A 57671-nucleotide genomic window follows, 5' to 3' on the forward strand; every position below is an offset into this window, starting at 1 on the left:
GTGAAGATCGGGATCACCGGCCTGATCGCCTGGTGGGTGCTCAGTCCTCATCGCACCGAGCTCGAGAACCTGGCCGGCATGGAGCCGACAGCCGTGCTGGGTTTCGTCATCGACATCCTGAAGCGGCTGCTCTTCGCGGTGATCGCCTTCCTGGTGGTGGTGGCCGGCGCCGACTGGCTCTGGCAGCGCCAGCGGTTCATGCAGCGGATGCGGATGACCAAGGAGGAGATCAAGGAGGACTACAAGCAGTCCGAGGGCGATCCCCACATCAAGGCCAAGCAGCGTCAGATGCGCAATGAGCGCTCCAAGCGCCGGATGATGGCCCAGGTGCCCAAGGCCACGGTGGTGGTGATGAACCCGACCCACTACGCCGTGGCCCTGCGCTACGAACCCGGCGAGGCGCCCGCGCCGATCTGCGTCGCCAAAGGCCTCGACAGCCTCGCGCTCAAGATCCGCGAGATCGCCGAGGAGGCCGGCGTGGCGGTGATCGAGGATCCGCCGCTGGCCCGCGCCCTCTATGCGGCGGTGGAGATCGACGAGATCATTCCGCCGGCGCACTATGAGGCTGTGGCCAAGGTCATCGGCTTCATCCTGAACGCCGGGCGCCGCGTGCGGGCGAAGTCGCTCCGCTAGTTCTGCAACCGGCCTGCAATCGTCCCGTAACCTGACCGCGTACGCCGCCCCGCGCCTGTGAGAGAATGCACGTGACCGATTCGCCGGACCTCGCCCGCCGAGGCTCCAAGATGGAGACTTTGTCTCAGGCCATGGCCGAACCGCAGGTCCGTAAGGCCCGTAAGGGGCGCTTCGAGCCGCTGACGGCCGCCGCGGTCGTGTTCTTCCTCATGGCCGTGGCCTTCGCCGCGGCGCCGGCGATGAACGCGGGGCCGACCACTTTGGCAGGCTTGCTGCTGCTGATCGGCCTGGCCGGGGTGGCGTGCCTGGGGCTGTTTGTCCTCCGCGGTTCCGCCGACGCCCCGGCCGAGGCCGAACCGGGCGCCGAGCAGCTGGTCGACGCGCTCAGCGAACCGGCGGCCATCGCCGCGCCGGATGGCAAGCTGCAGGCCTCCAACGCCGCCTGGAAATCGACCTTGGGCCTGGGCCCCCGCCTGCCGAAGGGCGGCTCGGCCGCCGCCGGCCTGTTCTACGCCATGACCTCGGCGCGCCGGGGCGAGGCCGCCCGCGCCACGATCAAGGCCGCCGGCGCCGAGCACGAGGTGCTGGTCTCACAACTCGGTCCGCGCCGCTTCCTGGTGCGGCTGACCGGACCGGGCGTCGGCGCGCTGGCCCTGCCGCCAGCCGCCATGGAGGTCCTGACCGCTTTCACCGGCGCCATGCCGCCGCCGCCCAAGGTGTTGGACGCCTTCGCCGCGGCCTCGCCCTTCGGCGCGGCCCTCCTGGAGGGCGAGGACCCCTTCGAGTCCTTGATCGTCGAGGCCAATCCGGCCCTGAAGGCGGTGGCCGGCGGCGGCGAGAAGGGCCAGGCCTTCGGCGAGCTGATCGAACCCGCCAGCCGCGCCGACGCCGCGCAGAAGCTGGCCAGCGGCCAGGGCTCCGGCGCCCCGCTGGAGGTGCGCCTGGCCTACGACCCGGCGCGCATCGCCCACCTCTATCTCTCCAAGAGCGACCACCGTTTCGTGGCCTATCTGGTGGACGTCTCCGAGCAGAAGCAGATCGAACTGCAACTGGCCCAGAGCCAGAAGATGCAGGCCATCGGACAGCTGGCCGGCGGCGTGGCGCACGACTTCAACAACCTGCTCACCGCCATCTTCATGCAGCTCGACGTGCTGGCCACCCGCCATCCGGTGGGCGATCCCAGCTATGAGGGGCTGAACGAGATCAAGCAGACTTCGACGCGGGCCGCCGACTTGGTGCGCAAGCTGCTCGCCTTCTCGCGCAAGCAGACCGTGCAGCGCGAGATCCTCGACCTGGGCGAGCTGATCAGCGAGTTCGAGGTGCTGCTGCGCCGCGTGCTCTATGAGGACGTCAAGCTGACCACCGACTACGGCCGCAACCTGCCGCAGGTGCGCGCCGACCGCGGCCAGCTGGAGACCGCGGTGATGAACCTGGCGGTCAACGCCCGCGACAGCGTCCGCGCCCACGGCGGCGGCTCGGTGAACATCCGCACCGCCCGCGTGACCCAGGAACAGGCCCAGGCCCTGGGCTATCCCGGCGCCCAGGGCGACCAGGCGTTGATCGAGGTCTCCGACGACGGCCCGGGCATCCCGCCGGCGGTGATGGACAAGATCTTCGACCCTTTCTTCACCACCAAGCCGGTGGGCGAGGGCACGGGCCTGGGCCTGGCCACCGTCTACGGCATCGTCAAGCAGTCGGACGGCTGGATCGCGGTGGATTCCAAGCCCGGCGAGGGCGCGGCCTTCCGCATCTTCCTGCCGGTGCACATCCCGGTGGCCGGCGTCGCCCCCGCGCCCGTGGCCCAAGGTCCCAAGCGGCCGGTGGCGCGCGACCTCTCCGGGGCGGGCCGCATCCTCTTCGTGGAGGACGAGGACGCCGTGCGCGGCGTGGCCGCCAAGCTGCTGCGCGCCCGCGGCTACGAGGTGATCGAGGCGGCGAGCGGCGAGGAGGCCCTGGAACTGGCCGAGACGCACGCCGGGTCCATCGACCTGATGATCTCCGACGTGGTGATGCCCGGGATGCAGGGCCCGGACCTCCTGAAGCAGGCGCGGCGCTATCTCGGCGCGGCGCCGGTGATGTTCATCTCCGGCTACGCGGAGAGCGAGTTCTCCGACCTCCTGGAGGGCGAGGCCAACGTCTCCTTCCTGCCCAAGCCGATCGACATCAAGACCCTGGCCGAGCGGGTGAAGCAGGAACTGCAGAAGGCCGCCTAGCGAGCGGACGGGGGCGGCCGCGCTTGCCTTCCGGCGCCGGCGCCGCCAAACATCCGGCGACCGCGACCTCCTCAGCCGAAAGCCTTCCGTGCCACCCGCCGATCCCACCGCTCCGACGCCGCCCGCGTCCGAACCTTCCGCGCCCGCGCCCCGGGTCCTCAATGCCGCAGAGGTCTGGACCCTGGCGGTGACGGCGCACCGCGAAGGCCGGTTCGCCGAGGCCGAGCGGCTCTACCGCACCTTGCAGGGCACGCGCCCGACCTCGCCCACGGCGCTGAACCTCGGCCTCCTGCTGGAGGACGGCCGCCGGTGGACGGAGGCCGAAACGGTCTATCGCGATCAGCTGAAGATCGACCCGAAGGATCCGGTGCAGCAGCGCCAGCTCGCCTTCCTGCTGCTGCGCCTGGGCCGCTATTCCGAGGGCTGGCCCCTCTACGAAGCGCGCATGCTGAAGCCCGGCGAGAACCGCAAGCCGGCCTTGAGCTTCCCCGAGTGGCGCGGGCAGCCGGTCGGCTCCCTGCTGATCGCGCCCGAACAGGGCCTGGGCGATCAGATCCAGTACGCCCGCTATATCGCGCCCCTGATGGCGCGCGGGGTGCGGGTTTCGGTGGTCTGCCCGCCGCCGTTGACGCGGCTCTTCGGCCACCTGGGCTGCACGGTGATTCCCGCCGAGGGCCAGGTGACCATCCCGCAGCATGACGCCTGGGTGCTGACCGCCAGCCTGCCCTGGCGCATGGGGACGACGCTGGAGAACATCCCGCAGCCGCCCTACCTGCCGGGTGGCGAAGGGGGCGAAGGCATCGGCCTCGTCGCCCGCGGCGCGCCGAACCACCCCGACGACGCCAACCGCTCCATGCCGGAGGACATCGCCCAGGGCCTCGCGTCCCTGCCGGGCGTGCGCCGCCTGGAGCGCGACGCCACCGGCGCCCGCAACCTGGAGGAGACCGCCGAGATCCTGCGCGGCCTGGAAAAGGTCATCACCGTAGACACCTCCGTCGCCCACCTGGCCGGCGCCATGGGCAAGCCCTGCTGGCTGCTCCTGCCCTACAAGGGCGACTGGCGCTGGATGACCGGGCGCACCGACAGTCCCTGGTATCCGTCGATCCGCATCTTCCGCCAGCCCGCGCCCGGCGACTGGGCGAGCGTCGTGGCCGAGGTGCATCAGGCGCTGGGCCGGCCGGCGTCATGACCGGGGCGGGCGCGCCAAACGATTGGCCCGCGCTCGCCTATGATGACTGGGCCGACACTGCCGCGACCCTGCGCCTGTGGACCCAGGTCGTGGGCAAGGTCCGCATGGCGCTGACCGCGCCGGTGAACCATTGGTGGCACGTGCCGCTCTATGTGAACGCCCGCGGATTGACGACTTCGCCGATGCCGGTCGGCGGGCGTGGCGTCGAGATCGCGTTCGACTTCCTGGACCACGAGCTCTCCATCGCTTGCAGCGACGGCCGGCGCGAAGCCCTGGCGCTGCGGCCGATCAGCGTGGCGCAGTTCTATCGCGAGACCTTCGCCGCGCTTGCCCGCCTGGGCGTCGCGCCCGACATCTGGACGACGCCTTGCGAGATTGAGGCGCCGATCCCGTTCGAGCTGGACGAGGTCCACCGCGCCTACGACCCGGCCGCCGCCCAGCGGTTCTGGCGCGCCCTGGTGCAGGCCGACCGGGTGATGAAGGCCTTCCGCGGCCGCTTCATCGGCAAGGCCAGTCCCGTCCACTTCTTCTGGGGCAGCTTCGACCTGGCGGTGACACGGTTCTCCGGCCGGCGCGCGCCGCCGCATCCGGGCTCGGCGGTGCTGCCGGCCTCGGTCAGCGTCGAGGCCTATTCGCACGAGGTGTCGAGCTGCGGCTTCTGGCCGGGCGGCCCGGGGATCGCGCCCCTGTTCTACGCCTACGCCTATCCGGAGCCCGCCGGCTTCGCCGCCGCCCGGGCGCGGCCCGCCGAGGCCCGCTGGGACGCCGGCATGGGCGAGTTCGTCCTGCCCTATGCGCAGGTGCGCGGGGCGGCCGATCCGGACGCAGTACTGCTGGACTTCTTCCAGTCGACCTACGAAGCCGCCGCCGACCTTGCCGCCTGGCCGCGCGGGGAGCTCGAACGCTCAGGAGACCCCGCATGACCGACCCGGCTCCCGCCAAACCGCGCCTGCCGCTCGCCGCCTGGATCGGCCTGGCCGCCGCCGGCGCCGCAGTGGGGGCCGTGGCGATCGGCGCCCTGTCGATCGGAGCGGTCGCGATCGGGGCGCTCACCGCCGGGCGGGTGCGCATCAAGCGCCTTGAGGTCGACGAACTCACCGTGCGCCGGCTGAACCTGCCGGACGGCGCGCCGCGGCCCTGAAGCGGGCTACTTGCGGACCCGCAGGACCATCTTCCAGGCCTCGAAGACGTTGTTGTAGGCGCGCACGGCGTGATCGAGCTCAGCCTTCGGCAGGTCGCCGGCGTTGAACCGCGAGCGATAAGGCTCGGCCAGCAACCCCTGGTAAGAGACCAGCTTGAAGTCGACGCCGAGGTAGAGGCCGAGCGGGGTGTTGGCGATGTTGCGGCGCGCCCACTCCTCGTTCAGCTCGCGGTCGAACAGCCGCAGCGTCTCCGGCGAGATCGGCCGCACATGGGTCGGGTCGTTCAGGAAGTGGTCGTGCCGCGGGTGGGGCACGTTGATCAGCACCTGGGCGTCGGGCGCACAGATCCGGTAGAGCTCGCGCATGATCGCCAGGAACACCTTGGGATTGCCGCCCATGTGCTCCAGCGAATGGTTGAAACGCACCTCTTCGGCGCAGTTGTCGGCCCAGGGCCAGGGCGTCTGCTCCAGGTCAGCCACCTCGTCGGGTTTGGACGCTGGGGAAGAGTCAACGTTGACGTAGCCGGCCAGCTTGTGCTGGCCGCAGCCCATGTTGAATTTCAGCACTCGGTTGGCCTCTCGCCGCGTCAGGCCGGCGTCTTAGCCGCTGGCGTGGCCGCGCCATAGGGGGAAAGGTCGATGCCGGGATAGCGCAGGGCCACGTCGCTCAGGGTCTGGGCGTTCCAGTAGGGATCGCCGGGCGGCGGCCAGCCGAACAGGTCGCGCTGGCGCGGCGTCATGGCGACCATCGCCTCCTTCCAGCCCGGGTTCAGCGTCCGGTCGGGCCAGGCGAGCTTGCCCTGCCAGCGCCAGCCGCGCTTCTTGAAGTCCACCGGCATGACGAAGCGCGAGCGGCGCGGCGCCTTGAAGTTGGAGCCGCGGTGGAAGACGTCGGTCTTGTAGATCAGGATCGAGCCCGCCGGCCCGGTGACGGCCACCTCGTCCTCGAAGAAGACGCCCATCTCGGTTTGGGTGATCCCGAGCGGGATGTCGCGGGTCTTCGCCAGCGGCACCGCCTTGGTGGGGCCGTCGAGCTCGGTCACGTCCGACAGCAGGATGAAGCAGGTCATCTGCGGCATCAGCTGGTCGGCGCGCGGGACCACGATGGTGTGGTTCTCGTAGTCGCGGTGGTGGTGCTGGTCGTAGTCGATGGCGCCGGCGTACTTGGCCCAGAGTTCGACCTTGTAGCAGTCGATCTCGGTGGTTTGCAGGAAGCGCTCCGCCGCGTCGATCAGGTCCGGGTAGACCGCCACGCGGTTCAGCGCCCAGGACGGATAGGGGAAGAAGCGCAGGCCCGCGAACTGGCTCTTGGCGTACTGCGGATAGGCGCGGGGTTTGGCGAAATAGTCCCGCGGCCGGGGATAGACCTCCCAGAGCGCGTCCTGGGCGGCGCTCAGGGTTTCCTTGTCCAGGAAGCCTTCGACCACGGTGAAGCCGCGGTCGAACACCTCGGCCAGGTTCTCGTCTGGAATCCTCATCGCGCCAGTGAACCGCCATGCCTACACGCATGCAACCGACCTTGCGTCGGCGCCCGCAAGGCGCGAGCCTTGGGGCATTAGAACAAAAGCCATTTGGAGGACGTGTCATGAGCGAGCCCAGGATCAATCCGGACGGCCCCCTGAAGGGGAAGAACGCCCTGGTCACCGGCGCCAGCCGCGGCATCGGCGAGGCCATCGCCGCCCGGCTGGCCATGGAAGGCGCCCGGGTCGTGGTCTCCGCCCGCACCGCCGAGGATGGCGAAAGCCGCCTGCCGGGCACGCTCCACGAGACCGTGGACCGGATCAAGCGCGCCGGCGGCCAGGCCACCTTCATCAAGGCCGACCTCGCCCAGGCCGCCGAGCGCGAGCGGCTGATCGAGGAGGCGGTCGCGGCTTACGGCCCCGTGGACATCCTGGTGAACAACGCAGCCATCACCTACTTCATGCCGGTCGCCGACTTCCCGGAGAAGCGCTTCAAGCTGATGATGGAGGTGCAGGTCTACGCGCCCTTCCACCTAAGCCAGCTGGTGCTGCCGTCCATGCGCGAGCGCAAGCAGGGGTGGATCGTCAACATCTCATCCGGCGCGGGGATCCATCCGAAGGCGCCCTACACCCGGCGCGGCGGCGGCACGGTCTACGGCATGTGCAAGGCCGCGCTGGAGCGCTTCACCACCGGCCTGGCGTCGGAGGTCTATGACGACAACATCGCGGTGAACGTGGTCTCGCCGGGCCTGGTGGACACGCCAGGCGTCGCCGTCCACGGCCTGATCAACGAGGCCACCAGGGACCGGGTGCAGCCGATCAAATACATCGCCGAGGCGGTCTACCGCCTGGCGTCCGGTGACCCAAAGACGCTAACAGGAACAATAGGATACGCCGAGCCCTTCCTGAAAGAACAGAAGGTCGAACCTTCGGAGCTGGTGTGAACGCGCCATGATCGAACAGACCGTCGACATCCCCACCAAGCACGGGGCGACCACCACCTTCATCGCCCATCCGGAGCGCGACGGGCCGCATCCGGTGGTGATGTTCTTCATGGACGCCCCGGCGATCCGTGAGGAGTTGCGCGACATGGCCCGGCGCATCGCCGCGGCCGGCTACTACGTCATGCTGCCCAACCTCTACTATCGGAAGGGCGTGCTGGAGCTGAAGGACCTGCCGCCGCTGCCGGACGCCGAGGCGCGGGCGCGGATGTTCGAGCTGATGGGCTCGATCACCATCCCGCTGATCATGGACGACGCCGACGCTCTGCTGGACTACGCCGACCGCGACCCGGCGGCCAGCAAGGGCAAGATCGCCACCCTGGGCTACTGCATGAGCGGCCAGTACGCGATCAACTTCGCCGCCCGCTATCCAGAGCGGGTGGCGGCGGCGGCCTCGATCTATGGCGTGCAGCTGGTCACCGACCGGCCGGACAGTCCGCACCTGGCGGCGCAGAAGGCCAAGGGCGAGCTCTACTTCGCCTGCGCCGAGCACGACGTCTATGCGCCGATGGAGACGGTCCAGGCCCTGGACCAGTTGGTGAAGTCGAAGAACCTCAACGCCGAGGTCGAGCTCTACGAGGGCGTCCACCACGGCTTCGCCTTCCCGCAGCGCGGCGCGGTCTATGACAAGCCCGCCGCCGAACGGCACTGGGAGCGGCTGTTCTCGCTCTGGAAGCGACGGCTTAGCTAGGCTCCGCCGCGAGCCAACCCAGCACGCCGTCGGCCGCCGCCACGCCGGTGGCGAAGCTGGCCTGCAGCAGGTAGCCGCCGGTGGGGGCTTCCCAGTCCAGCATCTCGCCGGCCGCAAAAACGCCTGGGCAGGCGGTCAGCATCAGCCGCGCGTCCAGCGCCGCGAAATCGACGCCGCCGGCAGTGGAGATGGCGCGCGCGATCGGACGCGCGGCGGTCAGTGTCAGCGGCGCGCCCTTGACCGCCTTGGCAAGGGCCGCGGGGTCGGACGGCAGGTCCTTGCCGTGCGCCTCGCGCAGCAGGTTGGTCTCCAGCGGCGAGAGATGCAGCGCCTTACGCAGGCGGTTGGCCAGGGACTGGTTGGCGGGCGTGAGCGCGATCTTGGCCTGCAGCTCCGGCTCGCGGGCGTCGGGGCGCAGGTCGGTCCACAGCCGCGCGGAGCCCTCGGCGGCGATGGCGTCACGCAGGGCCGCCGACAGGGCGTAAACCGCGCCGCCCTCCAGGCCATGCCGGGTCACCAGCGCCTCGCCGCGCACGCGCACCCGGCCGAAGGTGAGCGCCGCGGCCTTCAGAGGCTGACCCGCGAAGCGGTCGCGGAATATCTCGCTCCAGGCCACGTCGAAGCCGGCGTTGGCGGGCTTGAGCGGCGCGACGGCGACGCCCTGCGCCGCCAGGACTTCCGCCCAGTCGCCGGTCGAGCCCAGTTTCGGCCAGCTCGCTCCGCCGAGAGCCAGGATGGCCGCGTCGGGCCTGGCGGAGGTCTCGGCGTCCGGCGTGCGGAACCTCAGCGCGCCGGCCGTGTCCCAGCCCAGCCAGTCGTGCCGGGTGCGGACCGTGACGCCCAGGTCGCGCAGCCGCCCCAGCCAGGCGCGCAGCAGGGGCGAGGCCTTCAGCGCCTTGGGGAACACCCGGCCCGAGGTGCCCACGAAGGTCGGTTGGCCCAGGGCCTCGGCCCAGGCGATCAGTGCGCTGGGCGGAAAGGCCTCGATCAGCGGCGCGAGGCGCTGCGCCGCCGCTCCATAGCGCGGCAGGAAGGCCTCGATCGGCTCAGAGTGGGTGAGGTTCAGGCCGCCACGCCCGGCCAGCAGGAACTTGCGTCCCACGGACGGCATGCGGTCGTAGACGGTGACCGCGACGCCGGCTTGCGCCAGCCGCTCAGCCGCCATCAGGCCCGCGGGGCCGCCGCCGATGATCGCGACCTCGGTCAAGCGCTCAGGGACAGACCGACTTGGCCAACAGGGCGGCGCGGTCGCGGCTGAGGTCGGCGTGCTTCGGCTTGGGCAGGGTCGTCTTGCCGGTCATGCCCGTCCATAGCACGCGATTGTAGCGCGGGGTGTCGAGATGATCTTCCTCCGCGAAATCGAAGCCGGCCATGGCCTTGGCCCAATAGGCGGCGTCGTGCGTGGCGTGGCAGGCCAGCGGCGGGACCTCCGCTGTCGCCGCGCGGGCCGGCAGCGGCAGCTTGGTCTGCTGACGCAGCACCTCCGATGGCGCGGCCTGGAAGCTCCAGCTGGCCTGGTTCAGGTCGAAGATGTCGGCCATCGGCCGCGCCAGCCCGTCGTTCATCGCCATCGGCGCGATGCCCAGCACGTCCTCGATGGTGCGCACGAAGTTCACCGTGGTGTAGGGTGTCGAGACCACCGCGTGCTGGCGGACATAGGCGCCGGCCACATAGGCCGTGGTGCGCCGCGAGCTCACATGGTCCGGCCCGTCCTGGGCGTCGTCCTCGATGATGAAGATGACGGTGTCCTTGGCGAAGCGGCTCTCCGCGATCGTCTGGGCCACCAGGCCCACGGCGTAGTCGTTGTCAGCCAGCTCGGCCTCCACCGTGTTGATGCCGTCGATGCCGCGGGCGAAGTCGCCGGTGTGGTCGTGCGCCAGGCGCAGGAGGGTGAGCGCCGGCAGGTCGCCTTTGGCGGCATAGGCGTCGAACTCCCGCTTCCACTCCTGGAACCGCCAGTAGTCCGGGAAGGCCTGGTCGAAGCCGCGGAAGTAGGGGTCGGTCACCGGCGCCAGCTCCGGCTTGGTGGCGTAGAACACCTGCAGCTTCTTGCCGAACGGGTCGCGCTCCAGCGGGATGTTGTCGCTGACCTTGGGGCTGTAGCGCGAGAGGTCGCCGTAGAAGCCGTAATTACGCACCGAGAGCCCGGCGCGCAGGGCCGAGTTCCAGACATAGCCCTGGCCTTCCTCGCCGGCGTCCGGGCCGTCCAGGGCGCCGACGTCGGTGGGGCCCGGCAGGACGTCGTCGTCGTCGGGGGTCGCGGCCTTGGCGGCCTTGCGCGCGGCGTGCGGGGTGATGGCGACGTTGATGTTGCGGTTCTCGCCCTCCTGGTCGTATTGCAGGCCGCGCCCGGCGTAGTTCACCGGCGCCTCGCGCTCGGTGAAGTCGTTGGTGCGGGCCGCCGTCGTCCAGTTCCAGCCGGTGTTGGAGCTTTCGCCCGAGGCGAACAGATGGTCGAGGTCGACGAACTGGCGGGCGATGGCGTGCTGGTTCGGCGTGATGGCGCGGTTGAACACCGCCAGCTTCGGATCGCCGTCGCCGACCTCCAGGTCGCCCAGCACCTGGTCGTAGGTGCGGTTCTCCTTGACGATGAAGATCACGTGTTTGATCCGCGTACGGATCGCCGCCATGGTCGCCTCGTCCCGCTCGGCCGCGGGGTCGGGGATGAAGCCGACGTTCAGGCCCACCTGGCGGGTCAGGCGGGTGAGCTCGGCGCCGGCGGGCAGGGGCTGCGTCAGGAAGCCCGCCTTCTCCAGCTGCCAGCCGTAGGTGTTGGTGGCGCGGCAGGCGACGGAATCTTCGGGCTTGATGCTGAGGGTGTTGCGGCACCAGCCGGGGTTCGGGCCCGGGTCGCTCTTGCCGTTCACGACATAGAGCCTGCCGTTCGCCGCCGCGACACCGGTGGGATACCAGCCGGTGGGGATCAGGCCGGTGACACGCGGCGCGGCCGTCTTGCCGCCCAAGGCCACCACCGCCACGGCGTTCTCGCCGCCGTTCGAGACATAGAGTGTCTTACCGTCCGGGCCGAGCGCCAGGGCGTTGCTGTTGGCCCCGCCGCGGAATTGCCGGCCACGCATCATCGCGGGCGTGCCGAGCGTCGGGACCGTCTGGACCACCTTGCCTGCCGCCGGGTCGATCACCGCGAGCGCATCGGTGTTGCCGAGCGCCGCGTAGAGGCGCGCGCCGCCTGGGCCGGCCAGCAGGGCGGCCGGCTGGCCCTCGGTCTTGATGCGGCGGACCAGCTTCACCGCGCCGCCGGAGACGGACAGCTCGATCACCTCGCGGTCGCGCTCGGTGGAGACGAAGGCGTGGCCGGGGGCGGTCCAGGCGATGGCCTGCGGGAAGCCGCCGCCGGGCTCGCCGTGGTGGGCCGGATCCTGCTTGCCTGGACGCAGGTCGAGTTCGCCCGCGACCTTGCCGGCCGCCAGGTCGACCAGGCTGACGGAATCGTTCTGCAGGTTGGCGGCCAGCAGCCAGCGGCCGTCGGGGCTTACCGCCAGGCCCGCCGTCTCCGGTTTCACGTCGACGCCCAGGCCCTCCCTGTGACTGAGCGGGAACTTGCGCGCCGCATGGTAGCCGCCGGCGCTAGCCTCGTACTCCAGCACCGTGTCGTCGACCCCGGCGGAGACGTAGAACCGCCTGCCGCCCGGCGCCCAGGCCAAGCCCAGGAAGGTGTTCGGCACCTGCAGCACCTGGCGCTTCACCGGCGCGCGGCCGGCGACGTCGTAGACGAAGACGTATTCGTTGCTTTGGTCGGCCACCTGCTTGGCGTCGGGGCCGGAGTTGCGGTTGAAGCCGCTGGTCAGAATCAGCAGGGTCTTCTTGTCCGGCGACAGCGCCGCCGCCGAGGCCTGGCCGGCGGTGAAGGCGGGCAGAGCGGGCAGATCGGGGTTCAGCGGCTGGAAGATCGAGCCGTGCGCCGCGCGCGGCGTCAGCCGCTGGCCGGTCGGCAGGATCGGTCCGGTGTCCGCGGCGGCGGCGAAGGCGGCGCAGAGGGCGAGGAGCGCCACGGCGGGCGGAATCGGGTTTGGCGGTCGCATCACCCATCCTAGTCTGCGGTGCGTGACAGTCGTTCGACGCCCCAGCTTCGCCGCTTTGCGACGAATTCACAAACGCCGGTCGCAGGCATGCTTGCGTCCCAGGCCCACGGCCCCTTAAGCCTGGGCGCATCGCTTTGAATTGCAGGGGTTTGCGATGCTGAATCGCCGGGACGTGTTGTTGAGCGCGGGCGCCGCGGTGGCGTTGTCAGGCGCGGCGCGCGCGCAAGGCTCCGGCGGCGCCGAGGCCCAGCTCAACAAGGCCTTCGACGACTTCTTCAGCCAGGCCCTGGACGAGAGCCCCGAACTGGCCACCTCGCTGGGCCTCGACAAGGGCGCCCGCGCCGCCGAGAAGTCGCGGCTGAGCGGCGATGGCCCGGCCGACGTCGAGCGCCACAAGCGCGAGAACGCCGCCAACCTCGCGCGCCTGCACGGCATCGACCGCAAGGCGCTGACCGGCATGGCGGCGGTGAACTACGACTCGGTGTTCTACGACCTGCAGGCCAGCGAGCGGTTCTACAAGGGCTTCGCCTATGGCGACGGCAACGCCCCCTATGTGCTGAGCCAGATCACCGGCGCCTATTCGGGCATCCCGGACTTCCTCGACAGCCAGCACACCATCGAGACCCGCGCCGACTGCGAGGCCTATGTCGCCCGCCTCGGCGAATTCGCCCGGCTGATGGACCAGGAGTGCGAGCGCGTCCGCCACGATGTGGGCCTGGGCGTGATCCCGCCCGACTTCTGCATCTCCGGCGCCCTCGACCAGATGAGGACCCTGCACGCGCCGGCCGACAAGTCGTCGCTGGTCTCGTCGGTGGCCGACCGGGCCAAGGCCAAGGGGATCGCCGGCGACTGGGCCGGGGAAGCGACCAAGGTCTACGAGGGCAAGGTGCTGCCCGCGCTGGACCGTCAGATGGCCCTGCTGGAGGGGCTGAAGGCCAAGGCGACGCACGACGCCGGCGTCTGGCGGCTGCCTGACGGCGAGGCCTACTACGCCGCCTGCCTGCAGACCCAGACCACCACCACCATGACCCCGGCCGAGGTGCACAAGTTGGGCCTCGACATCACCGCCGAGCTCACCGCCCGGGCCGACACCCTGTTCAAGAAACTGGGCATGAGCCAGGGCACGGTCACCGAGCGCTACGGCGCCCTCTTCAAGGACCCGAAGTACCTCTATCCCAACACCGACGCCGGCAAGGCCAAGGAGGTCGCCGACCTCAACGCCCTGGTGCAGGGCATCACCGCGCGCCTGCCGCAATACTTCGGCATGTTGCCCAAGACGCCACTCGAGATCCGCCGTATCCCGGCGGCGACGGAGCAGGGCGCGTCCACCCACTACACTGACGGCAGCCTCGATGGGTCGCGCCCCGGGATCTACTGGCTGAACCTGCGCGACACGGCCGAAGCGCCTTTCTGGGACATGCCGACGACCACTTTCCACGAAGGCATCCCGGGCCACCACCTGCAGCTCACGCTGCAGAAGCAGGCCGATCTGCCGCTGATCCGCAAGGCAGGCGGTTTCGGGGCCTATATCGAGGGCTGGGCGCTCTATGCGGAACAGCTCGCCGACGAGATGGGCTTCTACAAAGACCATCCGGACTGGGAGCTGGGCTACATCCACGACGCCCTGCTGCGCTCCGGCCGGCTGGTCACCGACACCGGCCTGCACGCGCTCCGCTGGACGCGCGAGAAGGCCAGCGAGACCCTGGCCAGCATCGACGGCGACCCGATCTCGCTGGCCCAGCAGGAGATCGAACGTTATTGCGCGACGCCCGGCCAGGCCTGCAGCTACATGGTAGGCAAGGTGACGATCCTGCGCCTGCGGGCCAAGGCGCAGGCCGCGCTCGGCCCGCGCTTCGACATCCGCCAGTTCCACGACGCGGTCCTGCTGGCGGGCTCCATGCCGCTGACGGTGCTGGGGAACGTGGTCGACAACTATATCGCCGCGCACAAGGCCTGACTTCAGCATCGTCCGGGGGGACCAAGACGTGAGCCAATTCGATCGCCGGAGCTTCCTGGCCACCGCGGGCGCGGCCGCCGTGGCCACCGGCGCGCGCGCCCAGCCGCCCGCCGGCGCGGAGGCGGAGCTCAACAAGGCCTTCGACGACTTCTTCAACCAGACCCTGGACGAAAGCCCGGAACAGGTCTCCTCGCTCGGTCTCGATAAAGGGCCGCGCGCGGCCGCCAAGTTCAAGCTGCACGACGAATCCCTGGCCGAGATCGACCGCCGCAAGCGCGAAACGTCCGCCAATCTCGCCCGGCTGCGCGGGATCGACCGCAAGGCGCTGACCGGCATGGCGGCGGTGAACTACGATTGCGTGCTCTACAACCTCGAAGCCGCCGAAGAGGGCGACCGCCGCTTCGCCTATCCGACCGGCAACTCGCCCTATGTGCTGAGCCAGATCAGCGGCGCCTACCAGCGCATGCCGGACTTCCTGGACAGCCAGCACACCATCGCCACAAAGGACGACTGCGAGGCCTACCTCGCCCGCCTCGGCGAATTCGCCCGGGTGATGGACCAGGAGTGCGACCGCGTCCGCCACGACGTGGGCCTGGGCGTCGTTCCGCCGGACTTCTGCATCGCCGGCGCGCTCAGCCAGATGAAGACCCTCCACGCGCCGGCGGCGACCTCGTCGCTGGTGCTGTCGCTGGTCCGGCGCGCGAAGGCCAAGGGGATCGAGGGCGACTGGGCCGGCCAGGCGACCCAGATCTATGAGCAGAAGGTGATCCCGGCGCTCGAGCGTCAGATGACGCTCTTGGAGACCCTCAAAGGCAAGGCCATCCACGACGCCGGCGTCTGGCGCCTGCCCGACGGCGAGGCCTTCTACGCCTTCGAGCTTAAGACCCGCACCACCAGCGACACGACCCCGGCGCAGGTGCACAAGCTGGGCTTGGACGTCACCAAGGACCTGACCGCCCGCGCCGACGTCTTGTTCAAGAAACTGGGCATGAGCCATGGCACGGTCGCCCAGCGCTATGCGGCGCTCTACAAGGACCCGAAGTACCTCTATCCGAACACCGACGCGGGCAAGGCCAAGGAGGTCGCCGACCTCAACGCCCTGGTCCAGGCCATGCAGGCCCGGCTGCCGGAATATTTCGGGACCCTGCCCAAGACCCCGCTGGAGATCCGCCGCATCCCGAAGGAAACCGAGCAGGGGGCCTCGACCCACTATACCGGCGGCAGCCTGGATGGGACGCGGCCCGGGATCTACTGGATCAACCTGCGCGATACGGCCGAAGCGCCCTTCTGGGACATGCCGACGACGACCTTCCACGAGGGCATCCCCGGCCACCACCTGCAGATCACCCTGCAGCGCCAGGCCGACCTGCCGCTGATTCGCAAGGCCGGCGGCTTCGGCGCCTACGCCGAGGGCTGGGCGCTCTATTCGGAGCAGCTGGCCCAGGAGATGGGCTTCTACAAGGACCACCCGGACTGGGAGCTGGGCTACATCCACGACGCCCTGCTGCGCTCCGGGCGCCTGGTCACCGACACCGGCCTGCACGCCCTGAAATGGAGCCGGGAGCAGGCGAGCCAGGCGCTCGCCGACATCGACGGCGACCCCATCTCGCTGGCCCAGCAGGAGATCGAGCGCTACTGCGTCACGCCGGGCCAGGCGTGCAGCTACATGGTGGGCAAGGTCTCGATCCTTAGGCTTCGCGACAAGGCCAAGGCCGCGTTGGGGCCGCGCTTCGACATCCATCAGTTCCACGACGCGGTGCTGCTCTCCGGCTCCATGCCGCTGACCGTGCTGGGGCATGTGGTCGACAGCTATATCGCCGCCCACAAGGCGTGATCCGAAGCCTCAAGATTATCTTTCGGGGAATTGATAAGATGAACCAATTCGATCGCCGCAGCTTCCTGGCGACGACCGCCGGCGCGGCCCTGCTGACGGCGGCGCCGGCGCTCGCCCAGACGGGGGGCCAAGCCGGCTCAGAGGATGCGAAACTCCGCGCCATGCTCGACCGGATCTACGAGGCCCAGATCGACGAGAGCCCGCGCCGCGCCACCTCGCTCGGCCTCGACAAGGGCGCCCGCGCGGCCCTGAAGTCGCAGCTCGACGACAACTCGCTGGACGCCCGCGCCAAGCGCCTGGAGCGCACCCGCGCGCGGATGCAGCAGCTCCAGACCGTCGACCGGGTCAAGCTCTCGGCCGCCTCGAAGATCGACCTCGACGTGGTCCTCTACGGCCAGGAGCAGTCGGTCCGCAGCGCCGACAAATGGAAGTTCGGCGACACCGGCGGCAACTTCCGGCCCTACGTGATCAGCCAGCAGACGGGCGCCTATCAGGAGGTCCCGGACTTCCTCGACTCGTCGCACCGCGTCGCCGACGCCGATGACGCGGAGGCCTATCTCTCGCGCCTCTCCGCCTTCGCCCGGGTGATGGACCAGGACCTGGACCGCCAGCGCCACGACGTCGCCCTGGGCGCGATCCCCGCCGCCTTCATCTGCGACCTCAGCGTCGGCCAGATGCGCGCGCTCCGCGACCAGCCGGCGGGCAAGACCATCCTGGTGACCTCGATCGTCAAGAAGGCCAAGACCGCCAACCTCGACGGCGACTGGGAAGGCCGCGCCAGCAAGATCGTCGAGGCCGAGGTCTTCCCGGCGCTGGATCGCCAGATCGCCGCCATGACCGCCCTGAAGGCCAAGGCCCAGCCCAACGCCGGCGCCTGGGCCTTGCCCAACGGCGACGCCTACTACGCCGACGCGGTGAAGGCCTCGACCACCACCGACTACACACCGGAGCAGGTCCACCAACTGGGCCGCGACCAGGTCGCCGAGATCGGCGGCCGGCTGGACGCCATCCTGAAGAAGCAGGGGCTGACCCAGGGCACGGTCGGCGTGCGCCTCGTGGCCCTGAACAACCGTCCCGATCAGGTGTTCGCCAATACCGACGAGGGCCGGGCCGAGATCCTGAAGCTGCTGAACGACCACATCGTCGAGGTCTACAAGCTGCTGCCCAACGACTTCCGGACCCTGCCTAAGGCCAAGGTCGAGGTGCGCCGGGTGCCGGTGTTCATCCAGGACGGCGCCGCCAACGGCTACTACAACGGCGCCGCGCCGGACGGATCGCGCCCGGCGGTGTTCAACATCAACCTGAAGGAGGTCTCCGACTGGCCGCGCTACAATCTCTGGACGCTGGCGCACCACGAGACGATCCCTGGCCACCACCTGCAGATCGCGCTGTCTCAGGAATCCACCCAGATGCCGAAGATCCGGCGCAACGGCGGCGGCTACTCGGCCTTCGTGGAGGGCTGGGCGCTCTACGCCGAGCAGCTCGCGCAGGAGATGGGCGCCAACGACTTCGACCCGCTGGGCGAAGCCGGCTACCTGCAGTCGCTGCTGTTCCGCGCCGCGCGCCTGGTCACCGACACGGGCATCCATTCCAAGCGCTGGACCCGCGAGCAGGCGACCCAGTACATGGTCGACACCATCGGCAACACCAAGACCCGCGCCCAGCGCGAGGTGGAGCGCTATTTCGCCGGGCCCGGCCAGGCCAACAGCTACAAGGTCGGCCACACGGTCTGGATGAAGGTGCGCGACGAGGCCAAGGCCAAGCTGGGGCCGAAGTTCGACCTCAAGGCCTACCACGACGCGGTGCTGCTCTCCGGCGCCATGCCGCTGACGGTGCTGCAGCGCCACGTCTCGGAGTGGATCGCGACCCAGGCCTGAGGATCAGAACCAGCCGGCGGCCTTCAGCCTGGCGGCGTAGGTGCGGCTGACCGGGGCGACGAGGCCGCCGGCCAGCTGCAGTTCGCCGCGGCCACGCCGCCAGCGCACCCCCTCGATCGCCCCCGCCGCCGCCCACCAGGAGCGGTGGACCTGGAAGCCGGCGACGCCCGCCAGGTCGCTGAGCGCGTCGGCGAAACGGGCGCTGACCAGCTCCGAGCCGGCGTCGGTGTGGACGCGCAGGTAGTGGTCCTCGGCCTCCACGGCGATCAGGCGCGCCTCGCGCCGGCGCGCCGAGAGCCGCTGGCGGAACTGGGCGTCGCTGGCGGGTTCCACGGGCGGGGCGGACGCCGCCGAGGCCGACGCCCGCTGGGCGATCAGCTGGCGCACGGCCATCACCGCGGCGCTGATGATGAACACCTGCCAGACCAGGCTGAGGACGCTCTTGAGCGGCGAGGGGCCGAACGCCCAGCCCGAGGCGAACCACACCAGCACGCAGACGCCCGGCGTCATCACCACCGAGCTGAACGCCCACCGCAGCCAGGGGTTGGCGAAACGCCGGCCGCCCAGCTCGTCCACGGCGATGCCGATCACCCCGCCACCGACGATCACGCCCGGCCAGTAGAGGAAGCGGACGAACGGGTTGGAGGTGATCGTGCCGAACGGGCCGAGCGCGCCCAGGAACAGGCCCATGGCGGTCAGCAGGACCGCGTCCCGGGCAAGCGCCTTGCGGTCGCCGAAGGCTGGAATCGGTGGCGTCACGCCGCGATCTTGCCACGGGCCGCGCCTGCGCGCGCCGTCCCCGTTCGCGCAGAAACGGCGCCGTTCGCGCGGCGCGGGCGCGGCTGGCGGCGCGCTTCGCGCAAGGATCGCACGGTTCGCGACAGCGCCTCTCCCGCGCCGCCGAGGACTGTGCGAAAGCCGCCGCCGAACCTTCGGAGGTCTGCCGTGAATCCCTATGTTTCCAGAAGCTTGTGGGCGCTTGGCGCGGTCTCCAGCGCCATGATCGCGCTGGTCTCCTACCGCTATCTCCTGCCCAGCCTGTCCATGCCGACCAACATCGCGGCCAACCTGATGGTCCGGCCGTGGATCTATGTCCACGCGGGCCTGGCGGCCACGGCGCTCCTGACCGGGCCCTGGCAGTTCCTGCCGCGGCTGCGCGCCAGGCATCCGCGCCTGCACCGCTGGGTCGGCCGCGTCTACATCTTCTGCTGCGTGTTCGGCGGCAGCGCGGGCCTGCTGCTTGCGGCGGGGGCGAGCGCCGGGCCGGTCGCCCGCGCCGGCTTCGGCCTCCTGGCGGTGGTCTGGCTTCTGGTCAACGGCCAGGGCCTGCGCCTGGCGATGATCGGCCGCTACGCCGAGCACCGCCAGTGGATGATCCGCTCCTTCGCGCTGACCTTCGGGGCGGTGCTGCTGCGGGTCTACATCCCGATCTCGCAGATGATGCACATCGACTTCATGACCGCCTACCGCGCCATCTCCTGGTTGGCCTGGGTCCCGAACCTGATCGTGGCCGAACTCTATCTGCGCCAGCCGCGTTGGCGTAAACCCCTGGCCACGGCGGCCGCCCGGGGCTGATCGCGCTTGCTGACATCATGTTGTCAGTATGGCGGGGCCAAAGTGGCGGCGAAGGAGGCCGAGGGCCTCAGGCAAAAGGGACTTCAAGCCATGTCCAAGGACCTGATCTTCTACACCAACCCCATGTCGCGGGGCCGCATCGTCCGCTGGATGCTGGAAGAGATCGGCCAGCCGTACGAGACGGTGATCCTCGACTACGCCTCGACGCTGAAGGGGGCCGAGTACCTGGCGATCAACCCCATGGGCAAGATCCCGGCGATCAAGCACGGCGACACCGTGGTCACCGAGGGCGCGGCGATCTGCGCCTACCTGGCCGACGTCTTCCCTGAAGCCGACCTGGCCCCGCCGGCGGCCGAGCGTGGGGCCTACTATCGCTGGCTATTCTTCGGCGCGGGTCCGGTGGAGGCCGCGGTGACCGCCCGCAGCCTGGGCTTCGAGCCCAAGCCGGAGCAGAAGCGCTCGGCCGGCTTCGGCGACCTCGCCGACACCCTGAACGCGCTGGAGACGGCCGTGAAGGACTGCGAGTTCATCGCCGGCGGCAAGTTCAGCGCCGCGGACGTCTACACCGGCTCACAGATCGGCTGGGGCATGATGTTTGGGGGAATCGACAAGCGCCCGGCCTTCACCGCCTATTGGGACCGCATATCCGAGCGCCCGGCGGCCATCCGCGCCCGGGAGATCGACGACGCCCTGATCGCCGCCGCCCAGGCCCAGCCGCAATCGGCCTAGAGGCCGGCGGCGACGCTCCGGATCAGGTCGCGCATCCAGGCGATGGCCGGCTCGGCCAGGCGTTCGCGCAGGTAGAGCAGGCTGACGTCCACCGTCGGGCTCTCGTAGGGCGGGTCGATCAGCTGCACCCGTCCGCCCTGGGCGGAGATCAGGGCGAGCCGGCGCGGGATCAGGGTCGCCATGTCCGTGCGGCTGGCCACCGCCAGTGCGGTGTAGGTGTCGGGGACGGAGACGCCCACCTGGCGGGTCAGGCCGCGTCCGGCCATCGCCGCCTCGAAGGCGCCGGCGTCCTCCCAGCTGGCCCGGCTGACGAAGGCGCGGCGCTCGCCGCCGTCCTCGACCAGGCCGGGCAGGGAGCGGGCGATCACCACGTGCGGCACGCTGACCAGGGTCTCCAGGCCAATTTCGCCGCCCTGGAAGGCGGGATGGCCGTTGCGGACCACCCAGACCAGTTCCTCGGTCAGCAGGGTTTCGCGGGCGAACCGCTCCGGCGCGGTGATGACGCTGCCGACCATGAAGTCGACGCGCCGGGCATCCGTGCGCTCCAGGACGTCGTTGGCCAGCTCGGCGATCAGCAGCTCGCAGCGCGGCGCGGCCTGCGCCAGCCGCCCGGCCAGCGCCGGCGCCAGCACCGCGCTGGCGTAGGCGCCGGCCACCACCGCGAAGCGCCGCTCGCTGGTCGCCGGATCGAAGTCGGAGGGCGCCAGCGCGGCCTGCAGCTGGTTCAGGGCGGCATGCACCTGCGGCCCCATCTCCGCGGCCCGCGGCGTCGGCTGCATGCCGGCTGGGCCCCGCACGAACAGCTCGTCGCTCAGCATATAGCGCAGGCGGTTCAGCGCGTGGCTGACGGCGGATTGGGTGAGGCCCAGGCGCGCGCCGGCGCGGGTGACGCTCCTTTCCTCAAGCAGGACGTCGAAGACTCGCAGCAGATTAAGGTCAGGGTTCATATTGCACTATGAGGCGGGTTCATTTGTTGCGTGACAACATATCATTGGAATCATCGACGCGCGGGTCCTATTCCAGGGACCGACGGGAACGCAGGCGCGGTCGAGGGAGACCAGCGCCCGCTATCCCTTTGCGCCGTGGTCGCGCCTATTCTTTTGAGCGAAAGGGGCTCGCGTGAGCGATCCTGAAGTCATCCCGCTGCGCGGCAACGCCGACGTCGACACCAGGGCGAAGCCCAGCTTCATGCAGCGCATGCGCTGGCCGCTGATCATCGGCGGCCCGCTGTTGATCGCCCTTGTGGTGGCCTATTTCATCATCACTGGCGGCAAGACCCAGACCACCGACGACGCCTATGTGCAGATCGCCAAGGCGCCGGTGGCCCCCTCGGTCGCCGGGCGGGTGACCGATGTCTACGTCCACGAGAACCAGTACGTGAAGCGCGGCCAGGTGCTGTTCCAGCTCGACATGCGCGACATGCAGGCCACCGCCGAGGCCGCCCAGGCCAACGTGGCCAACGCCGCCCAGCAGGTGGGCGCGCTCCGCGCCAGCTACCAGCAGGAAATGGCCATGGTGCAGGCCGCCAAGGACCAGCTCGCCTACGCCACCACCGAGGCGGCGCGGGCCAAGAACCTCGCCAACGTCGGGGTCAATTCACAGATGCAGGTTGACCAGGCGGCCCACGCCGTCCTGGCCGCGCGTCAGCAACTGGCCAGCGCCCAGCAGGCGGCGGCCCAGGTGCTGGCCAACCTCGGCGGCAAGCCGGACCTGACGGCCAGCGCAGCGCCCGCAGTGATGCAGGCCCAGGCCCAGCTCGACCGCGCCAAGCTGAACGTCTCCTACGGCGCGGTGGTCGCGCCCGCCGACGGCATCGTCACCCGCGTCGACCAGATGCCGGTGGGCACCTACCTCAACGCCTCGCAGACCGGCTTCTGGCTGCTCTCGGGCGAGCCCTGGATCGACGCCAACTTCAAGGAAGACCAGCTCGCCCACATGAAGATCGGCCAGCCGGTCACGATCAAGATCGACGCCTATTCCGGCGAGCTGAAGGGCCACGTGGCCAGCTTCTCGCCCGGCACCGGCCAGGCCTTCTCGGCCCTGCCGGCGCAGAACGCCACCGGCAACTGGGTGAAGGTCGTCCAGCGCCTGCCGGTGCGCATCGCCTTCGACAAGACGCCGCCGGACATGGCGGGCCGCGCCGGTCTCTCCGCCAAGGTCACCGTCGACGTCCGCGCGCCCGGCCAAGCCCGCTAAAGGCGTCAGCCATGAGCGCCGCCGAGGACTCCAAGAACCGCTGGCCGATCACCATCTCGATCATGCTGGCGACGGTGATGAACTCGCTGGACACCACCATCGCCAACGTGGCCCTGCCGCACATGCAGGGCTCCGTCTCGGCCTCGGCGGAAGAGATCACCTGGGTCCTGACCTCCTACATCGTGGCCGCGGCGATCATGACGCCGCTCTCGGGCTGGCTCGCCGACCGGATCGGCCGCAAGCGCGTCTTCCTGATCTCCATCGGCGGCTTCACGCTCGCCTCCATGCTCTGCGGCATCGCCACCAGCCTGCCGGAGATCGTGATCTTCCGGCTGCTGCAGGGGATGTTCGGCGCGGCCCTGATCCCACTCAGCCAGGCGGTGCTGCTAGACATCAACCCGCCGGAGAAGCACGGCCAGGCCATGGCCATCTGGGGCGCGGGCGCGATCCTGGGACCGATCCTGGGGCCGGCGCTCGGCGGCTATTTCACCGAGGACTTCAGCTGGCGCTGGTGCTTCTACATCAACCTGCCGATCGGCATCCTGGCTTTCCTGGGCGTGCTGTTCTTCATTTCCGGCGACCGGTTGCGCAAGGCCAAGCGGTTCGACTTCCTGGGCTTCGGCACGCTCGCGGTGTTCATCGCCGCCTTCCAGATGGTGCTGGACCGCGGGCCGACGCAGGACTGGTTCCACTCCACGGAGGTCTGGGCCGAGACCATCATCGCGGCGGTCGCGCTCTGGATCTTCGTGGCCCATACCATGACCACCAACCACCCGTTCTTCGACAAGGCGCTGCTGCGCGACCGCAACTTCGTCACCGCCAGCATCTTCGGCTTCTTCGTCGGCATACTGTTGTTCTCGACCATGGCGTTGCTGCCGCCGATGATGCAGACCCTGCTGGGCTATCCGGTGCTGACGTCCGGCCTGGTCAGCATGCCCCGCGGCATCGGCTCGTTCATCGCCATGTTCGCGGTCGGCCGGCTGATCGGCAAGGTCGACACCCGCGCCATCCTGATGACCGGCCTGCTGATCAGCTGCGTGGCGCTGTGGCAGATGATGCACTTCGACCTCTCCATGACCGAGGGGCCGTTCATCACCTCGGGCATCATCCAGGGCCTGGGCGTGGGCCTGTTGTTCGTGCCGCTGTCGACGCTGGCCTTCGCCACCGTGCCGCCGCACCTGAGGCCGGAAGGCTCGGCGGTCTACACCCTGATCCGCAACCTGGGCTCCAGCGTTGGCATCTCGATCATGAACGCCCTGGTGGTGGCCAACACCCAGACCATGCACTCCAGCCTGGCGGCGAAGGTGGTGACCAGCGACGCGGTGGTCCGCGCGACCCTGCCGGCCATGTTCAATCCGTCGACCACCGCCGGCGTCTCGGCGCTGAACAACGAGGTCACCCGCCAAGCCTCAATGGTCGCCTACGTCGACGACTTCCGCCTCATGTTCGTCATCACCATCCTGTGCATGCCCATGCTGCTGCTGATGCGCGGCCCGAAGGCTGCCCCTGGGGAGCCCCTCCATGCCGTCGTCGACTAAGCCCGTGATCGCCCACCTCGCCGCGTCCGCCTCGGCGTTGGCCCTGGCCGCCTGCACGACCGTGGGTCCGAACTTCAAGGCGCCTGCGACCCCGAGCGGCGCGGCCGCGGCCGGCTACGCCATGGCCGGCGACACGCAGCCGACGGGTGTGAGCCTCAGCCCGGAGGCCCGCGCCGCCGGCCCCTGGTGGCAGGCCTTCGGCTCGCCGGAGCTGGACGCCGCCATCCGCCAGGGCCTGGCCAGCAGTCCCTCGGTGGCTGAGGCCCGCGCGACCCTCGAACGCGCCCAGGCGCAGCTGCGCGCCGTGCGGGGCGCCCAGCAGCCGCAGGTGGACGCCAACGCCTCGATCCAGCGGGAGCGGATCAACCTGGCCGCCTTCGGCTTCACCGGCTTCCCCGGCATCGGATCGATCAAGAGCCCGACCATCAACCTCTATTCGGTCGGCGGCACGGTCAGCTATGACCTCGACGTGTTCGGCGGCAAGAAGCGCGCCACCGAACAAGCCCGCGCCGAGGCCGAAATGGCCGTCCACCAGGCCGACGCGGCCTATCTGACGCTGTCCAGCAACATGGCCATGCAGGCGATGAAGATCGCCAGCCTGCGCGCCCAGATGGCGGCGGTGAAGGCCATCGTCGCCGACGACCGGCGGGTGATCGACATCGTCCGCCAGGCCGAGGTCGCCGGCGGCGAGGCGCATTCGGCGCTCTCCGGCGGCGTCGCCCAACTGGCCGAGGACGAGGCGATGTTGCCGCCCCTGCAGCGCGACCTCGACAACGCCCGCCACCAGATGGCGCTCTTGGCCGGCAAGTCGCCCTCGGAATGGACCGCGCCGGACTTCGACATCGACCGGATCGTCGTGCCGGCGGACACCCCGGTGACCCTGCCGTCCGAGCTGGTCCGGCATCGCCCGGACATCCTGGCCGCCGAGGCCGACCTGCACGCCGCCACCGCCGCCGTGGGCGTGGCCATCGCCAACCAGTACCCCGACATCAAGCTGTCGGCGGCGCTCACCCAGGAAGCCATCAAGCCCGGCGACATCTTCAACGCCGACGCCGCGGCCTGGGACATCCTGGGCGGGATCACCGCGCCGATCTTCCACGGCGGAACCCTGAAGGCCCAGCGTCACGCCGCGGAGGCCGACGCGCGCCTGGCGCTGGCCCGCTACGAGGAGACCGTGCTGGTCGCCTTCGTGCAGGTCTCCGACGTCCTCTCCAACCTGGGCAACGACCAGCAGACCATCGCGTCCCTGCAGCGGGCGGCCGATGCTGCGGCGTCCAGCGCCAAGGACACCCAGAACGCCTTGCGCCTGGGCGGCGGGCCGCTGCTGGATGTGATCGAGGCGCAGCGGACACTTAGCCGTCAGCGCCGCGCCCTGGTGGAAGCCCAAGGCCGCCGCTACAGCGACCTCGTCGAGCTCTACGCCGCCACCGCCACCGACTGGCGTCCCGCCGCCCAGGCGGAAGCTGTGACGCCGGCGAAGGGACGCTAGGCGCTACGTCTTGCGGCGCAGCTCGCGCTTGTGGGTCTCGGTGAGGACCAGGACTGAGACAAACGAGATCGCGCAGAGCACGGCCATGTAGGCGGAGATGGCGCTCGAGTTGCCGAACTTCTCGAACAGGGCCGCCGACAGGATCGGCGCCAGGCCGCCGCCCAGGATGGCGCCGATCTGGTAGCCCAGCGAGGCGCCGGAATAGCGGAACTCCGTCGAGAACATCTCGGTCATCATGGCCGCCTGCAGGCCATACATCACGCTGTTGAAGGTCAGGCCGCCGATCATCGCCAGCGCCATCATCGGGAAGGCGCCGGTGTTGAGCAGCATGAAGAACGGCCAGGACCAGATGAACGCCAGCGCCGCGCCCACCAGGAAGACGCCGCGCCGGCCGAACCGATCCGACAACGCCGCCGTCAGCGGCAGCACGGGCGCCGAGACAATGGTGCCGGCGATCACCGCCCACAGCACCGTGCTCTTGGGCGTGTGCAGGGTCTTGGTCGCATAGGCCACCGCGTAGATGATCATGATGTAGAAGGTGCCGTTGGCGGCGACGAATGAGCCGGCGGCCAGGAGGATCTCCTTCGGGTGCTTGGCGATCACCCGCAGGATCGGTGAGGTCATCTCGGCGCGCAGCAGGGCGGTCGCCCTCTCGACGCTGATCCCCTTCTCGCTGGCCAAGGCCTTGGCTGCGGCGACCTGCTTTTCAGCCTCCAGCGCCTGGAGCGCCTGATAGTCCGCGGTGTCCTCCAGCTTCAACTGGACGTACAGCCCCAGCAGGACCAGCAGCACCGAGATCAGGAACGGGATCCGCCAGCCCCAGGCGGCGAATTCCGCCTTGGGCATGACCTCGCCCATCACCAGGAAGATCAGGTTCGACAGCAGCACCCCGGCCGGCACGCCCATCTGGGCGAAGCTGCCGAAAAAGCCGCGCTGGTCCGCCGGCGCGCTCTCGATGGCCACCAGCGCGGCCCCGCCCCACTGGCCGCCGACCGCGAAGCCCTGAGCGAACCGCAGGAGGACGAGGATCAGCGGGGCGGCGACGCCCAGGGTGGCGTAGCCCGGCATCAGCCCCACGCCGGTGGTCGCCAGGCCCATGATCATCATCGCCAGCACCAGGGCGCGCTTGCGTCCGATGCGGTCGCCGTAGTGGCCGAAGACGATGCCGCCGATCGGGCGCGCCACGAAGCCCACAGCCACCGTCGAGAACGACGCGATGAGCTGGACGAACGGCGGCATGTCCTTGGGGAAGAAGAGCGTCGGGAACACCAGCGCCGCGGCGGTGCCGTAGATGAAGAAGTCGTACCATTCGATGCTGGACGCAGCGAGCGAGGTCATCACCGCTGTGACGACGTTGGACTTCGCGGCCGGCACGGTTGCAGCAGTCGTCATACGCATCTCCCCCGAACAGACGCGGAGTCGCCCCGCGCTTGCCCTACGCGTAGCGTACGACCGCGAAGAGGGCGAGCCTCCAAGCAGGCTCGCCCACGAATTCTCGCATGGGTTCAGGCCCTAAGCGCGGGCTTCTGATCTCTGGCTGGCCTCGGCCGCGAGCCGGCCGGAGAGTTCGGCCATGTGGTCGAAGTCGGCCTCGAAGGCGCCCAGGCCCTGGGTCAGGCCGCGCAGCTCGGCGATCAGCCCCTGGCGTTCCGATTGCGGCAGATAGGCCTCGATCCGCTCCCAGCCGCGCCAGTCCTCCCGCGGGCTGAGGCCCAGGATCTGGCCGCGCCGGGCGGTCAGCGCGGAGGTGACGTTCGAGGCGCTGGGCGAGGGCGAATAGACCGTCAGCTTCTCGATCGGCTCCAGGAGGATCGACCCGCAGGCCGGCAGGCCTTCCTCCATCGCCAGGCGCCCGGCCATGCGGAAGGCCATTTCGGAGCTGTCCACGCTGTGGGTCTGGCCGTCGACCAGAGTGACCTCCAGGTCGGTGACCGGGAAGCCAAGCTGGCCCTTCTCCAGCCCGTCGCGCACGCCCTGCTCGACGGCGGGGATCCACTGCTTGGGCACCGCGCCGCCGACCACGCGCTGGGTGAAGACGAAACCCGAGCCGCGGGGCAGGGGCCGGATCTCCACCGTCACGTCGGCGAACTGGCCGTGGCCGCCCGACTGCTTCTTGTGCCGCGAGCGCTGGCTGGTCCCGCGCTGGATGGTCTCGCGGTAGGGCGTCTTCGGCTGGGCGGTGTCGATCTCCACCCCGAACCGCCGGCGCAGCCGCTCCAGCGCCAGGCGGACATGGCCCTCGCCCTGACCCGAGAGCAGCACCTGGCGGCTCTCCGCATCATGGGTCAGGCGCAGGCCGGGATCCTCCTCGATCAGCTTGCCGAGCGCGCCGGAGAGGCGGACGTCGTCCTTGTGGTTCTTGGCGGCCAGCGCCACGGCGAACAGCGGCCGGCGCGGAGTCGCCCCGGCGGCGGCCGTTTGCGGCTTGCCGGTGGTGGACAGGATCTGGCCGGCCTGGGCGGCCTCGACCTTGCCGATGGCGCAGACCTCGCCGACCGCCGCCGAGGCGATCTTGCGGATCGCCGCGCCCTGGACGGCGAAGAGACCGCCGGCCCGGCAGCGCTCGCCGTCCGGCAGCACGAACTCGGCTCCGTCCAGCAAGGCCTTCCCGAACGCCCGGGCGTAGGCGAGCTTGCCCGACTGGCCGGCGTAGGCCGCCTTCAGCACATAGGCGCCGGCCTCGATCCCGATCCGCTTAGCGGCGTGCTCGGCCGGCGGCGTCTCGTGGCGCAGCGCCTTGAGCAGGCGGCGCACGCCGAAGCCGTTCTGAGCCGAACCGAAGAACACCGGCACGATCAGCCCTTCGTTCATCTCCCGCACCAGGTCGCCGAACACCGCGTCGCGGCTGGGGGTGACGTCGGAGAGCAACTGTTCCAGCAGCTCGTCGTCGAAGTCGGCGATCTGCTCCAGCATGTGGAAGCGCGCCTCGGCTTCGGCGTCGCGCAGGTCGCCGGGGATGTCGACCTGGGTCGAGGGCTCGTTCGGCCGGTAGACGAAGGCGCGCTCCAGCGCCAGGTCGATGAAGCCGGAGATCCGCTCGCCCTCCCAGGTCGGGACCTGGCGCGCCACGAGCGGCGCGGCGCTGACCGGTGCGAGCGCCGCCAGCAGGTCAGCCAGGGAGCCTCGGGCCTGGTCCATCTTGTTGATGAAGAGGGCGTGCGGCACGCCGAGCCGTTCCAGCTCGCGCAGGGCCGGCTGCAGCAGGCCGGCCTTGGCCGGATCGGGCTCCGCCACCACGACGGCCAGGTCCACGGCGGGCAGGGCGGCGTCGAGGTCGGCGCAGAACTCCAGGGAGCCTGGGCAGTCGATGACGCTGTAGCGGTCGCCCATGAAGTCGAAGCCGGCGAGGTTCAGCTCTACCGAATGGCCGCGGGCGCGCGCCTCGGGACTGCTGTCGCCGACCATCTCGCCTCCGGCGCGCCGATCGACGGCGCCGGTGACCTGCAGCAGGGCTTCCATCAGAGTGGTCTTGCCCGCGCTGGTGGGGCCCACGAGCGCCAAGGCGCGCACGGACCCCGCTGGATGGATTGGCATGGTCGTTCTCCCATCACCTTTGGCGCCACGGACGCACATCGGTTGGGAGCGCATCCCTGGCGCGGTTTTGGGACGGTCGCGGACCGGCTCAGGGGCTCGCGCCGCCCGGATGGACGAAGCCTACGCCCCGGCCCGCCGGAAAGTCAGATCACGAATCGTTGCGACTAGAGCCCCGCCGTCTTGATGGCGTGGGCCACCATGGGGACGCTGCCGGCGGCCTTGATCAGCAGGCCCACCCCGGAAATGCCCAGGAGGATGAAGGTAACCCGCCGGAAGTTCACGTCGGAGAGCTGTTGGTAGAGCTTCACGCCCAGCAGGGTGCAGGGCAGCACCACCGGCACGGTGATCGCCACCAGCAGCCAGTAGGTCGGGCCGAAGGTCTCTGGCTTCTGCAACGCCAGCAGCGAGATCGAAAGCAGCTGCAGGACGAAGATGTAGGGCTGGACGATGGCGCGGGCCTCGCGCTTGGGCACGTGGCGCAGGCCATTCCAGACCACCACCGCCGCGCCTGGGAAGGCGGTGAAACCGCCGATCACCCCGCCGGACATGCCCACCAGAGACGAGGCCAGCCAGCCGCCGTGCACCGTGGTGTGCGCCCCATGCGGCCGGGCCAGGGAATAGACCGCGTAGATCACCAGGAAGCCGCCGAACACCAGCATCAGGTCGCCGGTCGGCAGCGAACTCAGGATCGCCAGACCCACCGGAACCCCGATCAGCCCGCCCAGCAGATAGGGCGCCGGCCCGTTCGGCCACCATTGGTTGATCGGCGCCATGTCGGCCTTGAGCTGGCGCAGGGACATGATCTGGTTGGCCGCCGACAGGGTCATCAGCAGCGGCACGCCCAGCTTCGGCGGCAGGACGATCAGGCAGAGCGCGCCGATGGCCGAGAAGCCGAAGCCCGACAGCCCGCTCATCAGCGCCGAGGCGGCCAGGATGACTACCAGCAACAGGATGGTGAGCGGGGAAAAGCCGGCCAACAGCAATCGAACACCTCGAGACTTCTGGCGACCGCCAGCATGAGCGCACAGCCCTTTTAGAGCCGCCGGATAGCGCGTCACGGACGCCGCCGCCGGGCGCGCGCGGAAGGCGATTGTTCCGCCCACGTCGCTCAAATTCTCATCAGCCTGCCTGGGCCTTTGCGCGCGCTTGCCGCACGATTGGGCGCCTTGGCCGTCAGCCGCCGCGCCAGCTCCGCAGCGCCGGCCCAAGCGCCGCCTTCAGCGGATCCAGCCAGGGCTCGTAGGCGCGCCACTGCTCAAGTCCATCGCGGAAGATCGGCCGGCGCACCTGCTCGGAACTCACCGTGCGCACTGCGCGCCGTGTCCGGTGGAAGGCCAGGCACCCGGGCTCGAAGGCCAGGCCGCAGAGGTCGAGCAGGCGCCTGACCTGGGCTTCCGTGTCCTCAACCAGGTCCTCGTAGATCACCCGGATGACCCGGCCCGGCAGCACCCCGTCGAAATGGTCCATCAGCTCAATGTAGTCGCGGTAGTAGCGGCCGATATCGCTGAGGTCGTAGGAGAAGGCCTGCCCCTGGGCGAAGTGCTGCTTGAAGGCGGAGAAGCCGGAGCCCAGCGGGTGGCGGCGCGCGTCGACGATCCGGGCCTTCGGAAGGATCAGCTGGATCAGCCCGATGTGCTGGAAATTGTTCGGCATCTTGTCGATGAAGAAGGGCCGGCCGAGTTTGCGGTGTACGGCGGTGTCGGCGAGGTAGCGTTCGCCCAGCGCGGTCAGTTCGGCCGGGCTCAGCCGCGCGAGCGCCTCGGGATAGTCGCGCCCGAAACCGCGGGCGATCAGGCCGATATCCGGCAGCTCCATGGCGCCTTCGACCTGGCTGTGGCTGGCCAGGATCTGCTCGATCAGGGTCGAGCCCGCGCGGGGCAGGCCCACGATGAAGATCGGGTCGGGGTCCGGCGCGCCGGCGGTCTGGCGTGCGGCGAAGAAGCCTTCCGTGAACAGGGCGCGGGCGCGCTTCATCTGCGCTGTGGTCTCGTCCGCGTCATAGGGCGTCTGGGCGCGGCGCAGGACCGCGCCCTGGGCGTATTGGTCGAAAGCCGCGGCCGGCTCCCGGCGGTCCTCCAGCGCCTTGCCGAGCGCATAGTGGAGGTGCAGCCGGTCGTCGGGCGTGAGCTCCGGCCGGCGCAGCGCCGCCAGCATGGCCGCCTCGTCCGCCAGGGTCAGGGCCTGGGTCTTGAGGTTGGCCAGGCTCCAGTAGGCGTCCCCCAGTCCGGGCGCCAGCGCCAGGCTGCGGCGGAAGGCGGCGACCGCGTCCTCGCGGCGGCCCACCGTGCGCAGGGCGTGGCCGTAGTTGAGCCACAGGCGCGGCTGTTTCGGATAGGCGCCCAGCAGGGCCTCGTAGATCGCCAGGACCAGGGCGTCCTCGCCCACCAGGGCCAGGCAGGCGGCCTGCAGGTTCAGATAGGCCGGATCGTCCGGCGCGCGGGCCAGCAGGCGGTCGATCTCGAGAAGCGCCTGCGGGGCCTTCTGCTGGCGGAACAGGGCGTCGGCCAGGCTGAAGCGGGCGCCGTCGTGGCCGGGCTCCAGCTCCAGCGCACGCGCGAACAGCACCTCGGCGTCGGCGTAGCGGGCCTGGCGCAGATAGGCCTCGGCCAGCAGGCGGGTGGCCTGGGCGTCGCCCAGCCTGCGGGCCAGGTGGGCGCGCAGCATCTGCTCGGCCTCGCCCACCCGGCCGGCGAACAGCGCCTCGGCCGCGGGCCGCAGGGCCGGATCGGTGACCGCGGCGCGCTGCTGCTCGGCGTAGGCCGCCTCGGCTCCCACGCCGTCGCCCGCCTGGAAACGGAGGTCGCCCAGCGCCCGCCAGGCGTCGGCCAGGTCGCGGTTGAGGCCGACGGCTTGGCGCAGCGCCGCCTCGCCGACGGCGGCCTCGCCGAGGGCGATCAGCGTCAGGCCGAGTTCGTACTGGGTGTTGGCCGCGCGTGGATAGGCTCGCGCCAGCGGCGCCAGCACCGCCTTGGCGGCGGCGAACGCCCCCAGCCGCCGCCGCGCCGAGCCCAGGATCAGCAGCAGCCGCGGATCGTTGGGCGCGGCCCGCAGCATCTGCTCGGCCGCCCGCGCGGCCTCGCCCGGATCGCTGGCCAGGCGCGCGGCGGCGCCTTGCAGGGCCGCGGCGGAGATAGCCTCGTTCATCCCCGCCGCGGTCTCCCGTCAAGCCCGGTCAGAATGTTAGCGTGATGCGACCGTAGTAGTAGCCGCCGTTGATCCCGTAGGGCGCAAAATTCATCGGTGCGTTCAGGATGTTGCCGCCATCCGCCGGCTGGTTGGTGCCGGGCAGGTTGGGGATCGAGGGCGGGCGTTTGTTGAAGAGGTTGTTCGCTCCGAACGCCAGCTTCACGGACTCGATCACCTTGTAGTCCACCTCCAGGTCGGTGATCGCCGCGGTGGGCACCTTCAGGTCGGTGGTGATGTTGCTGGTGGTCACCAGTTCGGAGGACGGTCCGTAGATCGACTCCCGCAGGTTCACGCTCCACTTGTTGAGCGTCCAATAGGCCCCGAGGATCGCCTTCTCCTGCGGTGTCGCGTCCGTCAGCGCCGAAAGCGCATTGGGCGTGAGCAGCGACGTCTGGGTGATGATGCTCGGCGCCGCCGAGAGGTCGGCGGCCGGCAGGGGCGCCAGCTTGGTGATGTCGGTCTTGTTGTAGTTGAAGCCGGCGGACCAATCGACGTGGCCGTACTCCGAGAAGTCCGAGGCGTAGTTGGCAGTCAGCTCCACGCCCTGGGTGCGGGTGTTCACCCCGTTGGTGAACACCGCGATGCCGGCGTAGGAGATGCCGCTGTCCAGCTGGTTTCCGTGGGCGGTGATGGCGTTCAGCACCGCCTGGGAGATCACGTAGTTGGTGCCGCCGCTGACGTCGGAGCCGAAGATCAGGCCGGTGACGACGATGCGGTTGGAGATGTCGATCTGGTAGGCGTCCAGCGTGATCTGCAGGTTATCCATCGGGTGGGCGACGAAGCCCACGCTGTAGTTGGTCGACTTCTCCGGCTTCAGCGGCGAGAAGCCGGCGATCGCCGCTGAGGCGGAGTTGGGCGGCAGCTGCACTTCGGCGAACTCCGGCGAGACGTTGGTGCCGGAATAGAATTCCTCGGCCAGGGTCGGCGCGCGGAAGCCGTTCGAGATGGTGCCGCGGATGGCGAACATCGGGCTGAAGTCGTAGCGGCCGGTCAGCTTGCCGACGGTCGCGTCGCCGAAGTCGCTGTAGGTCTCGTAGCGCCCCGCCAGGTCCAGGTGCAGGTTCTGGATCGGGTCGGCGGCGATGTCGACGTAGCCCGCGTAGGAGTCGCGGGTGTGGTTGCCGGCGTTGGTGGGGTCGTAGCCGGTGAAGGACTGCGCGCCCGCGCCGAAGTAGGAGTCCGGCTCGCCCGCGTCGATCTCGAATTCGTCGTGCCGCGCCTCGGCCCCGAAGGCGAAGACCACCGGCTTGGCGAGGCCGACGTCGAAGTTCCTCACGATGTCCAGGTTGGTGGTCCACTCGCTGGAGCGGAACGTGCCGTCGAAGAAGTTGCGCTGCGGGGCGATCGGCGTGGCCGAGGCCGCGGCCAGGATCGGGAACAGCTGGGCGTTGGCCGAGCCGTTGGTGAAGATGTTGTCCTTGTCCTGGCCGTAGGTGCTGGACAGGTCCCAGTTCCAGCCGTCGATGCCGCCTTTGATCCCGACGGTGAAGGAGTAGTCGTCTTCCGACAGCGCCTCGACGGGATTGAATCCGTTCGGCAGCGGGAAATAGGTGTCCCCGGTCGAGGTGGCGCCGCTGATCTTGGTCGGCACCCGATAGTTCTCGAAGGACGAGGCTTCGCGGTGGCTGTAGCTGCCGAAGGAATAGAGCTGGATATCGTTGGTGAGGTCGTAGCCGGCGTTGTAGAACAGGTTGTAAAGATTGAACTCCGGGTCGCCGATGATGCGGTTGACGTTGGGCGATCCGGGCTGGTGGACCACGCCCGCGGCGTCCATCGGATCGTCGCCGGACAGCAGGTGGCCGGTGGGGTCGAACAGGCGCGCGTCGGGCCCGCCCTGCTGGCTGTGCTCGTGGTAGCGCTCCTCCAGGGTCATGTTCATCCAGCCGTTCTGGCCGACCTTGAAGCCGTTGTTGAACGACCAGGCGTAGGTGTCGCCGCCGCCCTGGTAGTAGCTGCCGGCGGTGCCGCTCGCCGAGCCGCCTTCCGAGCCGCTTTTCAGGATGATGTTGACCACGCCGGCGATGGCGTCGGAGCCGTATTGCGCGGCCGCGCCGTCCTGCAGCACTTCCACGTGGTCGATGGCGCTGACCGGGATAAGGCCGAGGTCGGCGGTGGCCGAGCCGGAATAGGGGCTGCCGCCGTCGACCGCCAGGTTCGCCGTGGTGTGGCGGCGCTTGCCGTTCACCAGCACCAGGGTGTCGTTGGGGCTCAAGCCGCGCAGGGCGGCCGAGAGCGTCAGGTTGGAGGCGTCGAAGCCGAAGCCCTGGGCATTGAAGGATGGCAGGTTCTGGGCGATCGCCTGGATCAGGTCCGGCGGGCCCACCGACTTCAGGGCCTGGGCGCCCAGCACCTGGACCGGGGCCGCGCTGTCGGCGGCCTTCATGCCGGTGGCGCGCGTGCCGGTGACGATCACCTCGTCGAGATTGGTGGTGGCGGCGTCGGCGGCCGCGGCGTCGGCGGCGATGGCGCTCGTCGAGGCGAGCGCCGAGAGCGCGATCAGACTCGCGCCCATGAAGAGTCTATGCATGCCAGTTGCCCCTTTTTTGCTCTGAGAGCTGTGTTCCCCACAACTATTCGCTGCCTCCAGATGAGGAGCGGTGCGGTAGGGGTGTCCACTTGGTCTTGGGGAATCCGCCGTTCGCGGCGTGAAACGCGCCGTTCGTCTACAGAACGCCTGGGGCGGCGCCTGCAAATGCGACACTTTCGAGACAAACTCCGCCGTAAGTGCCGCGCAATTTCCAGGCGCCGTTAGGGAAGCTGAAGACGGCCGCGGAGCTGGGACCCCGCGGCCGAGACGTCAGAAGCTCAGCGTGATGCGGCCGTAGTAGTAGCCGCCATTGATACCGTAGGGCGCGAAGGTCAGCGGCGCGTTCAATACGTTGCCGCCGGTCGCCGGCTTGTTGAGCGCGGCCAGGAACGGCGTCTCCGGCGGTTTCTTGTCGAACAGGTTGCTGGCGCCGAGGTTGATCCTGATCGAATTGGTGAGCTTGTAGGCGACATCGAGGTCGGTGATCCCGGCCGCCGGCACCTTCATGTCGGTGGTGACATTGCTGGTCGAGGCCAGCAGGGAGGTGTCGCCATAGATAGTCTCGCGCAGGTTCACCGCCCACTTGTCGAGCGTCCAGTAGCCGCCCAGCACCACCTTCTCCCGCGGGGTCGCCGTGGTCAGGGCCGACAGCGCGGAGGGTGAGAGCAGGGTGGTCTGGGTGATGATGGTAGGCGCCGCCGAGAAGTCCTGCGCCGGCAGCGGCAGGAGCTTGGTGACGTCGGTCTTGTTGTAGTTGAAGCCGGCGGTCCAATCGACGTGGCCGTAGGAGCCGAAGTCGGAGGCGTAGTTGCCGGTCAGTTCCACGCCCTGGGTGCGGGTGTTCACCCCGTTGGTGAACACCGCGATGCCGGCGTAGGAGATGCCGGAGTCGAGGGTGTTGCCGTGGGCGGTGATGGCGTTCAACACCGCCTGGGAGATCACGTGGTTGGTGCCGCCGCTGACGTCGGAGCCGTAGATCAGGCCGGTGACCACGATGCGGTTGGTGATGTCGATCTGGTAGGCGTCGAGCGTGATCTGCAGGTTGTCCATCGGGTGGGCGACGAAGCCCACGCTGTAGTTGGTCGACTTCTCCGGCTTCAGCGGCTGGAAGCCGGCGATCTGGGCGGCGGCGGAGTTGGCCGGCAGCTGCACCTCGGCGAAGGCCGGTGAGACGTTGGTGCCGGAGTAGTATTCCTCCTGCAGGGTGGGCGCGCGGAAGCCGTTCGAGATGGTGCCGCGGACGGCGATCATCGGGCTGAAGTCATAGCGGCCAGTCAGCTTGCCGACGGTCGCATCGCCGAAGTCGCTGAAGTGCTCATACCGGCCGGCCAGGTCGAGGTGCAGATTCTCGATCGGGTCGGCGGCGAAATCCACGTAGCCCGCGTAGGAGTCGCGGGTGTGCTTGCCGGCGTTGGATGGATCGTAGCCGGTGAAGGACTGGGCGCCCGCGCCGAAGTAGGAGTCCGGCTCGCCCGCGGTGAGCTGGAACTGGTTCTCCCGCCCTTCCACGCCGAAGGCGAACACCAGCGGCTTCGTCAGGCCGATGTCGAAGTTGCGGACGATGTCGAGGTTGGACGTCCATTCGCTGGTGCGGAAGGCGCCGTCGTAGAAGTTGCGCTGCGGGGCGATCGGCGTAGCCGAGGCCGCCGCCAGCACCGGGAACAGCTGGGCGTTGGCTGAACCGTTCGTATAGATCTTGTCGTAGTCCTGGCCGTAGGTGCTGGACAGGTCCCAGTTCCAGCCCTCGATTTCGCCCTTGATGCCGGCGGTGAAGGAGTAGTCGTCTTCCGACAGCGCCTCGGTCGGGTTGAAGCCGTTGGGCAGCGGGAAATAGAGCTGGCCGGTGGAGGTCGTGCCGCTGACCTTGCTGGGCACCCGGTAGTTCTCGAAGGACGAGGCCTCGCGGTGGCTGTAGCTGCCGAAGGAATAGAGCTGGATGTCGTTGGTGAGGTCGTAACCGGCGTTGTAGAACAGGTTGTAGAGGTTGTAGCGCGGGTCGCCGATGATGCGGTTCACGTCCGGCGCGCCCGGCTGGTGGACCACGCCGGCGTCGACGGCGCTGAGCGTCGGCAGCACCGTGCCGTTGGCGCTGAACAGCCGCCGGTCGACGCCGCCCTGCTGGCTGAAGTCGTGGTAGCGCTCTTCCAGGGTGAAGTTGAGGAAGCCCTTGTCGGTCAGATGCGTGCCGGCGTTCACCGACCAGGCGCCGGTTTCGCCGCCGTTCTCGTAATAGGATCCGCCAGTGCCCGTCAGGTTGCCGCCCTCGGCGCTGGACTTCAGGATGATGTTGACCACCCCGGCGATGGCGTCGGAACCGTACTGGGCCGCCGCGCCGTCCTGCAGCACCTCGATATGGTCGATCTCGTTGACCGGGATCAGGCTGAGGTCGGCGGTGGCCGACCCGGAGTAGGGGCTGCCGCCATCCACGGCGAGGTTGGCGTTGGTGTGCCGCCGCTTGCCGTTGACCAGCACTAGGGTGTCGTTGGGGCTGAGGCCCCGGAGCGCCGCCGACAGCGTCAGGTTGGCGGAGTCGCCGCCATAACCCTCGGCGTTGAAGGAAGGCAGATTCTGGGCGATCGCCTGGATCAGGTCCGGTGGGCCCACGGTCTTCAGGGCTTGCGCGCCCACGACCTGGATCGGCGCCGGGCTGTCGGCGGCCTTCATGCCGGTGGCGCGCGTGCCGGTGACGATCACCTCATCGAGATTGGTGGCCGTATCGGCGGCCGCGGCGTCAGCAGCGATGGCGTTCGTCGAGGCGAACGCCGAGAGCGCGATCAGGCTCACGCCTACGAATAGCTTGTTCAAGTCAGGATCCCCCGCGTTGTTATGGCGGCCCGACCGAACGTTTCTCCCCACCCCTTATCGTTGCCCCGATGAGGGCGGCGGGCGGAGAAGGTGTCTACTTGGACGTGGGGGTTTGAGCTTCGAAGTCTCGAATAGCGCTGTTCGACTGCAAATCGTCCGATACGGCGCCCGGAAATATTACAGCTTCGAGACAACAAGGCGCCGGCCTGCGTCCACTTTTAGGGCGCCAGCCTAGCGTGCGGCGCGGTTCAAGCGCTCCGAGAACGGAGCGCCTTCGCCGGCAGAGATTCAGCCCGAGGCCTTTAGGCTTCGGACGCCACCACCAGAGCGCGGATCGAGCGCAGCTCGTCCATGGCGTCCGGCCGGCCGGCCCGGGCGAAGGCCACCAGCTCTTCCACCGCGCGCAAGGTGCGCGTCTGGCTGGGCGGACGGCCGCCGCGGCTGCGGTTCAGCCGCAGCGCGCGCTGCTTCAGGACCGCCGTCAGGCTGGTTTCATCCAGCCAGGCCGACAGTTCGCTGCGCAGGCTCCACTCCGAGCCTTCCGCCCGGGCCTGGATCTGGCCGATCACGCCGCTCTCGTAGGCGTGCTCGATCAGGGCGCGGGCTTCCGAAGCGCATCGCTTGAGAGTGGTGGCCGGGATACGCCGGTCGTGGGCGACCTCGGCAGTGGCCGCCTCGAGGTGTCCGGAGGCGGCGGAAGGTTCGGTCAGGTCGAGGAATAGGGAGAGTTCCGCAATGTCCTTGGCGAAGCTGCGCCCGTGCATGGCCCGGCCGGAACTATCACCCGGCTGGGTAGAGGCTGAGGATTTTTCCATAGTAACGCCGTTACTGGATTGAGGTTTGAAGCCATTCTAGGGATACGGCGTATAAAATCCACATAATAAACGGGGATTCCGGGACGGTTTGGCCAGGAAATTATTTCAAGATTTCAGTGTTTTCGGATAGTTTGCCACTATGTTGCCGAGGCGGTCGATTAGGGGGCCAAGCCAGGGTTCGAACCGTCGCCAGTGGTCGACGCCCTCGGTGAAGATCGGCTGGCGGACCTGCTCGGAGCTGGCTGTCCGCACCGCCCGGTTGTTCTCGTGGAATCGCAGGCAGCCGGGCTCGAACGGCAGGCCGCAGTAATCGAGCAGACGCCGCACCTGCGCTTCGGGGGCCGCCACCAGCTCTTCGTAGATCACCCGATGCACCCGGCCGGGCAGTGCGGCGTCGAAGTGGTCCATCAGGTCCACGTAGTCGCGGTAGTAGCTGGCGAGGTCCGCGAGGTCGTAGGTGAAGGCCTGGCCGATGGCGAAATGCTGCTTGAACGCCGAAAAGCAACACCCCACAGGATGGCGCCGCGCATCGATGATCCTGGCGTTTGGCAGGATCAGCTGGATCAGGGCGATGTGGGCGAAGTTGTTCGGCATCTTGTCGACGAACAGCGGCGCGCCGGTCTTCCGGTGGACCCGGGCCCGCTGGAGATATTCCTCGCCCAAGGCCGCGAACTCCTGGGGCGACAGGGCCGCCAGGATGTCCGGATAGGCGCCCTCGGACGGCCGCGCCGCGCCGCCCAATCGCCAGGCGATCGCTTCGAGGTCCGGCAATTCCTGGGTGCCTTCCACCTGGCTGTGGCTGGCCAGGATCTGCTCGATGAGCGTCGAGCCAGAGCGAGGCAGGCCAACAATGAAGATCGGATCGCCGGCCGGCGCGCCGTTCCCCGCCCGCGCGGCGAAGAAGGCCGGGTTGAACAGCGCCATGCAACGGGCCACGTGGCCGGTCAGCTCCCAGGCGTCATAGGGCAGGCTTTTGCGGCGTAACCCGTTGGCGCGGACATAGAGGTCGAAAGCCTCAGCGTCCCGGCCATGGTCCTCCATCGCCTTGCCCAGGGCGAACTGCAGGTGGAAGCGGTCCTGGTCATCCAGCCCGTCGCGGTCGAGCTCGGCGGCCATCTGTGCGATGTCGTCCGCCGACAGGGCGACGGTTTTGAGGTTGGCCAGGCTCCACCACGCCTCGCCCAGCGCCGGTTGCAGCCGCACCGCCTCTCGGTAGGCGGCCACCGCCTCGGGCTGGCGGCCCAGGGTTTTCAGCGCGTGGCCATAGCCCATCCAGGTCAGCGGCAGGTCGGGATGGACGTCCAGCACCGCGCGGTAGGCTGTGGCCGAGGCGGCGTAGTCGCCCACGCGCATCCGCGCGGCCGCCCCGAGCTGGAGGAAGAGCGGATGGCCGGGGGCCTCGCGCAACAGGCGGTCGGCCTGGGCTATCGTCTCCACCGTCTTGCCCTGCAGGTGCAGTGCGAGGGCATAGGCGAACCGGGCGCCGGCCAGGCCGGGCGCGGCGGCGAGCGCGCGGGCCAGCAGGGCCTCGGTGTCGTGGAACCGCCCGGCGCGCGCCGCGATCTCGGCGAACAGGCGCAGCGCGAGCGGGTCGTCGGGCCGCCGGTCGAGCACCGCCCGCGTCTGGCCGTGGGCGTCGGTGAAGCGTCCCTCGATCAGCGCCTGGGCGGCGGCGCCCAGGGCGGGGTCGTTGTTGACCAGCGCCTTGATCTGGCGCGCAGTGGCGAGGTCGGCGCCGGCGATGTCGCCCGCCAGCCGCAGCCGCTCGGCCCGGGCGCCCAAGGCGGCGGCGTCGCCTTCCGCCGGTTCGCTCATCGCGGCCTCATTCCACCGCGTAGCCGAAGCGCTCGACCCAGGGCGCGAGGCGGGGCAGGGCCGGGGCGAGCTGCGCCCGGTAGCGGCGCCATTGGCCGACGCCTTCGGCCGACAGCCCGCCGACCAGCTGGGCGGCGGAGGGCGTGGCGATCCCGCGGTCCTTCACCCGCTCGGCGAAGTCGCGCATCGCCTCGGTCCAGCCGATGCCCACGGCGTCGCAGGCCGCGCGGGCCACCCGGTCGAAATCGGCGATCAGGTCCTCGTGGCGCACCACATGGGTCTGCGCGCCCATCGCCGGCGCCATCCGGTCGGCGATCTGCATCGCCGCGTCGTAGTAGCCGGCCGCGCCGGGAACGGTCAGCAGCTGGTAGGCCGAGCCGCTCATGGCGAAGCGGCGGCGGTAGCAGCTCAGCACCACGTCGCGGGGGTCGCGCCGGGCGAAGAGGATCTTCGCCTGCGGGAACAGCCGGGCGATCAGCGGCAGCTTGAAGGTGTTCAGGGGATGCTTGTCGACGAACACCTTGCCCGCGAGCTCAGCGCCTTCGTCACGCGCCCGCGCCCAGTAGGCCTCTCGCAGGGCGCCGAGCTCGCTGTCGGACGCGGCGGCCAGCCGGTCGAGGTGCTGCGGCGTGGCGAGGAAGGCGCGCAGCGCCGCCGACAGGGTCTCGCGCTCCTCCAGGGTCTCGACCTGTGGGTGGCTGGCCAACACCTGTTCGAGCAGGGTGGTGCCGGAGCGCGGGAACCCCATCAGGAAGACGTGGCCGGTCACGCCCTGCGGCAGCGGGCGCGGGGTGGCGGTCCAGGCCGACGCGGGGATCTCGTCCAGGCGCTCGATCATCCCGCGCGCGAACTCCAGCGCGGAGGGATGGCCGCCAAAGGCCGGGGCGTAGACGCGCCACAGGCCCATGTTGCAGGCGGCGTAGGCGGCGAAGGCCTCGGCCGGCCTGTCCTGCGCGTCGAGCACGTCGCCCAGCGCGCCCTGGGTCTGGGCCAATTGCTGCGGGTGGATCCGCGGGTCGGCGATCAGCGCCTCCAGCCGGCGCTGCGCGGCCGGCGCGTCGCCGGCGGCCAGCTCGGCGGCGGCGGCTACGCGCACGGCGTCCGGATAGGCCGGGTCCATGGCCAGGACCTGCTCGGCCAGCGCCTTGGCCTCGGCGTGGGCGCCCCGGCGGCTGGCGAGGTTGGCGAGGCCGGCCAGGGCGACGTGGTTGCCGGGTTGCAGCTCCAGCGCGCGGCGGTGGGCGGCGTCGGCTTCCGGCAATCGGCCGAGGGCCTCGAAGGTCCCGCCGCGGGCGGCGTGCGCGCCGGCGAAGTCGGGCGCGATCGCCAGGGCCTGGTCGAAGGCCGCCAGGGCTTCGGCATGGCGTTCCATCCGGCTGAGGCAGAGGCCAAGGGCGTTGCGGGCGCCGTGATCCTTGGGCGCGAGAATGACGGCGCGCTGTAGCCGTTCCAGCGCCTCCTCGAGCCGGCCGTCCTCCTCGGCCCGCAAGGCCGCGAGGTTCAGGACCAGCGGATGTTCGTGGCCCGCCGCCAGCGCCTGCTCGGCCAGAACGCCGGCCTGGGCGTAGTCGCGGGCTTCGATGGCGGCTTTGATCTCGTCGAAGATGGCGGGGCGCGCCGGGCTGGGCGCCGGGGACGCGGCCGGCGTGGCGGCCTGGGCGTCCAGCTTGATGGTGGTGCGGCCGATCTTCCAGGTCGTCAAGGCGGTCTCCAGGCTCGGGAACGGCGGCCCAACCCCTTGGCTGATTAGCGGAAAGTCGCGCCGGGAGCCATATCGGAAGGCCACATACGAAGAGGGCGGCGGATTGCTCCGCCGCCCCCGATTTTCGCCGTGGCGCGTCGACTAGAAGTCGGCGCTGAGGCCCACGAAGAGGTAGCGGCCCAGGGAGTCATAGGTCTGGGGCCAGGTGTTGCCGTTACAGGGACCGGCCGGGCAGTTCGAAGCGCCCGTGAGCGGCGGATCCTTATCGAACAGGTTGTTCACGCCAACCCGGAAGTTCAGGTTGTTGTGGACGGTGAAGTTCATCGTCAGGTCGATGTAGTTCTGAGCGGCCAGGACGCGGTCCGACTCGTACTGGAGGCCCGGGTTATTCAGCAGCGGATTGCTGCTGAAGGCGTCCAGGGTGACACGGCCGAGGTAGCGCCACTGCAGCGAGAAGCTCAGGCTCTTGAACCAGTCGCCGTAGGAGTAGGGCGTGTTCCAGGTGACGCGCATCTTATGGCGCCACTTCGGAGCCGGGCCTTCGCCGTTCGCCGATTCGCAGGTCGGGCCGTAGAGACCGGCGCAGTCGTAGGACGGGCCGCCCGGCAGGGGCTGGGTGGTCAGCTTGTCGAGCCAGGTGCCGACGAAGCTCGCCGCCACCGTGCCGTTGTCGCCGAGACCCAGGGTCGACAGGTCGATCCGGTAGTCGACGTTGATGTCGACACCGTCGGTCTTCAGCGAACCGGTGTTCAGCGTGGTGTCCTGCACGAAGCCGGTCGGGTCGAGCCACAGGGAGTTGTCGCCCGGCGACCGGTGGACCAGACCGCAGAATTGCGTGCTGAGCGTGGTCAGGCACTGGTTCAGGATCAGGTTCTCACCGATCGTACCGATGTAGTTGTCGACCTGGATGTTGAAGTAGTCGACCGACACGTTCAGGCCGGGGGCGAACGTCGGACGCCACACCACACCGCCGGTGTAGGTGTCGGAGATTTCCGGCCGCAGGTTCGGGTTACCGCCCGTCTGACCTTGGTACTGGTTGGCGGGGTTCGCCTCGATGGCCAGCACTTGCGCGGTGGTCAGGTTGAACGCCTTGGAGCAGGTGGCCACCAGCGGGTTGCCGGCGGTCAGCCCGGCGCAGGGGTCGTTGGTGCCGTCCAGGACGACGTTCTGCGGCGCGAACAGTTCGTTGACGTTCGGCGCGCGGACGGCGCGGTTGTAGCCGGCGCGGAAGCGCAGGCCGTCGATCACTTCCCACTCGCCCGACACCTTGTAGGTGTTGGTGTCGCCGATCGAGGAGTAGTCCGAGAAGCGGTAGCCGAGCTCCAGGGACACGTCCTTGGCGAAGGGCATGTCGCTGATCAGGGGCACGCGGGCTTCGCCGAACAGTTCGTAGACATCATAGCCGCCGTTGACCGGCGGGCTCGCGCCGCCGTTGCCGTCCACCAGGCCGTTCGACGACAGGAAGTCGGCGGTCGAGTCCAGGTGTTCGCGGCGGTATTCGGCGCCGATCGCGACGCCCACGCCTTCAGACGCCCAGGGGCTCTTGAAGCCGTAGTCGCCGAGCTTGCCGGTGAAAGCCAGGCTGACCACGCGCTCGGTGGTGTTGCCGGTCGAGAAGCTCGCCGCGTTCAGGAACTTCAGCGCCGCGGGCGAGATGAACTGGCTGGTGAAGAGGTTCAGCGGCACGCAGCCCGCGTCAGCCCCGGGCGCGCACTGCGGGCCGGTCGGCGTCTGGACGACGTTGAGGGCCTGCTGGATGCGGTTGAGGTTGAAGTTGCCGGTCTGCTCCGTGTTCAGCGCAACCGCGCCGTACTGCATGTATCCGTCGTAGGTCCAGTTCTTGCCCAGGTCGCCGCGCATGCCGACGACGATCCGGTAGTCCGTGTGACGGAATTCGGAGTCGCGGCCGCCGGCTTCTTCCGGCTGCAGGCGGCGGGCGACGACGCCGGTGAAGGTGCCGGCGGGGTTGGCCAAGCAGCTCGTACCCGCCGTCGAGATCAACTGGCTGGCTTCCTGAGTGCTCAACAGCGGGTTGGCGCAGTTGATGTTGAAGTTGCCGGCGAAGACGCCGCCCGAGGCGATCTGGGCGGTCGAGGTGTCGTCCATGAACATGGTGTCCATGTAGACTTCGGCCCACGGGGCGACTTCGTAGTGCGCGAAGGCGCCCAGGCTGTAGCGCTCATCCGGACGCATGAAGTAGTTGGCCGGGCCGAAGTTGAAGACGTCCGCCGAAGTGCGCGGGATGAAGGTGTTGAAGTTCGCTGGGTTGACGACGAAGTCGCCGACCCGGGCCGGGAAGGCCGTGCCGGAGCCGCCGCAACCGAATTGGGCGAAGTTCGGGTTACCCGAGTTCAGGGTACAGGCCGAGAAGTCGCGGGTGCCTTCCAGGACGCCGTTGTTCTGGCGGTAGGTGGCGTAGGCGGTGATGTTGCCCTTGCCGTCCGGGGCGTTGGCGCCCAGCACCAGGCTGACGTCGGAACCTTCGCCGTCGAATACGTTCTTCGGGGGCAGGGAGAATTGGCTGGGGTCGCTGGCGCCCGCGGCGGCGGTCCGCACGACGCTTTGGACGAAGCTGTTGCCGTTCTCGTGCTGATAGCCGTCGTACTGGGCGTCGATGCGCACGCCCTCGAAGTTCTTCAGCATCATGAAGTTGACCACGCCGGCCACGGCGTCGGCGCCGTAGGTCGCCGAGGCGCCGCCGGTCAGCACGTCAACCCGTTCGACCAGGGCGGCCGGGATGAAGTTCAGGTCGGCGGCAGAGGCCGACGACGGGTCGCCCGGCATGACGCGGCGGCCGTCGATCAGCACCAGGGTGCGGGACGGGCCGAGGCCGCGGAGGTCGACCGTGGCGGTGCCGTTCGATCCGTTCGAGATCATCGAGCCCTGGCCGGCGAACACCTGCGGCAGGCTGTTGGTGATGTCTTCGATCCGGGTGATGCCCTGGGCCTTGATTTCGGCGCTGCCGACGGTCGTGACCGGCGCGATCGAGGTCAGGTTCGGCGACGGGATACGCGTCCCGGTCACCACGACTTCGGAGACTTGACCGCTCGTGGTGTCGTCCGCTGCGTAGGCCTGAGTGGCGGATAGGCCGAGGACGGCTGCACCGCAGATCATCGAGGAGGCCAACAGGCGCTCCCGCATCGTTTGCATTTTCAAGGTCTAGATCCTCCAGCGGTCCGCCAGTGACGGCGGCCCCGCTCCCCAACAATTGCCAGCCCAGAGCCAAAAGTGGCGCCGGTTGCCGCGTAGTTAGGTTCGACTGTTGTTTTGGGTCAACGCAGATTGCGAAGAACATCACACTCCGCACGCCAATATGTCGCATAATGGCCACATAACGAGCAGGACTAGCCACCGCCCTAGGGCGAACAGGGGGCAGTTCGTGCACAGCTAATGCTCGGCGCCCGATGGGCGCCGATCGCCAAACCCGGCCCAAATGTTCAAATCACGCGTTACGCAGATAACCGATACTTTATTATGCTGCGCTTAGATGCTGAACAAACCTGCGATTTAAATTTCTGTAACGAAGTAGAGGCAACTAAAAACCGTCACGCAACCCTGCGTAGCCTTGGCAGCCTGGACGAAAAGCGCCGAGCATCGCCAGAAGTTCCGCCCCTGAACATTTTTGAACGCCGCCGCTTTCGCCGCCCGGACTGGCCGGCGGCGCCTCGCGGGCGCGCAACACCTGCGTCAGGCCGTCACGGCTGATGGTTTCTATTGAAACAAGATCGGGGCCGCTTGGGGGCCTGCCGCGTCCCTAGAGCGGTGCGCAGGCCTCGGCGAGCCAGGCGGCGACGTCGGCGGGGACGAGCGGCGCGATCTCGCTCAGAACGCGGGCATGATAGGCGTCGAATTGGGCGACCTCTTCGGCGCTCAGCAGCGCCTTGAGTGTCAGGCGCCGGTCGATGGGCGCCAGCGTCAGGGTCTCGAAGCCCAGCATCGCCCGCTCGCCGCCGGGAATCGCCGACGGCCCGGTGACGAACTGCAGGGTCTCGATGCGGATGCCGTAGCCGCCTTCCTTGTAGTAGCCCGGCTCGTTGGAGACGATCATCCCGGGGCGCAGGGGCACCAGGTTGGGCAGCTTGGCGATCCGCTGCGGTCCCTCATGGACGCCCAGATAGGAGCCGACGCCGTGGCCGGTGCCATGGTCGTAGTCCAGGCCATGCGCCCAGAGCGCCATTCGGGCCAGGGCGTCCAGGGCCGAGCCGGTGGTCCCGGCCGGGAATCGCACCCTGGCCAGCGCCAGGTGGCCCTTCAGCACCAGGGTGAAGCGCTCGCGCATCTCGGCGCTCGGCTCGCCGATGGCGACGGTGCGGGTGACGTCGGTGGTGCCGTCCAGGTACTGGGCGCCCGAATCGACCAGCAGCAAGCTGCCCTTCTCGGCGCGCTTGTTCAGCCGCTCGGTCGGCCGGTAGTGGACGATGGCGCCGTTCGAGGCCGCGCCGGCGATGGTGTCGAAGGAGAGGTCCTTCAGGGCCCCGGTCGCCTCGCGGAAGCTCTCCAGCTTGGAGACCGCCTCGATCTCGTCCGGCGGATTGACCTGCCCCTCGGTGGCCACCCAGTGCAGGAAGCGGGTCAAGGCCGCGCCGTCGCGGCGGTGGGCGCGCTTGGCGCCCTCGATCTCCACCGGGTTCTTGCAGGCCTTGGGCAGGATGCAGGGGTCCTCGCCGCGCTGCACCGCCGCGCCGGCGCTCTCCAGAGCCCCGAAGTACCAGGATGAGGACTGGGCCGGGTCGACCAGTACGGTCTTGCCCTTCAGCTCGGCCAGCGCCTGCGGCAGGTCGGCGGGGGTCTCCAGCCGCACCTCGTTGCCCAGCCAGGCCGGCAGGTCGGGCGTCACCTTTGCCGGGTCGAGGAACAGCCGCGCCGAGCCGTCGGCGTTCAGGATCGCCTGGCCCAGCGGCAGGGGCGAGCGGATCACGTCGCCGCCGCGCACATTGAACAGCCAGGCGATGGAGGCCGGCGCGGTGATCACCGCGGCCTCGGCGCCGCGCGACGCCAGGCTCTCGCCCAGGCGATGACGCTTCGAGGCGCTCTCCTCGCCGGCGTATTGCAGCGGGTGCGGCGTCACCGGGGCGGCGGGCTGCGGCGGCCGCGCCTGGCCCCAGGCGGCGTCCAGCGGGTTGGGCGTGACGGGCCGCAACTCCGAGCCGGCCTTGGCGGCCGCGGCCTTCAGCCGGTCCAGCGCATCTGGGCTGTGCAGGCGCGGATCGTAGCCGATCACCTGGCCCTTGGCCGTGGCGGTCTCCAGATAGGCCGGCACGCCGCCCTCCACGAGGTCGCGGATCTCGAAGACGCCCTGGTCCACCTGGTCGCGAACCTGCAGGGTGTAGCGGCCGTCCACGAAGATCGCCGCCTTGTCCTTCAGGATCACCGCCGCCCCGGCCGAGCCGGTGAAGCCGGTGGCCCAGGCCAGGCGGTCGTTGGCGGCGGGCAGGTATTCGTTCTGATGCTCGTCCTCGTGCGGGGTCACGAAGCCGTCCAGGCCCTGCTCGGCCATGGCCTGGCGGATCAGCGGCACGTGGCGGGGCCCGAAGGAGCGGTCGGTGGTTTCGTCGAAGGTCTGGCGCATGGCCGGCATGTAAGCGCTCCGGCGCCTCTGGGCCAAGGGCTTGCCTGCCGGCGCGGCGCCTCGCTAGCCCTTTCGCCATGGACAAGCAGAACCGCCGTGAGGCTATCCGCGACTACAAGGAGCGCAAGGTCGCGCAGGGAATCTACGCGGTGCGCTGCGCCGCCACCGGCGAGACCTGGGTCGGCCAGTCGAAAAACCTCGGCCAGCAGACCAACGGCCTGTGGTTCATGCTGCGGGGCGGCGGCCATCCGAACAAGGCGTTGCAGGCGGCCTTCGCGGCGCACGGGGCGGAGGCCTTCGCCTTCGATGTGCTGGAGATCGTCGAGACGGGCGATCTCAGCGCCTACGCCCGCAACAGCAAGCTCAAGGACCGCGACGCCCACTGGCGCGCGGAGCTTGGGGCGTCGAAGATCGTCGGTTGAGGCCTAGTCCGCCGGCGCGGAGGCGTTGGCGGCTGCGCCTTGCGCCGAGCCGTCGGCATTGGCGGCGAATTGCGGGGCGGGCTCGGAATCGTGCGCGCGGGCCCGGGCTTCCGCTTCGGCGCTGTGGGCCGCGGTCAGGGCCGAGCCGTAGGCCGTCTCGTCGATCTGCGATTCGGCGACCCTGCGGTCGTGGGCGGCTTGCAGCGTCTCCGGCGAGGGCCGCGCAGTATTGAGCAGCACGGCTGCGCCGATGACGGCCGCGACGGCCACCGTCGCGGCGATCCACCAGCTAAGCGCCCCGGGGCCGCGCGCCCGCTCGATCCGCTCGACCGACAGGCGGTCCGGCGCATCCAGGGTGCGTTCGCAGTAGTCCTGGTCGTTGGACATGGCGCGCTCCTCTCAATCCCGCTGAACGAAAGCTCAGCCTTGGACCTAACTGGGGTCGCCAGGGTGAAGTTCCAGTCTACAGCGGGTGGAATCTAGGGCCGGCGCAGCACCAGAGTCGCCCAGGCGTCGCGATGCAGCCGCCGGCGCAGGCTAAATCCGCGCGAAACGTAGGCGGCGAGCACGCGCCGCGCCTGCGTCCTGAGCAGGCCCGACAGGATCGCGATCCCGCTGGGCGCCAGCGCGTCCTTGATGTCCTGGGCGAGCGCCACCAGCGGCGGAGCCAGGATGTTGGCGAACACCAGGTCGTAGGGTCCGCCGGCGCGGACGCGGGCGTCGTTCAGGCCGCTGGCGTGCACGAAGCGGGCGTGGGCGCGGTTGAGGCGGGCGTTCTCGTTGGCGATCCGCACCGAGGGGCCGTCGATGTCGGTGCCCACGGCGATCCTCGATCCGGTGCGCGCCGCGGCGATAGCCAGGACCCCGGTGCCGCAGCCCACATCCAGCACCCGGGCGAACCGCTGCGCCTTGATCAGCTGGTCGAAGGCCGAGAGGCAGCCCTCGGTGGTGCCGTGGTGGCCGGTGCCGAAGGCCGCGCCGGCCTCGATCCGCAGGGCTACGGCGCTGGCCGGGACCAGGCCTTTGTCATGGGCGCCGTAGACGAAGAACCGCCCGGCGCGGACCGGCGGCAGGCCGCTGAGCGCCATGGCCAGCCAGTCGGCGTCGGCGAGCTTGTCGGTGTTCGCGCGCAGGGCTGGAAAGCCCGCCAGCACCTCCGCCAGCGCCGCCTGTTCCTCCTCGGAGGTCGGGAAGGCGTCGATGCGCCAGACGTCGTGGGCCTCGTCCTCCTCCAGGATAGAATAGGTCAGGCCCTCGGTGGCGGGGTTTGCGTCGATCGCCTCGGCGGCGGCTTCCGCCACGGCGCGCGGGCCTCTCGCTATGGTCTGGACGGCGTCGGCGGTCATCCGCCGCCTCTAGCGGGAAGGTCGACGAAAAGAAAGGCGGGGGACAAAAGGCGAGGGCTTCAGTCCTGCGGCGGCTCGGGCGCGACCGGCGCGTCGGCCTCGGCCGCTTCGGGCGGAGCGCCGCCCAGCGAGGGATAGCTATGCGCCGGCGCCGGGGCGTCATTATAGGCGACCCGCGTCAGGACCGGCGCGTCGTCCGGGGCGTCAGCGGCATTGTCATCGGCCGTCGGGGCAGCGTCGCGGGAGGGCCGGGTGACGGCGACCTTCTCGTCCGGCCAAGCCAGGGCCTTCTTCCAGTCAGAGCCCAGCACATAATCAGGCGTCTTGCCCTGGTAGGCCACGAAGGTGGTGCCGGGATCGAAAGGGCCGGTGGAGCGCTCGCCGGCGAAGTCGGCGATCATCTGCGGCCCGGCCGGGCGGTCGGCGCTGGCGGCGAGATCGACCGCCATCAGATGACCCAGGAAGATCCCGGATAGGAGGGCTGCGGCGGCTCCGGACGCGACGATTTTCAACGGATCACCCGATAGTCATTTGACGAGGCGGCCTAACAGCGTGTGGACCGCCTATTGGTTCAGCGCCAAGCTGGCCTTATTGGCGCACCTCGGCCGCGGGAGAGGCCTCGATGAGCAAGCACAATCCCTTGTCCGCGCGCCTGGCCGGCCACGCCGGACCCGAATGGCGCGCCAGTTTCGCCGAGTTGGAGGCGTTGCTGGGCTTCCCGCTGCCTAAGGCCGCGCGGACCGGCAAGGCCTGGTGGAAGAACGACGCCGCCTCGCCGCACGGCCGGGCCTGGGCCCAGGCCGGCTGGGCCGCCGAGGACATCGACCACGCCCAGGGCCTGGTGACCTTCCGCAAGGCCGCGCCGCTGACACCGATGGAGCCTTCGCCGAGCGCCGCTCCGGCCGACGAGCCCGCTATCCTCACCCGCCTCGACGCCACCCCGAAATGGAGCGGCGCCCTGATCGCCGCGGGCCTGGTCCTCGCCGCCGGCCTCAGCGTCTTCGCCGTCCACGGGGCGATGCGGAAGAAGGCCTAGGCCTCCGCCTTCTCCACGAAACTGTCGATGACCTTCTTCTCGCCGGCCTTGTCGAAGGCGACGGTGAGCTTGTTGCCTTCCACGCCGGTCACCGCGCCATAGCCGAACTTCAGGTGGAAGACCCGGTCGCCGCGCTTGAACTCGCTGCCGGTGTCGGCGGAGGTGGCGACCAGGCGGCCTTCGCCCTCGATCACCTGCTGCCGGCCCGGGTGGCTGCCGCGGTAGCCGGCGGTCTGGGCGCGTTTCCAGCCGGGGGAGGAATAGCCGGCGCCGAAGGTCGGGCTCTCGTCCCAGCGGCTGCCGTGCTGCTGCATGCCGGGGCCGCCGCCGTAGTAGCCGGTCTCGGAGGAGGCCTCGACATTGGCCAGCGGCAGTTCGTCGACGAACCGGCTGGGCAGCTGGCTGGTCCAGCGGCCGTACACCTGGCGGTTGGCGGCGAAGGAGACGCGCGCCTCTTCGCGGGCGCGGGTGATGCCGACGTAGGCCAGGCGGCGCTCCTCCTCCAGGCCCTTCTCGCCCTTCTCGTCCATGGAGCGCTGCGAGGGGAAGACGCCTTCCTCCCAGCCAGGCAGGAAGACCAGCGGGAACTCAAGCCCCTTGGCCGAGTGCAGGGTCATGATCTGCACCGCGTCGGCCTGCGGCCCGCGGTCGAGGTCCATGACCAGGGAGACGTGCTCCAGATAGGCCTCCAGGGTCTCGAAATTGCCCATCGACTGGACCAGCTCCTTCAGGTTCTCCAGCCGGGTCTGGGCGGTCGGGCCTTTGTCGAGGCGGAGCGCATCGGTGTAGCCGCTCTCCTCCAGCACCTGCTCCATCAGCCGCGGGTGGGCGAGGCGGCCAGCCCCCTCGCGCCAGCGGTCGAGGTCGCGCAGGAAGTTGGCCAGCGAGGTGCGGGTGCGGGCGGCGAGTTCGTCGGTGCGGACGACTTGCCGGGCGGCTTCGAGCGCCGAGATTCCGGCCAGCCGCGCCACCTGCAACAGCTTCTGCACCGTGGTGTCGCCGATGCCGCGCTTGGGCGTGTTGACGATCCGCTCGAAGGCCAGGTCGTCGGACGGCGAATAGATCAGCCTGAGATAGGCGTGGGCGTCGCGGATCTCGGCGCGCTCGAAGAACCTGGGGCCGCCCACCACCGTGTAGGGGATCTGCAACAGCACGAACCGCTCTTCGAAGGCCCGCATCTGGAAGGAGGCGCGCACCAGGATGGCGATATCGCGGTAGCGGCGCGGGTTGCGGTCACGCGAGCCCTTGTGGGCGCGCTCGATCTCCTCGGCGATCAGCCGGCTCTCGGCCTCGCCGTCCCAGACGCCGCGCACGATGACCTTCTCGCCGCCCTCGGCCTCGGTCCAGAGCGTCTTGCCGAGCCGGCTCTTGTTGGCGGCTATGAGACCGGAGGCCGCCGCCAGGATGTGGCTGGTGGAGCGGTAGTTGCGCTCGAGCCGGATGACCGCCGCGCCCGGGAAGTCGCGCTCGAAGCGCAGGATATTGTCCACCTCCGCGCCGCGCCAGCCGTAGATCGACTGGTCGTCGTCGCCGACGCAGCAGACGTTCTGCCGCTTCTGGGCCAGCAGGCGCAGCCACAGGTACTGGGCGACGTTGGTGTCCTGGTACTCGTCCACCAGGATGTAGCGGAAGCGGTCGTGGAACTCGGCCAGCACGTCCGGCTGGGTCGTGAAGATGGTCAGGTTGTGCAGCAGGAGGTCGCCGAAGTCGCAGGCGTTCAGGATCCTCAACCGTTCCTGGTAAAGCCGGTACATCGCCTGGCCTCTACCGTTGGCGAAGTGGCCGCTCTCCGCCGGCGGCACCTTGTCCGGCGTCCAGCCGCGGTTCTTCCAGTGATCGATCAGGCCCGCCAGCATCTTCGCCGGCCAGCGCTTGGAATCGACGTTCTCGGCCTCGAGCACCTGCTTGAGGAGGCGCTCCTGATCGTCGTCGTCGAGGATGGTGTAGTTCGACTTCAGCCCCACCAGTTCGGCGTGGCGGCGCAGGATCTGGGCGGCCACGGAGTGGAAGGTGCCGAGCCAGCGCAGGCCCTCGGCCTGCGGCCCGATGATGTGGGTGATCCGCTCGCGCATCTCGCGCGCGGCCTTGTTGGTGAAGGTGACGGCCAGCAGTTCCCAGGGCCGCGCCTTGCCGGTGGCCAGGATGTGGGCGAGGCGGGTGGTCAGCACCCGCGTCTTGCCGGTGCCCGCGCCGGCCAGCACCAGCACCGGCCCCTCGGTGGCTTCGACGGCGGCCCGCTGCTCGGGGTTCAGCCCGTCGAGATAGTCCGCGGGCCGCTGATCGGCGCGGGCCAAGTCACTGACGCGCGGGGCAGGCGGTTCGAAAGGGGATTCGGATCCGGACATATGAGGCCTGTCTAACATGGCCCTTCACACACGACAGCCAAGTGTTCGTGCTGCGTTCCGTCGCGCCTAGCGGTCGGCGGGCGCGGGCCGGCGCGGCGCGGGCATGCGGGCGCTGCAATCGCCCATGCGCTCCATGAACTCGCGATAGGTCATGCTGTCGGGGATCGGCCGCACCAGGGCGCGCCAGTCGCGGGACTCGTCGCTCGACTGCAGCCGGCCCAGGTAGTAGCGCGCCATGCGGCTGTTCCAGCCGCCACGGGCGCCGTTTGGGCCGCCGCCAAACAGCACGCCGATACTCGCGCAGTCCAGGTCCTGCCGCTGCTCGGCTGTGATGGCCGGGGGCGTCTCGGGCGGTGGGGCGGCGTGCATGCGCCTAGGGCATAGCGGGCGGCGGCCCCTGCCGCCAAGCCCGCGCCTCGAACCTGGCGTCGATGACAAAAAAGACACTTGATGCATGATACCTCGGTAAGCAAGGTATGATGCATGAGCGTAGATCGCCGCGACATGGCCGATGAACTCGGCAAGTGGGAGGTGCAGGTCCGCAAGGGCGGCCTGGGCCTGGCGGTGCTGGCCATCCTCTGGCCGGGCCGGCTCTACGGCCTGGAGATCCTCCGCCAGCTAGAGAGCCAGGCGGGGATGAGCATCCCCGAGGGCACCATCTATCCGCTGCTCAGCCGCATGAAGGCCGAGGGGCTGGTGGACGCCGAATGGGTGGAGGCCGACGCCGGCCACCCGCGCAAATACTATCGCCTCACCGATCCCGGCCGCGCGCGGGTGCGGGAGATGACGCAGAGCTGGCGGGCGTTCGCCCAGGGGTTGGAGCGCCTCCTGGCGCCCATCGAAGGAGACATCTCGTGAGCAATGACGCCGGACTGGCGCACCTCGACTGCTACCTCGACCAGGTGCATCGCCACCTGGGCGGCCTGCCGGACGCCGAGGTCCGCGAGACCCTGGCGGAGCTGCGCAGCCATGTGCTGGACAAGGTCGGGGGCGACACCACGCCCGCGCGGATCGAGGCCGCCATCGCCGAGCTCGGCAGTCCGCGGGAGGTCGCCCGGGTTAATGTGACCGAGCGGGTGGTCGCGGGACTCGAGACCCACCGTTCGCCACTTTGGGTGCTGCACGCCATCGTCCGGCTGGCGGGCTTGAGCGCCTATGGCCTGTTCGCCTTCCTGGTGTCGGTCCTGGGCTACGGGTCGGCGGCGGCCTTTCTGGCCACCGCGGCGGTGAAGCCCTTCGCCTGGCGTCAGGCCGGGCTGTGGGTCCAGTCGGACGGCCGGAACAGCTACGTGGCGTCCCTGGCGCTGGGGGTCATGGACCGCCCGCACGCCGGCCGTGAGCTGCTGGGCGTCTGGATCATCCCCATCGGCCTCGGTCTCGGCCTCTTGCTGGGCTGGCTGACCTGGCGGTTCGGCCTCTTCAGCCTGCGCCTGATGGGCCGCCGGGCGCGCCGCGACCGCTAGCGAAGGCCAGCGCCGCCACCCGGCAGGCCGAGGCGAGGGGACCGCCGCCACGCCCGGCGTCGATGCGGCCGATCAGGGCCGCCAGGCTGATCTCCTGGGTCCGCGCCATCGCCTCCAGCACCGCCCAGAACTCCGGCTCCAGCGCCAGCGAGGTGGCGTGGCCGGAGAGCTGCACCGACCGTTTTCTTAAGGTCGCCATGCTGGACTATGTCCTGCGGTTCGGGCCCGCGCGCCACCGGAATCATTAAGTTGACGGCAGCGTCATCTTTGGGCGGTCAATATCGAGGAGTTCGTCCCATGGCCATGGCCGACACCATCTCCGCGCCGCCCGCCGCCCAACCGGCCTACCGCCCGGTGTCGACCAAGCTGGACTGGGGCCACGCGCTCCGTTCGCTGCAGCGCCTGCTGAACGACAAGGACGACACCATCCAGGTGTTCGAGATCATGCGGGCGCTGAACGGCAGCTCCACGGCCAAGGGCTATCACCGCCTGCTGACCACCCCGCAGGGCGGCCGCATCGCCTACCAGCGCGCCGAGTTCGCCGAGCGGCTGATGGATGACGCCTGGCTGGACAGCCTGCCGCAGGGCAGCGTCGGCGCCGCCTACCGCGAGTTCGTCCGTTCACAGAACTTCAGCGCCGAGGGACTGGCCGAGATCAGCCGTCAGACCGAACGCGCGGTGGACGAGCCGCATCCCTACGCCTGGTTCGGCCGGCGCACCCGCGACGTGCACGACATCTGGCACGTGCTCTCCGGCTATCACCGCGACGGCCTGGGCGAGGCCTGCCTGGTGGCCTTCTCCTACGCCCAGACCAAGGGTCTCGGCTGGGCTTTGATCGCCGTCGGCGCCGCCCACCGCGGCCGCAAGGGCCCCACGCCTTATGCGAAGGCGATCTGGCAGGGCTACCGCCGCGGCCAGGCCGCCAAGTGGCTGCTGGGCGAGGACTATGAACGCCTGATGGCCGAACCGCTCGACGCGGCCCGCAAGCGCCTCGGCATCACGCCCGCCACCGTCTACGACTCGATTCCCCCCGAGGTCCGCGACCAGTCCCTGCCCAAGGCGGCCTAAGGGCGATCACGCCCGGCGCGGTTCAAGCGCTGACGTTCACCTTCACACCGTGGCCGTCGACCCGCACCTTCACCCGGCCCGACGCCTGGTCGAAGCGCAGGTTCACTCGCTCGTCGCCGACCCGTAAGCCGTCGATGCTGAACGCGCCGATTCCGATGGGAAGGTGAGGGTCGAACAGGTCGACCTGGCCCCGAACCCCGTCGACCGAAATGCCCAGACAGGCCTGCAGCATCATGAACACCGACCCGGCCGCCCAGGCCTGTGGCAGGCAGGCCACCGGATAGGGCGTCGGCGCCTCGCCAGCCTGGCGGGGGAAGCCGCAGAACAGCTCGGGCAAGCGCATCTCGAGCTGCACCGCAGCCTCGAACAGGCCCGCGGTCAGGCGCACCACGCCCTCGCGGTCTCCGTAGTTCGACAGGCCGAGGGCGCAGATCGCCGTGTCGTGCGGCCACACCGAGCCGTTATGGTAGGACATCGGATTATAGCGCGGCTGACCGGGCGCGAGCGTGCGGATCCCCCAACCTGAGTTGAGGCGGGACGAGAGCAGGCGCTCGGTCACGCGCTGGGCGCGCTCCGGCGACGGCAGGCCGGTGAACAGCAGGTGCCCCGGATTGGACGCGAAGATTCGGCAGGGCGCGCCCTTGCCGTCCAGCGCGATGGCGTAGAAGCCCAGGTCCTCCATCCAGAACAACCGCTCCACCCGGTCGCGCAGCGCCTCGGCGCGCCTCGCCCAGTCGCGGTCCTCGCCGGACGCTTCCCGGCGGGCGGACAGCTCGGCCATGCTGCGCAGGGCGGCGTAGACGTAGCCCTGCACCTCAACGAGCGCGATCGGGCCGATCGGGAACCGCCCGTCGGCGTGGAAGATGGAATCGCCGGAGTCCTTCCAGCCCTGGTTCGAAAGCCCGGTGTCGCGGCCACGGGCGTAGGCCAGCAGGCCCTCCGGATGGGCGTCCAGGTTGCTGACGATCCAGGTCATGGCGCGCTCAAGCGCCGGCCACAGCCGCTCGATGAGCGCGAAGTCTCCCGTGCGCCGCGCATAGGCGCCGGCCAGGGCGACGAACAGCGGCGTGGTGTCGACCCCGCCGTAGTAGCGGCCGAAGGGCACCTCGCCCAAGACCGCCATCTCGCCGCGGCGGGTCTCGTGCATGATCTTGCCCGGCTGGCTGTCGCGGAATGGCGAGAGGGACTCCGCCTGGTGCGCGGCCAGATAGGTCAGCACTCCGCGGGCCAGCGAGGGATCGAACCACAGGACCTGCCAGGCGGTGAGGATGCCGTCGCGCCCGAAGGGCGTGGAGAACCAGGGGATGCCGGCGTAGGGATAGGGTCCGGTCTCCATCGAGGTGGTCAGGAGCGCCAGGTCGGAGACCGACTTCCCGATCCAGCCGTTGAACAGCCGCCCGTCGGTGCTCAGCCGCGCGCCATGCCGCCGGCGCGCGCGCATCGCCCAGCGCGCCCGCGCCGCCGCCGCCCGGAAGCGCTCGCGCGTCGGCGCCGCGACCTCGCGGGCGCCGATCTCCACATGCAGCTCCAGCCGGTCGTCGGCGGCCAGCTCGTACTGGAATTCGGCGCGGCGGGCGGTGAACCGCGTGGGCTTGTCGGAGAAGGCGATGACGCAGCAGCGCTCCACCTCGTCTAGGCCGACATAGTGGAAGGCGACGGTGGTTTCGCCGACCGCCGGCTTGCGCCGCACGCCCCGCGCCGGGCGCCGGGCGCCGCGCACCTCGAACATGTCGTGGAAGTCGGCGTCGAACTCGAAGGCCAGCGGCAGGGTCACCGCCTCGGTCCCGTAGTTGGCGATGGTCAGCCGTTCGTAGATCCGCTCCTCCCACACGAAACGCTTGCGCTCGATGTGCAGGATGCCGGGCGGGGCGACAGGGCCGCCGGGGGCCGGCAGAGCCTTGTTCAGGCTCTGAGCGGTGAAGACGACGTTGTCGTGCGAGATCGCGCCCGACAGCAGGGTCGGCCGGGCGTCGTCGACCAGCAACTCCCAGTGCGACAGGATCCGGGTGTCGTCATGGAAGACGCCGTCGCCGGCCCCCAGGATGTCGCCGTGCGGATCGGCGACCACGAAGGTGTCCCGGTCCTTGAGCGCGAACATCCGCTGGAGCGCCCGAGGCTCCTCCACCTCGCCCCAGGCGATGGGGCCTTTCACATTGGGCGAGAGTTCGTCGACCGTCATGAAACGCTCTCCCCGAACGGAGCCTCACCAGGCTGCGACGAGCGCGGCCGCGAATAGAGCTGCACGTAACGTTCCGCCATGGCCGTGGCGGAAAAACGTTCCTCGAAGCGGCTGCGGATCGCCTGGCGCGACAGATGGGGCGCGCGGCCCACCGCCTCCACGGCGCCCTCGATGTCGCGGACGATGAAGCCGGTGAGGCCCGGTTCGACCACCTCCGGCACCGATCCGCAGTCGAAGGCCACGACCGGCGTGCCGCACGCCATCGCCTCGATCATCACCAGCCCGAACGGCTCCGG

45 protein-coding genes (2 of these 45 only partly in view) are annotated in these 57671 nt (G+C 69.6%); 20 read left to right on the forward strand and 25 right to left on the reverse strand.

Annotated features, from left to right (window positions below; genetic code table 11):
- From flhB to E8A49_RS08395, 5 genes are all read left to right on the forward strand, one after another.
- On the forward strand, nucleotides 1-633 hold the 3' portion of the coding sequence (gene flhB, locus E8A49_RS08375; protein WP_293378912.1) for a flagellar biosynthesis protein FlhB. 453 nt of this gene lie to the left of the window's left edge; only the last 633 of its 1086 coding nucleotides appear in the window; the start codon falls outside the window, past its left edge; its stop codon occupies nucleotides 631-633.
- 131 nt (nucleotides 634-764) lie between these two features.
- Complete coding sequence (cckA, locus tag E8A49_RS08380) at nucleotides 765-2846, forward strand: cell cycle histidine kinase CckA (protein ID WP_293379087.1); 2082 nt, start codon at nucleotides 765-767, stop codon at nucleotides 2844-2846.
- 88 nt (nucleotides 2847-2934) lie between these two features.
- Nucleotides 2935-4035: a glycosyltransferase family 9 protein gene (locus tag E8A49_RS08385; RefSeq protein WP_293378915.1), complete on the forward strand. Its 1101-nt coding sequence runs from the start codon at nucleotides 2935-2937 to the stop codon at nucleotides 4033-4035.
- Nucleotides 4032-4958, forward strand: a complete 927-nt coding sequence (locus E8A49_RS08390; protein ID WP_293378918.1) for a DUF5996 family protein — start codon at nucleotides 4032-4034, stop codon at nucleotides 4956-4958. Before E8A49_RS08385 ends, E8A49_RS08390 begins: the two co-directional genes overlap by 4 nt.
- Entirely contained in the window at nucleotides 4955-5176 is a 222-nt protein-coding gene (locus E8A49_RS08395) for a hypothetical protein (protein ID WP_293378921.1), read from the forward strand. The genes E8A49_RS08390 and E8A49_RS08395 overlap by 4 nt, the downstream gene beginning before the upstream one ends.
- A 6-nt stretch (nucleotides 5177-5182) precedes the next feature.
- Here the strand turns inward: E8A49_RS08395 and E8A49_RS08400 are convergent, their stop codons facing one another.
- Together E8A49_RS08400 and E8A49_RS08405 are read right to left on the reverse strand one after the other, a co-directional pair.
- Complete coding sequence (locus E8A49_RS08400; protein WP_293378924.1) at nucleotides 5183-5743, reverse strand: hypothetical protein; 561 nt, start codon at nucleotides 5741-5743, stop codon at nucleotides 5183-5185.
- A 20-nt stretch (nucleotides 5744-5763) separates the two neighbouring features.
- On the reverse strand, nucleotides 5764-6654 hold the full coding sequence (locus tag E8A49_RS08405; RefSeq protein ID WP_293378927.1) for a phytanoyl-CoA dioxygenase family protein: 891 nt from the start codon (nucleotides 6652-6654) through the stop codon (nucleotides 5764-5766).
- A 107-nt stretch (nucleotides 6655-6761) separates the two neighbouring features.
- Between E8A49_RS08405 and E8A49_RS08410 the strand changes: the two genes are divergently transcribed.
- Nucleotides 6762-7580 carry an SDR family NAD(P)-dependent oxidoreductase gene (locus tag E8A49_RS08410; RefSeq protein ID WP_293378930.1) on the forward strand — a complete coding sequence of 273 codons (819 nt, stop codon included), beginning with the start codon at nucleotides 6762-6764 and terminating at the stop codon, nucleotides 7578-7580.
- Nucleotides 7581-7587: 7 nt separating this feature from the next.
- Entirely contained in the window at nucleotides 7588-8328 is a 741-nt protein-coding gene (locus E8A49_RS08415; protein WP_293378964.1) for a dienelactone hydrolase family protein, read from the forward strand.
- On the opposite strand, the gene E8A49_RS08420 is transcribed toward E8A49_RS08415, so the two are convergent.
- A complete protein-coding gene (locus E8A49_RS08420; protein WP_293378967.1) occupies nucleotides 8321-9535 on the reverse strand; it encodes a TIGR03862 family flavoprotein in 1215 nt (404 codons plus the stop codon). The two genes, E8A49_RS08415 and E8A49_RS08420, sit on opposite strands and share 8 nt — an antisense overlap.
- A 4-nt stretch (nucleotides 9536-9539) precedes the next feature.
- Complete coding sequence (locus E8A49_RS08425) at nucleotides 9540-12368, reverse strand: hypothetical protein (protein WP_293378970.1); 2829 nt, start codon at nucleotides 12366-12368, stop codon at nucleotides 9540-9542.
- A 154-nt stretch (nucleotides 12369-12522) separates the two neighbouring features.
- Between E8A49_RS08425 and E8A49_RS08430 the strand changes: the two genes are divergently transcribed.
- From E8A49_RS08430 to E8A49_RS08440, 3 genes are read left to right on the forward strand one after another with little or no spacing between them, the layout of a single operon-like run.
- On the forward strand, nucleotides 12523-14325 hold the full coding sequence (locus E8A49_RS08430; protein WP_293378973.1) for a DUF885 family protein: 1803 nt from the start codon (nucleotides 12523-12525) through the stop codon (nucleotides 14323-14325).
- 28 nt (nucleotides 14326-14353) lie between these two features.
- Nucleotides 14354-16159, forward strand: a complete 1806-nt coding sequence (locus E8A49_RS08435) for a DUF885 family protein (protein ID WP_293378976.1) — start codon at nucleotides 14354-14356, stop codon at nucleotides 16157-16159.
- A gap of 38 nt (nucleotides 16160-16197) precedes the next feature.
- Complete coding sequence (locus tag E8A49_RS08440) at nucleotides 16198-18036, forward strand: DUF885 family protein (RefSeq protein ID WP_293378979.1); 1839 nt, start codon at nucleotides 16198-16200, stop codon at nucleotides 18034-18036.
- Between the two features lie 3 nt (nucleotides 18037-18039).
- Here E8A49_RS08440 and E8A49_RS08445 read toward each other — a convergent pair whose 3' ends face one another.
- Nucleotides 18040-18795, reverse strand: coding sequence for a LytTR family DNA-binding domain-containing protein (locus E8A49_RS08445; protein ID WP_293378982.1), 756 nt, complete (start codon nucleotides 18793-18795; stop codon nucleotides 18040-18042).
- Nucleotides 18796-18981: 186 nt separating this feature from the next.
- On the opposite strand from E8A49_RS08445, the gene E8A49_RS08450 reads away from it, so the two are divergent.
- Nucleotides 18982-19611 (forward strand): DUF2306 domain-containing protein, encoded by a 630-nt coding sequence (locus E8A49_RS08450; RefSeq protein ID WP_293378985.1) that lies wholly within the window; start codon nucleotides 18982-18984, stop codon nucleotides 19609-19611.
- 90 nt (nucleotides 19612-19701) lie between these two features.
- Nucleotides 19702-20340 (forward strand): glutathione S-transferase family protein, encoded by a 639-nt coding sequence (locus E8A49_RS08455; protein WP_293378988.1) that lies wholly within the window; start codon nucleotides 19702-19704, stop codon nucleotides 20338-20340.
- Here E8A49_RS08455 and E8A49_RS08460 read toward each other — a convergent pair.
- A complete protein-coding gene (locus tag E8A49_RS08460) occupies nucleotides 20337-21287 on the reverse strand; it encodes a LysR family transcriptional regulator (RefSeq protein WP_293378991.1) in 951 nt (316 codons plus the stop codon). The two genes, E8A49_RS08455 and E8A49_RS08460, sit on opposite strands and share 4 nt — an antisense overlap.
- Nucleotides 21288-21459: 172 nt before the next feature.
- Here E8A49_RS08460 and E8A49_RS08465 point away from each other — a divergent pair, with 172 nt between their 5' ends.
- The 3 genes from E8A49_RS08465 to E8A49_RS08475 are packed head-to-tail and all read left to right on the forward strand — an operon-like array spanning nucleotide 21460 to nucleotide 25563.
- Nucleotides 21460-22536 carry an HlyD family secretion protein gene (locus E8A49_RS08465; RefSeq protein ID WP_293378994.1) on the forward strand — a complete coding sequence of 359 codons (1077 nt, stop codon included), beginning with the start codon at nucleotides 21460-21462 and terminating at the stop codon, nucleotides 22534-22536.
- Between the two features lie 11 nt (nucleotides 22537-22547).
- Complete coding sequence (locus tag E8A49_RS08470; RefSeq protein WP_293378997.1) at nucleotides 22548-24074, forward strand: DHA2 family efflux MFS transporter permease subunit; 1527 nt, start codon at nucleotides 22548-22550, stop codon at nucleotides 24072-24074.
- Nucleotides 24058-25563, forward strand: a complete 1506-nt coding sequence (locus tag E8A49_RS08475) for an efflux transporter outer membrane subunit (protein WP_293379000.1) — start codon at nucleotides 24058-24060, stop codon at nucleotides 25561-25563. The genes E8A49_RS08470 and E8A49_RS08475 overlap by 17 nt, the downstream gene beginning before the upstream one ends.
- A 3-nt stretch (nucleotides 25564-25566) precedes the next feature.
- On the opposite strand, the gene E8A49_RS08480 is transcribed toward E8A49_RS08475, so the two are convergent.
- The 11 genes from E8A49_RS08480 to E8A49_RS08530 form a co-directional block, all read right to left on the reverse strand.
- Nucleotides 25567-26955 (reverse strand): MFS transporter, encoded by a 1389-nt coding sequence (locus tag E8A49_RS08480; protein WP_293379003.1) that lies wholly within the window; start codon nucleotides 26953-26955, stop codon nucleotides 25567-25569.
- Nucleotides 26956-27075: 120 nt separating this feature from the next.
- Nucleotides 27076-29097: an elongation factor G gene (locus E8A49_RS08485; protein ID WP_293379006.1), complete on the reverse strand. Its 2022-nt coding sequence runs from the start codon at nucleotides 29095-29097 to the stop codon at nucleotides 27076-27078.
- 164 nt (nucleotides 29098-29261) lie between these two features.
- Nucleotides 29262-30074, reverse strand: a complete 813-nt coding sequence (locus E8A49_RS08490; RefSeq protein ID WP_293379009.1) for a sulfite exporter TauE/SafE family protein — start codon at nucleotides 30072-30074, stop codon at nucleotides 29262-29264.
- 196 nt (nucleotides 30075-30270) lie between these two features.
- Entirely contained in the window at nucleotides 30271-32241 is a 1971-nt protein-coding gene (locus tag E8A49_RS08495) for a sulfotransferase (RefSeq protein ID WP_293379012.1), read from the reverse strand.
- A 28-nt stretch (nucleotides 32242-32269) separates the two neighbouring features.
- Nucleotides 32270-34810: a TonB-dependent receptor gene (locus E8A49_RS08500; protein ID WP_293379015.1), complete on the reverse strand. Its 2541-nt coding sequence runs from the start codon at nucleotides 34808-34810 to the stop codon at nucleotides 32270-32272.
- 270 nt (nucleotides 34811-35080) lie between these two features.
- A complete protein-coding gene (locus E8A49_RS08505; RefSeq protein ID WP_293379018.1) occupies nucleotides 35081-37615 on the reverse strand; it encodes a TonB-dependent receptor in 2535 nt (844 codons plus the stop codon).
- Between the two features lie 302 nt (nucleotides 37616-37917).
- A complete protein-coding gene (locus E8A49_RS08510; RefSeq protein ID WP_293379021.1) occupies nucleotides 37918-38379 on the reverse strand; it encodes a hypothetical protein in 462 nt (153 codons plus the stop codon).
- Nucleotides 38380-38535: 156 nt separating this feature from the next.
- Nucleotides 38536-40245 (reverse strand): sulfotransferase, encoded by a 1710-nt coding sequence (locus tag E8A49_RS08515; RefSeq protein WP_293379024.1) that lies wholly within the window; start codon nucleotides 40243-40245, stop codon nucleotides 38536-38538.
- A gap of 7 nt (nucleotides 40246-40252) precedes the next feature.
- Nucleotides 40253-41947, reverse strand: a complete 1695-nt coding sequence (locus E8A49_RS08520; protein WP_293379027.1) for a sulfotransferase — start codon at nucleotides 41945-41947, stop codon at nucleotides 40253-40255.
- Nucleotides 41948-42088: 141 nt separating this feature from the next.
- Nucleotides 42089-45097 (reverse strand): TonB-dependent siderophore receptor, encoded by a 3009-nt coding sequence (locus E8A49_RS08525; protein WP_293379090.1) that lies wholly within the window; start codon nucleotides 45095-45097, stop codon nucleotides 42089-42091.
- Between the two features lie 604 nt (nucleotides 45098-45701).
- Entirely contained in the window at nucleotides 45702-47516 is a 1815-nt protein-coding gene (locus tag E8A49_RS08530) for an aminopeptidase P family protein (RefSeq protein ID WP_293379092.1), read from the reverse strand.
- A gap of 77 nt (nucleotides 47517-47593) precedes the next feature.
- Here E8A49_RS08530 and E8A49_RS08535 point away from each other — a divergent pair, with 77 nt between their 5' ends.
- Nucleotides 47594-47938 carry a GIY-YIG nuclease family protein gene (locus E8A49_RS08535; RefSeq protein ID WP_293379030.1) on the forward strand — a complete coding sequence of 115 codons (345 nt, stop codon included), beginning with the start codon at nucleotides 47594-47596 and terminating at the stop codon, nucleotides 47936-47938.
- Nucleotides 47939-47941: 3 nt separating this feature from the next.
- Here the strand turns inward: E8A49_RS08535 and E8A49_RS08540 are convergent, their stop codons facing one another.
- The 3 genes from E8A49_RS08540 to E8A49_RS08550 form a co-directional block, all read right to left on the reverse strand.
- Nucleotides 47942-48325 carry a hypothetical protein gene (locus E8A49_RS08540; protein WP_293379033.1) on the reverse strand — a complete coding sequence of 128 codons (384 nt, stop codon included), beginning with the start codon at nucleotides 48323-48325 and terminating at the stop codon, nucleotides 47942-47944.
- Nucleotides 48326-48417: 92 nt separating this feature from the next.
- A complete protein-coding gene (locus E8A49_RS08545; protein WP_293379036.1) occupies nucleotides 48418-49284 on the reverse strand; it encodes a 50S ribosomal protein L11 methyltransferase in 867 nt (288 codons plus the stop codon).
- A 59-nt stretch (nucleotides 49285-49343) separates the two neighbouring features.
- Complete coding sequence (locus E8A49_RS08550; protein ID WP_293379039.1) at nucleotides 49344-49733, reverse strand: hypothetical protein; 390 nt, start codon at nucleotides 49731-49733, stop codon at nucleotides 49344-49346.
- A 173-nt stretch (nucleotides 49734-49906) separates the two neighbouring features.
- On the opposite strand from E8A49_RS08550, the gene E8A49_RS08555 reads away from it, so the two are divergent.
- Entirely contained in the window at nucleotides 49907-50320 is a 414-nt protein-coding gene (locus tag E8A49_RS08555; protein WP_293379042.1) for a hypothetical protein, read from the forward strand.
- On the opposite strand, the gene E8A49_RS08560 is transcribed toward E8A49_RS08555, so the two are convergent.
- Complete coding sequence (locus E8A49_RS08560) at nucleotides 50317-52683, reverse strand: ATP-dependent helicase (protein WP_293379045.1); 2367 nt, start codon at nucleotides 52681-52683, stop codon at nucleotides 50317-50319. The two genes, E8A49_RS08555 and E8A49_RS08560, sit on opposite strands and share 4 nt — an antisense overlap.
- 48 nt (nucleotides 52684-52731) lie before the next feature.
- The gene (locus E8A49_RS08565; protein WP_293379048.1) at nucleotides 52732-53034 is read right to left on the reverse strand and encodes a hypothetical protein; all 303 of its coding nucleotides are present in this window, start codon (nucleotides 53032-53034) and stop codon (nucleotides 52732-52734) included.
- 114 nt (nucleotides 53035-53148) lie between these two features.
- Here E8A49_RS08565 and E8A49_RS08570 point away from each other — a divergent pair, with 114 nt between their 5' ends.
- Complete coding sequence (locus E8A49_RS08570; protein WP_293379051.1) at nucleotides 53149-53523, forward strand: PadR family transcriptional regulator; 375 nt, start codon at nucleotides 53149-53151, stop codon at nucleotides 53521-53523.
- Entirely contained in the window at nucleotides 53520-54128 is a 609-nt protein-coding gene (locus tag E8A49_RS08575) for a hypothetical protein (protein ID WP_293379054.1), read from the forward strand. The genes E8A49_RS08570 and E8A49_RS08575 overlap by 4 nt, the downstream gene beginning before the upstream one ends.
- Here E8A49_RS08575 and E8A49_RS08580 read toward each other — a convergent pair.
- Entirely contained in the window at nucleotides 54085-54327 is a 243-nt protein-coding gene (locus E8A49_RS08580) for a ribbon-helix-helix domain-containing protein (protein WP_293379057.1), read from the reverse strand. The two genes, E8A49_RS08575 and E8A49_RS08580, sit on opposite strands and share 44 nt — an antisense overlap.
- Nucleotides 54328-54425: 98 nt before the next feature.
- Here E8A49_RS08580 and E8A49_RS08585 point away from each other — a divergent pair, with 98 nt between their 5' ends.
- Nucleotides 54426-55196: a Coq4 family protein gene (locus E8A49_RS08585; protein ID WP_293379060.1), complete on the forward strand. Its 771-nt coding sequence runs from the start codon at nucleotides 54426-54428 to the stop codon at nucleotides 55194-55196.
- A 22-nt stretch (nucleotides 55197-55218) separates the two neighbouring features.
- Here E8A49_RS08585 and E8A49_RS08590 read toward each other — a convergent pair whose 3' ends face one another.
- On the reverse strand, nucleotides 55219-57375 hold the full coding sequence (locus E8A49_RS08590; RefSeq protein WP_293379063.1) for an amylo-alpha-1,6-glucosidase: 2157 nt from the start codon (nucleotides 57373-57375) through the stop codon (nucleotides 55219-55221).
- On the reverse strand, nucleotides 57372-57671 hold the end of the coding sequence (locus tag E8A49_RS08595; RefSeq protein WP_293379066.1) for a glycosyltransferase family 4 protein. 765 nt of this gene lie beyond the right edge of the window; the window shows 300 of its 1065 coding nt (coding positions 766-1065); the start codon falls outside the window, past its right edge; its stop codon occupies nucleotides 57372-57374. Before E8A49_RS08595 ends, E8A49_RS08590 begins: the two co-directional genes overlap by 4 nt.

It is taken from the genome of Phenylobacterium sp. (assembly GCF_004799515.1).
GTDB lineage: Bacteria > Pseudomonadota > Alphaproteobacteria > Caulobacterales > Caulobacteraceae > Phenylobacterium.

Excerpts from the sequence above, each read along its gene's own strand:
- E8A49_RS08485 (WP_293379006.1), bottom strand. The coding sequence starts at position 29,097 with ATGCCAATCCATCCAGCGGGGTCCGTGCGCGCCTTGGCGCTCGTGGGC.
- cckA (WP_293379087.1), top strand. The coding sequence starts at position 765 with ATGGCCGAACCGCAGGTCCGTAAGGCCCGTAAGGGGCGCTTCGAGCCG.
- E8A49_RS08475 (WP_293379000.1), top strand. The coding sequence starts at position 24,058 with ATGCCGTCGTCGACTAAGCCCGTGATCGCCCACCTCGCCGCGTCCGCC.
- E8A49_RS08585 (WP_293379060.1), top strand. The coding sequence starts at position 54,426 with ATGGCCATGGCCGACACCATCTCCGCGCCGCCCGCCGCCCAACCGGCC.
- E8A49_RS08480 (WP_293379003.1), bottom strand. The coding sequence starts at position 26,955 with ATGACGACTGCTGCAACCGTGCCGGCCGCGAAGTCCAACGTCGTCACA.
- E8A49_RS08590 (WP_293379063.1), bottom strand. The coding sequence starts at position 57,375 with ATGACGGTCGACGAACTCTCGCCCAATGTGAAAGGCCCCATCGCCTGG.
- E8A49_RS08525 (WP_293379090.1), bottom strand. The coding sequence starts at position 45,097 with ATGCAAACGATGCGGGAGCGCCTGTTGGCCTCCTCGATGATCTGCGGT.
- E8A49_RS08560 (WP_293379045.1), bottom strand. The coding sequence starts at position 52,683 with ATGTTAGACAGGCCTCATATGTCCGGATCCGAATCCCCTTTCGAACCG.
- E8A49_RS08495 (WP_293379012.1), bottom strand. The coding sequence starts at position 32,241 with ATGAACGAGGCTATCTCCGCCGCGGCCCTGCAAGGCGCCGCCGCGCGC.
- E8A49_RS08515 (WP_293379024.1), bottom strand. The coding sequence starts at position 40,245 with ATGAGCGAACCGGCGGAAGGCGACGCCGCCGCCTTGGGCGCCCGGGCC.
- E8A49_RS08415 (WP_293378964.1), top strand. The coding sequence starts at position 7,588 with ATGATCGAACAGACCGTCGACATCCCCACCAAGCACGGGGCGACCACC.
- E8A49_RS08510 (WP_293379021.1), bottom strand. The coding sequence starts at position 38,379 with ATGCACGGGCGCAGCTTCGCCAAGGACATTGCGGAACTCTCCCTATTC.
- E8A49_RS08440 (WP_293378979.1), top strand. The coding sequence starts at position 16,198 with ATGAACCAATTCGATCGCCGCAGCTTCCTGGCGACGACCGCCGGCGCG.
- E8A49_RS08545 (WP_293379036.1), bottom strand. The coding sequence starts at position 49,284 with ATGACCGCCGACGCCGTCCAGACCATAGCGAGAGGCCCGCGCGCCGTG.
- E8A49_RS08455 (WP_293378988.1), top strand. The coding sequence starts at position 19,702 with ATGTCCAAGGACCTGATCTTCTACACCAACCCCATGTCGCGGGGCCGC.
- E8A49_RS08555 (WP_293379042.1), top strand. The coding sequence starts at position 49,907 with ATGAGCAAGCACAATCCCTTGTCCGCGCGCCTGGCCGGCCACGCCGGA.
- E8A49_RS08570 (WP_293379051.1), top strand. The coding sequence starts at position 53,149 with ATGAGCGTAGATCGCCGCGACATGGCCGATGAACTCGGCAAGTGGGAG.
- E8A49_RS08580 (WP_293379057.1), bottom strand. The coding sequence starts at position 54,327 with ATGGCGACCTTAAGAAAACGGTCGGTGCAGCTCTCCGGCCACGCCACC.
- E8A49_RS08535 (WP_293379030.1), top strand. The coding sequence starts at position 47,594 with ATGGACAAGCAGAACCGCCGTGAGGCTATCCGCGACTACAAGGAGCGC.
- E8A49_RS08425 (WP_293378970.1), bottom strand. The coding sequence starts at position 12,368 with ATGCGACCGCCAAACCCGATTCCGCCCGCCGTGGCGCTCCTCGCCCTC.
- E8A49_RS08565 (WP_293379048.1), bottom strand. The coding sequence starts at position 53,034 with ATGCACGCCGCCCCACCGCCCGAGACGCCCCCGGCCATCACAGCCGAG.
- E8A49_RS08470 (WP_293378997.1), top strand. The coding sequence starts at position 22,548 with ATGAGCGCCGCCGAGGACTCCAAGAACCGCTGGCCGATCACCATCTCG.
- E8A49_RS08405 (WP_293378927.1), bottom strand. The coding sequence starts at position 6,654 with ATGAGGATTCCAGACGAGAACCTGGCCGAGGTGTTCGACCGCGGCTTC.
- E8A49_RS08430 (WP_293378973.1), top strand. The coding sequence starts at position 12,523 with ATGCTGAATCGCCGGGACGTGTTGTTGAGCGCGGGCGCCGCGGTGGCG.
- E8A49_RS08410 (WP_293378930.1), top strand. The coding sequence starts at position 6,762 with ATGAGCGAGCCCAGGATCAATCCGGACGGCCCCCTGAAGGGGAAGAAC.
- E8A49_RS08500 (WP_293379015.1), bottom strand. The coding sequence starts at position 34,810 with ATGCATAGACTCTTCATGGGCGCGAGTCTGATCGCGCTCTCGGCGCTC.
- E8A49_RS08550 (WP_293379039.1), bottom strand. The coding sequence starts at position 49,733 with ATGGCGGTCGATCTCGCCGCCAGCGCCGACCGCCCGGCCGGGCCGCAG.
- E8A49_RS08395 (WP_293378921.1), top strand. The coding sequence starts at position 4,955 with ATGACCGACCCGGCTCCCGCCAAACCGCGCCTGCCGCTCGCCGCCTGG.
- E8A49_RS08460 (WP_293378991.1), bottom strand. The coding sequence starts at position 21,287 with ATGAACCCTGACCTTAATCTGCTGCGAGTCTTCGACGTCCTGCTTGAG.
- E8A49_RS08530 (WP_293379092.1), bottom strand. The coding sequence starts at position 47,516 with ATGCGCCAGACCTTCGACGAAACCACCGACCGCTCCTTCGGGCCCCGC.
- E8A49_RS08390 (WP_293378918.1), top strand. The coding sequence starts at position 4,032 with ATGACCGGGGCGGGCGCGCCAAACGATTGGCCCGCGCTCGCCTATGAT.
- E8A49_RS08540 (WP_293379033.1), bottom strand. The coding sequence starts at position 48,325 with ATGTCCAACGACCAGGACTACTGCGAACGCACCCTGGATGCGCCGGAC.